Annotated in this window: 54 protein-coding genes (1 of these 54 cut by a window edge); 22 read left to right on the plus strand and 32 right to left on the minus strand. The window is 69.5% G+C overall.

The window, feature by feature from the left end; all coding sequences use genetic code 11:
• The 4 genes from U3653_RS29885 to U3653_RS29900 form a co-directional block, all read right to left on the minus strand.
• The coding region (locus U3653_RS29885; protein WP_195082977.1) for an amino acid adenylation domain-containing protein at positions 1-1,607 on the minus strand (1,607 nt) is incomplete at its 3' end.
• A gap of 511 nt (positions 1,608-2,118) precedes the next feature.
• Positions 2,119-2,253, minus strand: coding sequence for a hypothetical protein (locus U3653_RS29890; RefSeq protein ID WP_323124644.1), 135 nt, complete (start codon positions 2,251-2,253; stop codon positions 2,119-2,121).
• A gap of 98 nt (positions 2,254-2,351) precedes the next feature.
• Positions 2,352-3,086 (minus strand): cache domain-containing protein, encoded by a 735-nt coding sequence (locus U3653_RS29895; RefSeq protein WP_195082978.1) that lies wholly within the window; start codon positions 3,084-3,086, stop codon positions 2,352-2,354.
• Between the two features lie 3 nt (positions 3,087-3,089).
• Positions 3,090-3,812, minus strand: coding sequence for a FadR/GntR family transcriptional regulator (locus tag U3653_RS29900; protein ID WP_323124643.1), 723 nt, complete (start codon positions 3,810-3,812; stop codon positions 3,090-3,092).
• Between the two features lie 382 nt (positions 3,813-4,194).
• On the opposite strand from U3653_RS29900, the gene U3653_RS29905 reads away from it, so the two are divergent.
• Positions 4,195-4,458 (plus strand): hypothetical protein, encoded by a 264-nt coding sequence (locus U3653_RS29905; protein ID WP_195082979.1) that lies wholly within the window; start codon positions 4,195-4,197, stop codon positions 4,456-4,458.
• Positions 4,459-4,605: 147 nt separating this feature from the next.
• Here the strand turns inward: U3653_RS29905 and U3653_RS29910 are convergent, their stop codons facing one another.
• Both U3653_RS29910 and kdgD read right to left on the minus strand, forming a co-directional pair.
• On the minus strand, positions 4,606-6,207 hold the full coding sequence (locus U3653_RS29910; RefSeq protein ID WP_195082980.1) for an aldehyde dehydrogenase (NADP(+)): 1,602 nt from the start codon (positions 6,205-6,207) through the stop codon (positions 4,606-4,608).
• Positions 6,207-7,121: a 5-dehydro-4-deoxyglucarate dehydratase gene (gene kdgD / locus U3653_RS29915; RefSeq protein WP_195082981.1), complete on the minus strand. Its 915-nt coding sequence runs from the start codon at positions 7,119-7,121 to the stop codon at positions 6,207-6,209. The genes U3653_RS29910 and kdgD overlap by 1 nt, the downstream gene beginning before the upstream one ends.
• A 102-nt stretch (positions 7,122-7,223) precedes the next feature.
• Here kdgD and U3653_RS29920 point away from each other — a divergent pair, with 102 nt between their 5' ends.
• The 10 genes from U3653_RS29920 to U3653_RS29965 all read left to right on the plus strand — a co-directional run bounded on the left by U3653_RS29920 (position 7,224) and on the right by U3653_RS29965 (position 17,152).
• Positions 7,224-8,147 carry a LysR substrate-binding domain-containing protein gene (locus U3653_RS29920; protein WP_195082982.1) on the plus strand — a complete coding sequence of 308 codons (924 nt, stop codon included), beginning with the start codon at positions 7,224-7,226 and terminating at the stop codon, positions 8,145-8,147.
• Positions 8,148-8,272: 125 nt separating this feature from the next.
• Positions 8,273-9,679: an MFS transporter gene (locus U3653_RS29925; RefSeq protein ID WP_195082983.1), complete on the plus strand. Its 1,407-nt coding sequence runs from the start codon at positions 8,273-8,275 to the stop codon at positions 9,677-9,679.
• Positions 9,676-11,022, plus strand: a complete 1,347-nt coding sequence (gene gudD, locus U3653_RS29930; RefSeq protein WP_195082984.1) for a glucarate dehydratase — start codon at positions 9,676-9,678, stop codon at positions 11,020-11,022. The genes U3653_RS29925 and gudD overlap by 4 nt, the downstream gene beginning before the upstream one ends.
• 153 nt (positions 11,023-11,175) lie before the next feature.
• Positions 11,176-11,739, plus strand: a complete 564-nt coding sequence (locus U3653_RS29935) for a hypothetical protein (RefSeq protein ID WP_195082985.1) — start codon at positions 11,176-11,178, stop codon at positions 11,737-11,739.
• Complete coding sequence (locus U3653_RS29940) at positions 11,736-12,374, plus strand: hypothetical protein (RefSeq protein ID WP_195082986.1); 639 nt, start codon at positions 11,736-11,738, stop codon at positions 12,372-12,374. The genes U3653_RS29935 and U3653_RS29940 overlap by 4 nt, the downstream gene beginning before the upstream one ends.
• 16 nt (positions 12,375-12,390) lie before the next feature.
• Positions 12,391-13,266, plus strand: coding sequence for a lysophospholipid acyltransferase family protein (locus U3653_RS29945; RefSeq protein WP_195082987.1), 876 nt, complete (start codon positions 12,391-12,393; stop codon positions 13,264-13,266).
• 76 nt (positions 13,267-13,342) lie between these two features.
• On the plus strand, positions 13,343-15,217 hold the full coding sequence (locus U3653_RS29950; protein ID WP_435406602.1) for a hypothetical protein: 1,875 nt from the start codon (positions 13,343-13,345) through the stop codon (positions 15,215-15,217).
• On the plus strand, positions 15,214-15,402 hold the full coding sequence (locus U3653_RS29955) for a hypothetical protein (protein ID WP_195082988.1): 189 nt from the start codon (positions 15,214-15,216) through the stop codon (positions 15,400-15,402). The genes U3653_RS29950 and U3653_RS29955 overlap by 4 nt, the downstream gene beginning before the upstream one ends.
• Positions 15,402-15,788 (plus strand): hypothetical protein, encoded by a 387-nt coding sequence (locus U3653_RS29960; protein ID WP_195082989.1) that lies wholly within the window; start codon positions 15,402-15,404, stop codon positions 15,786-15,788. Before U3653_RS29955 ends, U3653_RS29960 begins: the two co-directional genes overlap by 1 nt.
• Complete coding sequence (locus tag U3653_RS29965) at positions 15,785-17,152, plus strand: hypothetical protein (protein WP_195082990.1); 1,368 nt, start codon at positions 15,785-15,787, stop codon at positions 17,150-17,152. Before U3653_RS29960 ends, U3653_RS29965 begins: the two co-directional genes overlap by 4 nt.
• Positions 17,153-17,161: 9 nt before the next feature.
• Here the strand turns inward: U3653_RS29965 and U3653_RS29970 are convergent, their stop codons facing one another.
• On the minus strand, positions 17,162-17,581 hold the full coding sequence (locus tag U3653_RS29970) for a recombinase family protein (protein WP_195082991.1): 420 nt from the start codon (positions 17,579-17,581) through the stop codon (positions 17,162-17,164).
• A 633-nt stretch (positions 17,582-18,214) separates the two neighbouring features.
• Here U3653_RS29970 and U3653_RS29975 point away from each other — a divergent pair.
• Positions 18,215-19,015, plus strand: a complete 801-nt coding sequence (locus tag U3653_RS29975; RefSeq protein ID WP_195082992.1) for a MerR family transcriptional regulator — start codon at positions 18,215-18,217, stop codon at positions 19,013-19,015.
• On the plus strand, positions 19,012-19,869 hold the full coding sequence (locus tag U3653_RS29980; protein WP_195082993.1) for a hypothetical protein: 858 nt from the start codon (positions 19,012-19,014) through the stop codon (positions 19,867-19,869). The genes U3653_RS29975 and U3653_RS29980 overlap by 4 nt, the downstream gene beginning before the upstream one ends.
• A gap of 887 nt (positions 19,870-20,756) precedes the next feature.
• On the opposite strand, the gene U3653_RS29985 is transcribed toward U3653_RS29980, so the two are convergent.
• From U3653_RS29985 to U3653_RS30025, 9 genes are all read right to left on the minus strand, one after another.
• Complete coding sequence (locus U3653_RS29985) at positions 20,757-21,785, minus strand: methyltransferase (protein WP_195082994.1); 1,029 nt, start codon at positions 21,783-21,785, stop codon at positions 20,757-20,759.
• 45 nt (positions 21,786-21,830) lie between these two features.
• Entirely contained in the window at positions 21,831-23,600 is a 1,770-nt protein-coding gene (locus U3653_RS29990; RefSeq protein ID WP_195082995.1) for a sensor histidine kinase, read from the minus strand.
• A gap of 46 nt (positions 23,601-23,646) precedes the next feature.
• Positions 23,647-24,303, minus strand: a complete 657-nt coding sequence (locus tag U3653_RS29995) for a response regulator (protein ID WP_195082996.1) — start codon at positions 24,301-24,303, stop codon at positions 23,647-23,649.
• Positions 24,304-24,549: 246 nt separating this feature from the next.
• Positions 24,550-25,206, minus strand: coding sequence for a DUF2267 domain-containing protein (locus U3653_RS30000; RefSeq protein WP_323124642.1), 657 nt, complete (start codon positions 25,204-25,206; stop codon positions 24,550-24,552).
• A 123-nt stretch (positions 25,207-25,329) separates the two neighbouring features.
• On the minus strand, positions 25,330-26,241 hold the full coding sequence (locus tag U3653_RS30005; RefSeq protein WP_195082998.1) for a DUF302 domain-containing protein: 912 nt from the start codon (positions 26,239-26,241) through the stop codon (positions 25,330-25,332).
• 44 nt (positions 26,242-26,285) lie between these two features.
• Positions 26,286-27,293, minus strand: a complete 1,008-nt coding sequence (locus tag U3653_RS30010) for an Acg family FMN-binding oxidoreductase (RefSeq protein WP_195082999.1) — start codon at positions 27,291-27,293, stop codon at positions 26,286-26,288.
• A 101-nt stretch (positions 27,294-27,394) separates the two neighbouring features.
• On the minus strand, positions 27,395-27,583 hold the full coding sequence (locus U3653_RS30015; RefSeq protein WP_324722491.1) for a hypothetical protein: 189 nt from the start codon (positions 27,581-27,583) through the stop codon (positions 27,395-27,397).
• A gap of 164 nt (positions 27,584-27,747) precedes the next feature.
• Positions 27,748-28,743, minus strand: a complete 996-nt coding sequence (locus U3653_RS30020) for an Acg family FMN-binding oxidoreductase (RefSeq protein WP_195083001.1) — start codon at positions 28,741-28,743, stop codon at positions 27,748-27,750.
• Between the two features lie 423 nt (positions 28,744-29,166).
• On the minus strand, positions 29,167-30,051 hold the full coding sequence (locus tag U3653_RS30025; protein ID WP_323124641.1) for an MBL fold metallo-hydrolase: 885 nt from the start codon (positions 30,049-30,051) through the stop codon (positions 29,167-29,169).
• Positions 30,052-30,333: 282 nt separating this feature from the next.
• Between U3653_RS30025 and U3653_RS30030 the strand changes: the two genes are divergently transcribed.
• Positions 30,334-31,011, plus strand: a complete 678-nt coding sequence (locus U3653_RS30030) for a phosphate signaling complex PhoU family protein (protein ID WP_195083002.1) — start codon at positions 30,334-30,336, stop codon at positions 31,009-31,011.
• Between the two features lie 113 nt (positions 31,012-31,124).
• Here the strand turns inward: U3653_RS30030 and katG are convergent, their stop codons facing one another.
• The 8 genes from katG to U3653_RS30070 all read right to left on the minus strand — a co-directional run bounded on the left by katG (position 31,125) and on the right by U3653_RS30070 (position 40,404).
• Positions 31,125-33,356 carry a catalase/peroxidase HPI gene (gene katG / locus U3653_RS30035; RefSeq protein WP_195083003.1) on the minus strand — a complete coding sequence of 744 codons (2,232 nt, stop codon included), beginning with the start codon at positions 33,354-33,356 and terminating at the stop codon, positions 31,125-31,127.
• Positions 33,357-33,391: 35 nt separating this feature from the next.
• The gene (locus U3653_RS30040) at positions 33,392-33,835 is read right to left on the minus strand and encodes a Fur family transcriptional regulator (RefSeq protein WP_195083004.1); all 444 of its coding nucleotides are present in this window, start codon (positions 33,833-33,835) and stop codon (positions 33,392-33,394) included.
• A gap of 546 nt (positions 33,836-34,381) precedes the next feature.
• Positions 34,382-35,551, minus strand: a complete 1,170-nt coding sequence (locus U3653_RS30045) for a zinc-dependent alcohol dehydrogenase (protein WP_195083005.1) — start codon at positions 35,549-35,551, stop codon at positions 34,382-34,384.
• A 12-nt stretch (positions 35,552-35,563) separates the two neighbouring features.
• A complete protein-coding gene (locus U3653_RS30050; protein ID WP_195083006.1) occupies positions 35,564-36,085 on the minus strand; it encodes an SRPBCC family protein in 522 nt (173 codons plus the stop codon).
• A 167-nt stretch (positions 36,086-36,252) separates the two neighbouring features.
• Positions 36,253-37,014 (minus strand): enoyl-CoA hydratase, encoded by a 762-nt coding sequence (locus U3653_RS30055; protein WP_195083007.1) that lies wholly within the window; start codon positions 37,012-37,014, stop codon positions 36,253-36,255.
• Positions 37,015-37,135: 121 nt separating this feature from the next.
• Positions 37,136-38,302 (minus strand): bifunctional 3-oxoadipate enol-lactonase/4-carboxymuconolactone decarboxylase PcaDC, encoded by a 1,167-nt coding sequence (gene pcaDC, locus U3653_RS30060; protein WP_435406601.1) that lies wholly within the window; start codon positions 38,300-38,302, stop codon positions 37,136-37,138.
• 33 nt (positions 38,303-38,335) lie between these two features.
• Positions 38,336-39,523: a 4-hydroxybenzoate 3-monooxygenase gene (locus tag U3653_RS30065; protein ID WP_195083008.1), complete on the minus strand. Its 1,188-nt coding sequence runs from the start codon at positions 39,521-39,523 to the stop codon at positions 38,336-38,338.
• Between the two features lie 77 nt (positions 39,524-39,600).
• Positions 39,601-40,404: an IclR family transcriptional regulator gene (locus U3653_RS30070; RefSeq protein WP_195083009.1), complete on the minus strand. Its 804-nt coding sequence runs from the start codon at positions 40,402-40,404 to the stop codon at positions 39,601-39,603.
• A gap of 70 nt (positions 40,405-40,474) precedes the next feature.
• Here U3653_RS30070 and pcaH point away from each other — a divergent pair, with 70 nt between their 5' ends.
• The 3 genes from pcaH to U3653_RS30085 are packed head-to-tail and all read left to right on the plus strand — an operon-like array spanning position 40,475 to position 43,019.
• On the plus strand, positions 40,475-41,263 hold the full coding sequence (gene pcaH, locus U3653_RS30075; RefSeq protein ID WP_195083010.1) for a protocatechuate 3,4-dioxygenase subunit beta: 789 nt from the start codon (positions 40,475-40,477) through the stop codon (positions 41,261-41,263).
• Positions 41,260-41,814, plus strand: coding sequence for a protocatechuate 3,4-dioxygenase subunit alpha (gene pcaG / locus U3653_RS30080; protein WP_195083011.1), 555 nt, complete (start codon positions 41,260-41,262; stop codon positions 41,812-41,814). The genes pcaH and pcaG overlap by 4 nt, the downstream gene beginning before the upstream one ends.
• Positions 41,811-43,019 carry a lyase family protein gene (locus U3653_RS30085; protein WP_195083012.1) on the plus strand — a complete coding sequence of 403 codons (1,209 nt, stop codon included), beginning with the start codon at positions 41,811-41,813 and terminating at the stop codon, positions 43,017-43,019. Before pcaG ends, U3653_RS30085 begins: the two co-directional genes overlap by 4 nt.
• Before the next feature lie 70 nt (positions 43,020-43,089).
• Here the strand turns inward: U3653_RS30085 and U3653_RS30090 are convergent, their stop codons facing one another.
• Together U3653_RS30090 and U3653_RS30095 are read right to left on the minus strand one after the other, a co-directional pair.
• A complete protein-coding gene (locus U3653_RS30090; RefSeq protein WP_195083013.1) occupies positions 43,090-44,298 on the minus strand; it encodes an acetyl-CoA C-acetyltransferase in 1,209 nt (402 codons plus the stop codon).
• Positions 44,298-45,095, minus strand: a complete 798-nt coding sequence (locus U3653_RS30095; protein WP_195083014.1) for an IclR family transcriptional regulator domain-containing protein — start codon at positions 45,093-45,095, stop codon at positions 44,298-44,300. The genes U3653_RS30090 and U3653_RS30095 overlap by 1 nt, the downstream gene beginning before the upstream one ends.
• A 181-nt stretch (positions 45,096-45,276) precedes the next feature.
• Here U3653_RS30095 and U3653_RS30100 point away from each other — a divergent pair, with 181 nt between their 5' ends.
• The 3 genes from U3653_RS30100 to U3653_RS30110 all read left to right on the plus strand — a co-directional run bounded on the left by U3653_RS30100 (position 45,277) and on the right by U3653_RS30110 (position 48,536).
• A complete protein-coding gene (locus U3653_RS30100) occupies positions 45,277-46,023 on the plus strand; it encodes a CoA transferase subunit A (protein WP_195083082.1) in 747 nt (248 codons plus the stop codon).
• Entirely contained in the window at positions 46,020-46,673 is a 654-nt protein-coding gene (locus U3653_RS30105; RefSeq protein WP_195083015.1) for a CoA transferase subunit B, read from the plus strand. The genes U3653_RS30100 and U3653_RS30105 overlap by 4 nt, the downstream gene beginning before the upstream one ends.
• 336 nt (positions 46,674-47,009) lie before the next feature.
• Positions 47,010-48,536: an FAD-dependent monooxygenase gene (locus U3653_RS30110; RefSeq protein ID WP_195083016.1), complete on the plus strand. Its 1,527-nt coding sequence runs from the start codon at positions 47,010-47,012 to the stop codon at positions 48,534-48,536.
• 66 nt (positions 48,537-48,602) lie between these two features.
• Here U3653_RS30110 and U3653_RS30115 read toward each other — a convergent pair whose 3' ends face one another.
• From U3653_RS30115 to U3653_RS30135, 5 genes are all read right to left on the minus strand, one after another.
• Positions 48,603-49,262, minus strand: a complete 660-nt coding sequence (locus U3653_RS30115; RefSeq protein WP_195083017.1) for a hypothetical protein — start codon at positions 49,260-49,262, stop codon at positions 48,603-48,605.
• A gap of 297 nt (positions 49,263-49,559) precedes the next feature.
• Complete coding sequence (locus U3653_RS30120; RefSeq protein WP_195083018.1) at positions 49,560-50,483, minus strand: hypothetical protein; 924 nt, start codon at positions 50,481-50,483, stop codon at positions 49,560-49,562.
• Entirely contained in the window at positions 50,483-51,769 is a 1,287-nt protein-coding gene (locus U3653_RS30125; RefSeq protein WP_195083019.1) for a hypothetical protein, read from the minus strand. Before U3653_RS30125 ends, U3653_RS30120 begins: the two co-directional genes overlap by 1 nt.
• A 90-nt stretch (positions 51,770-51,859) precedes the next feature.
• Positions 51,860-53,080 carry an oxygenase MpaB family protein gene (locus tag U3653_RS30130; RefSeq protein ID WP_195083020.1) on the minus strand — a complete coding sequence of 407 codons (1,221 nt, stop codon included), beginning with the start codon at positions 53,078-53,080 and terminating at the stop codon, positions 51,860-51,862.
• Positions 53,031-53,693, minus strand: coding sequence for a TetR/AcrR family transcriptional regulator (locus tag U3653_RS30135; RefSeq protein WP_195083021.1), 663 nt, complete (start codon positions 53,691-53,693; stop codon positions 53,031-53,033). Before U3653_RS30135 ends, U3653_RS30130 begins: the two co-directional genes overlap by 50 nt.
• 127 nt (positions 53,694-53,820) lie before the next feature.
• On the opposite strand from U3653_RS30135, the gene U3653_RS30140 reads away from it, so the two are divergent.
• Both U3653_RS30140 and U3653_RS30145 read left to right on the plus strand, forming a co-directional pair.
• A complete protein-coding gene (locus tag U3653_RS30140; protein ID WP_195083022.1) occupies positions 53,821-54,408 on the plus strand; it encodes an LppA family lipoprotein in 588 nt (195 codons plus the stop codon).
• A gap of 196 nt (positions 54,409-54,604) precedes the next feature.
• Positions 54,605-55,696: an AAA family ATPase gene (locus U3653_RS30145; protein WP_195083023.1), complete on the plus strand. Its 1,092-nt coding sequence runs from the start codon at positions 54,605-54,607 to the stop codon at positions 55,694-55,696.
• Between the two features lie 51 nt (positions 55,697-55,747).
• Here U3653_RS30145 and U3653_RS30150 read toward each other — a convergent pair whose 3' ends face one another.
• A protein-coding gene (locus tag U3653_RS30150) for a GlxA family transcriptional regulator (RefSeq protein ID WP_195083024.1) crosses the window boundary here: on the minus strand, positions 55,748-56,188 show its 3' portion. 495 nt of this gene lie beyond the right edge of the window; only the last 441 of its 936 coding nucleotides appear in the window; its start codon lies off the right edge, out of view — the gene reads right to left on this strand; it ends in the stop codon at positions 55,748-55,750.

A 56,188-nucleotide genomic window follows, 5' to 3' on the forward strand; every position in this document is an offset into this window, starting at 1 on the left:
AACTCCCGCACCGCGAACACCGGCTCCGGCAACGCCGCCCGATCCAACTTCCCCACCGGCGTCAACGGAATCTCATCCAACACCATGATCGACGCCGGAATCATGTACGCGGGCAACGACTCGGCGATGAAGTCGAACAGCGCCGCGGTGTCGAATTCGGCCCCGACGCCCACCGCGTGCGCCTCCGGCAGCACATAGGACACCAACATGGTCGTGCCGTTCTGCTGCCGCTTGCCCAACGTCACCGCGAACTCCACATCGGGGTGGCGGCTGAGCGCGTCATCGATCTCGCCCAGTTCGACGCGGAAGCCGCGCACCTTCACCTGGAAGTCGGAACGTCCGAGGACCTCGATGCCGCCCCCGGCCAGCCTGCGGGCCAGGTCGCCGGTGCGGTACATGCGTGACCCGGGATTGCCCGCTTCGCCGCCGAAAGGGTTGGCCACGAAGCGCGCCGCGGTGAGCCCTCGCCGGTTCAGATAGCCTTCCGCCAGCGCGGGACCGGACAGATACAGCTCACCGACCACTCCGGCCGGGGCCGGGCGCAATCGGGAATCCAGCACGAACAGGCCGAATCCCGGTATCGCGTTGCCGATGGTGATCGTCTCGCCCGCCACGAGCGGCGCACTGCTGGTCGCGATGACCGTGGCCTCGGTGGGGCCGTAACCGTTGATCATCGCGCGGCCGTTCCCGCTCCACCGGCTGACCAGGTGCGGGCCGAACCGGTCCCCGATGACCATCACGACGCGCAGATCGTCCAGGCCGGCCGGGTCGACCGATTCCAGCGCTCCCGGTGTGATCAGCATGTGCGTGACGTGTTCGCGGCGCAGCAGATCGGCGAGTTCGAACCCGCCGAACACCGTCGGCGGCGCGATCACCAGGGTGGATCCGGTGGCGAAAGCCAGCAGCAGTTCCAGCACCGAGACATCGAAGTTCGGCGAGCAGATGTGCATCACCCGCGAGCCTTCGGTGACGTCGTAGCGCTCGCGTTCGGACGCCACCATCGCGCCCAATCCGGAGTGGGTGACCACGACACCCTTCGGCTTGCCGGTCGAACCCGAGGTGAAGATGACGTAGGCGGGATGCTGCTCGGTGAGCGGCCGCACCCGATCGGCATACGAAACCGGGTGCGCGGGCCGCTGCGCGATCCGCTCCTGGTCGCGTGGGTCGTCGAGGTCGATCCACGGGATGGACGTGCCGAGCGCTTCACGGTACGCGGAGGTGGTCAGGCCGAGCGCGGCTCCGGAATCGGACACCATGTAGGCGATCCGCTCGGGCGGGTAGGTGGGATCGATCGGCACGTAGGCGGCGCCCGTCTTGGCGATCGCCCACACCGACAACACCGACTCGATGGAGCGCCGGATACCGATGGCCACCACGTCACCGGGGCCGAGGCCACGGTCGATCAACTCCCGTGCCAGCCGAGACGAGGCTTCGTCGAGCTCTCGATAGGTCAGCTGGGCGTCATCGGCGGGGTCACCTGTCGGATTGAACCGGATCGCCACGGTGTCGGCGGCGGACTCCACCGCGGCCGTGAGCAGTTGCCCGAAGAGTAGACCGCCGGAACGGCGACGGCGGTTTCCACGCGCAGAACGGCGGTCCATCTTCATTTTCCGTGCTCTCCTTCAAGTGGTGCCGGCACTCGCGGCCGTACACCAACGATCCAACCCACAACCTCGCTACTTGCTCGCAATGGTGTCGCAGACAGCCTGCGGGCACGCTCGCGAGCAGCCCCGGACCGTCTGGTCCCGTCGGGACAGTACACAGCCGGTAACCCGCTTACGGCACGGCATACTGCGGCGCCGGCGAATTATGCTGTGTCTCACACCTTTCACTGATCAAGTGTGCCAACGCGGCGCGACTCAGACGATGATTCCGGTCGACCCGCTCGACTGGCTCCCCGAACTCCATCGCGAGGATTTCTTCCCCCACTTCTGAGATGGCAAGCCGATCAGGCTATCTCACGCCCCCCGGTGCCGTAGTCGCGGGACCTCGCTCGTGCTCCGACCTCGATGATCCTTCGGATTCGCGTCCGCGGCATCAGGGGAGTGCGCAGGCGGGGCCGCCGCCGGAACCGTCGATTTACCCGGCGCGCAACATCCGCAGCAGCAGGCACAGCGGTCACGTTGCCGATCCGGACGCGACCGACCCCGTTTCCGCGAGGGACGCCTCCGGCTGGATCGGCGCGGCGTGTGCGGTCGCCAGTGGTGCCAGGAGTGTGGCCGTCGCGAGGGTGCCCGCGGTGATCGCCTTCATGGGGACGAGTATTCGGCGAACTCCTCCGTCCCGCACGACCCTATTCATCGGGGCGCGGCGCACGCCATCGGGCCCGTGTCAGCGGCTGCCCGTCGGCATCAGTGCGAACCCAGCGGCTGCAACGACCACGATGTCGCCTCGATCGGCACCGCCGCGGCGGATCGCGCCACGCGGCCGGTCTTGGATCCGGTGAGGAATTCGGGATCGGTTCCCATGATGACGCGGCCTTCGCTGTTGACCAGCACCACTCGCCGACCGAATGCCCGGAATCGGGGCAGCAGGACTTCCTCGATCGAAGCGACCGGCACATCGGCGCCGGCGATTCCGAGGAAAGCGCCGGAATCGATCGTCACCGGTATCGCGAAGGTGCAGACATATTGATCGGTACACGCGTAATCGAGGCACGGGCCGTGTACCCAGCGCCGACCCTGGTCGCGCGGAATCGCGAACCATTCCATGGTCGTGTAGTCGTAGAAGTATTCACTGTGGGGATTCAGTTCCAGCACAAGGCGTTGCGATCCGGTCGCGGTGCCGAGAAACCACCATTCCAAGTATCGGGGGCGATCCGCCAGAACGCCGTCAGCCATCACCACGCCCGCGCTTTCGAGCAATTCTCCGCGGCGCTCCAGTTCGCCGACAATGGTGTCGCGCAGCGGTGCGAGATCCGTCGACCGCGGCGGGCGCTGCGCCTTCGCGGTGTAGCTTCCCCATAGCGTCGTCAGCGCGTCTCCGATGACGCCCAGCGATCGGTAGATCTCCTCGGCCAATTCCGTGACGGCGTGAACGAGCGATTCGACGGTCACCGGGGCGCGAGAACTATCGGTATCCCTCATCGATCAACTGAGCTCCAAGCGTAAGGCGACGAGGCGGCGGATGCGTGATTCGGTTTGTGATTCTGCCAGTTCTCTGGCCCGGATGTCGTCTTCTCTTTCGATCGCGTCCACCAGGTCGCGATGAGCGGTGGCTTCGGCCGCCGGATCGAGTTTCAGCCGGGGCAACCAGAGCAAGGCGGAGAGTTCCGTCTGCAGCGCCACTTGGGCGCGGGTCAGACGGGTGGATTGCGCACACACCGCCATCTCGATATGGAAGCGGCTGTCGGCCCTGCGCGCCGAAATGGGCTCGCTGCTGACCTGTAGCCGGTCGGCCAGGGAACGCAGCCGTGCGATATCGGCCCGCAACCCACGGCGGGCGGCGAACACCGCGGCGGCTCCGGTGACGGCGAAGTGTTCGTCCCCGAGATCGCGCAATTCTTGAACGCTCATTTTCCTCAGACGCGCCAACGCGGTGCCCTCGAGGATTTCCGCCGCGCCGCGGATGAAGCTGCCGCCGCCGCGTCCGCGCTTGGTCTGCACAATGCCCTGCTGCCGGAGTACGGCCAGCGCCTCCCGTAGCGTCATCGTGGAGACGCCCAATTGGTTGGCGAGGTCGGTCTCACTGGGCAACTGCTGGCCGTCGACCATCAGGCCCAGACTGATGGCGGCGCAGAGTCGCTGCACCACGGCCTCGGTCTTCGGGCCGCCACCCTCGAGGGGGGCCAGCACGGCGCCGAGCGCGGTCAATCCGGCGCTCTCCTGCTTGGACAACGCGACTCCTCGCGTGGAATGTAACTCGATCCTAGCCAACGAACACTTGAACTATGAACTCTCGAGTTAGAGGTCAGTATCGCTGATCCGCGCTCTCCCGGTCGCGGCAGGATTGCCCCCCTTGTGCTCGGCTAACTTAACGCAATCCTTACCTGGCACCCGTTGAACTATGAAATCTAATGTCTTATGTTCAAACCCGTGCAACTGTCTTTCCTGGCACCGGGACGCGGCGGCGTCACGAACAGCCCTAGCGTCCACCGACGGTCACCCCGTCGCGGCCGTGCCGAGGCGTCGCGGCGGGGGCTGCGAACGGTGGGCGACGGTCGGCACGACTACAGGCAAATGGTGCGGAGCCACGGTGTCCGCGATGGATGACGTGCGCCATACCGAAGTCGACGGTGTTCGCGTGACCTGGCGTTTCGTACAGCATCACCTGATCGCGATCGTGGCCGTCCACAACGCCTCCGACGCTTCGCCCGTGGTCTCGTTCGGCCCGGGCAGCTATCCCGACCTCGCGCAGGCGCGTGAGCTTCTTCCGGAACTGGCGCGGCTGTGGGACGCGGTGCGCCGCGAATTCTGGGCGAAACTCATCCCGCCGTTCGGGCAGACAGCTTGGGCGTGACCCGGCTTCCGCCACGTCGGCGCGCGCATCGCCTGGACCTGCGCCCCGCCACCCGTGGCCGCTCGGACCGGTCGAGCCGGTGCTTGCGGCTGCGCGCCCGGCTTCGAGGCCGGGCGCGCAGCGTCGTACCCGCGCGGGAACCGGATCTCAGTCCCGCGTGATGGCCCCGTCCACGCGCCGCCAGATGCCGAGCGGGTTGTCCGCGCGGATCTCGTCGGCGAGCAGGTCGTCGGGGACGTTCTGGTAGGCGACCGGGCGCAGGAAGCGCTCGATGGCGCGGCTGCCGACAGAGGTGGTCGATGGCGCGCTGGTCGCGGGGAACGGGCCGCCGTGAACCACCGCGTGGCCGACCTCCACCCCGGTGGGCCAGCCGTCGAACAGCACCCGGCCCGCGATCAGTTCCAGCCTGCCGAGCAGGGTCACGGCGAGCTCGCGATCCGAGGGCGCGGCGTGCACCGTGGCGGTGAGCTGGCCCTCGAGCTCGTCCACCAGGGCGGCGAACTGCTCATCGCCGGTCACCCGGACGATGATCGAGGCGGGCCCGAACACCTCTTCCTGCAGTTCGCGGTCGGCGCGGAAGCGCTCACCGGTGGTCACGAACAACTGCGGCACGCCGGTGCACACCGCCTCGGCGCCGGCGCCCTTCGCGACGGTTCGCACGGCGTCGGTGGCGGCCAAGCGGCGTACGCCCGCGTCGAACGCGGAGGCGATGCCCGCGTTCAGCATCGGCGCGCCGGACGCGGCGGCGACCGCGGCGCTCGCCGCCGCGACGAAATCGTCCGCTCCGGGACCGTCGGCCAGGAAGACCAAGCCGGGGCTCGTGCACAGCTGCCCGACGCCGGTGGTCAGGGAGGCGACGAATTCGGCGCCGAGCCGCGCTCCGTGCTCGGCCAGGGCGCCCGGCAGCACGAACACCGGATTCACGCTGGACATCTCCGCGAACACGGGGATGGGTACCGGCCGCGCCGCGGCCGCCGCGACGAGCGCGAGCCCCGCCCGTCGCGACCCGGTGAAGCCGACCGCCCGGATGCGTGGGTCGCGCACCAGCGCCAAGCCGGTCTCCACGCCGCCGTGGACCAGCGAGAAGGTGCCCTCGGGCAGGTCGTGCTCCCGTACGGCCGCACGCACCGCGCGGCCCACCAACTCGGAGGTGCCCGGATGGGCAGGATGGGCCTTCACTACCACCGGCGCGCCCGCCGCCAGCGCGGAGGCGGTGTCGCCGCCGGCCACCGAGAAAGCCAGGGGGAAGTTGCTCGCCGCGAACACCGCGACCGGGCCGAGCGGGATGCGGCGCTGGCGCAGGTCGGGTTTGGGCAGCGGGCTGCGCGCCGGGTCGGGCCGGTCCAGCCGGGCGCCGGTCCAGCTGCCCTCCCGCACCACCTCGGCGAAGAGCCGGAGCTGGCCGGTGGTGCGGCCGATCTCGGAACGCACGCGGGACTCGGGGAGTCCGGTCTCGGCGATCACCCGGTGGACCAGGGCATCGCCGAGCGCATCGATTTCGCGCGCGATGGTGTCCAGGAACGCCGCGCGCGCGTCGAAGCCGGTATGCCGGTAGCGCTCGAAGGCGGCCGCGGCCAGTTCGGCGGCGCGGGCGACCGTCGCGGCGTCGGCTTCGCCGTACACCGGGTCGAGGTCGGCGCCGGTCGCCGGATCCGTCGCCCGGAACGCTCCGGCTGCGCCGTGGACGTCCACGGCGCCCACCAAGTTGGCGCCGGTCAGAAGTGCGGCATCGGTGTGTGCGGTGGTCATCAGCTCACTTTCTTCACAAGGTCGGCCAGCTCGGCGAGTTCGACTTCGTCGAGGTCGGTCAGCGGGCTGCGGACCGGGCCGGCCGGGCGTCCGATCACTTTCATGCCCGCCTTGATGATGCTCACCGCGTAGCCCGGCTTCCGGTTGCGCAGGTCGCAGTAGGGAATCACGAAGTCGTTCAACGCGGTGCGCACGAACTCGGTGTCGCCCGCCCGCAGAGCCCGGTAGAAGGCCAGCGCGAATTCCGGGACGAAGTTGTAGATCGCCGAGGAGTAAGTGGTGACGCCGAGGGCCAGGTACGGCAGCGCGAACATCTCCGCGGTCGGCAGGCCGCCCACGTAGGTGAGCCGGTCGCCCAGAGCGGCGTAGATGCGGGTCATCTGCTCGATGTTCCCGATGCCGTCCTTGAATCCGACCAGGTTCGGGCACCGGTCGGCGAGTTCGGCGACGGCGGTCTCGGTGTAGGCGGCGTTGGCCCGCGAATAGATGATCACGCCCAGCTCGGTGGCCGCGCACACCTGCCGGACGTGCGCGACCAGTCCCTCCTGGCTGGCCTCGGTGAGGTAGGGCGGCAGCAGCAGGATCCCGTGCGCGCCCGCGCGTTCGGCCGCGCGTGCCATCTCCACGGCGGTGGCGGTGCCGTATCCGGCCGGTGCGATCACCGGCAGCCCCTCGGGCGCCTCGGCCACCGCGGCGGTGACCACCTGCTCCACCTCGGCAGGGGTCAGCGAGAAGAATTCGCCGGTGCCGCCCGCGGCGAAGAGGCCGGAGGCGTCGTAACCGCCGAGCCAGGCGATGTTCTCCCGGTAGGCGGCCTCGTCGAAGGAGCCGTCGGCGCGCAGATGGGTGACCGGGAAGGACAGCAGCCCGGAGCCGAGCTTGCGGGCGATGTCCTGCGGTGCGGCAGTGGTCATGGGGCTCTCCTGTTCGATGGGCCGTGTGAGCCCACCCTAGGAACGACTTATGATTCACGTCCAACACTGTTTGCATATCTTTCAATACAAGGTCGGTATCGAATGTTCACCTTCGTGCAGCTCACCCACTTCGTGGCCGTCGCCGAGGAACTGCACTTCGGACGCGCCGCCGAACGCCTCCGGATGACCCAGCCGCCGCTGAGCAGGCAGATCCAGCTGCTCGAGAAGGAAGTGGGCGCCGAACTGTTCGACCGTGCCAATCGCACCGTGCGGCTCACCCGGGCCGGTCAGGCGTTCCTGGTAGATGCCCGCCGCCTGTTGCAACAGGCCGAGCGCGCGACTTTGGCGGTGCGCCGGGTCTCGGCGGGCACCGGCGGCGTGCTGCGTGTGGGTTTCACCGGGGCCAGCGTGCACTCCGGCCTGCCCTTGGTGCTGGCGACCGCCCGTTCGCTACTGCCGGACGTCGACGTGGAACTGCGCGAACTGGTGACGATGGACCAAGTGGAGGCGCTCTCGGACGGATCGCTGGATCTGGGCATGGTGCGCCCGCCGATCACCCGGCCCGATCTGACCGCCCGTACGTTCGTGCGGGAGGGCCTGATCGCCGCGTTGCCCGGCGGGCATCCGCTGGCGGCGTCGTCCGAGCCGCTGCCGGTCTCGGCGTTGCACGGCGCCGACATGGTCATGCATGCGCCGGTCGAGGCGCGCTACTTCCACGAATTGGTGACCAGCGTGCTGCACGCCGCGGCGGTGGTGCCGGTGGTGACCCAGTACATGACCCAGGTGCACAGCATCCTCGCTTTGGTCAACCTGGGGTGGGGCGTGGCGCTGGTGCCCGAATCGGCGGCGGGAATGCGATTCGACAACGTGCGGTACCGGCCGCTGGCCGAAGCCGGGAAGGCGGTCGAACTCGATCTCGTCTGGCGGCAGGACAACGAGAACCCGGCCCTGGCCCGCTTGCTCCACGGGCTGGAGCAGCAGGCCGAACCGTCGTCCGATACCTTTCCTGTATCGATTCATCCGTAAATAGTGTTGGACGGGAATCGTGCCTGCTCTCTAAGTTCGGTGCTGTGAGGCGAGTCACTCGCCCCGATGATCTCTTCCCACAGCACCGCGCAGCGCGGTGGTGGTTCGACCGAAAGGAGTGGACGATGTCGTTCACTCGGCAGCCGACGGCAGAACTGGATGCGGCCGTATCAAAGTTCTTTCGACGCGTCGTTCCGCTGTTCATCGTCATGTTGATCTGCAATCAAATCAACCGAGCCAATATCGGTTACGCCCGCGAATACCTCGAAGCGGACGTCGGCATCGGCGCCGCCGCGTACGGGTTCGGCGCGGGCGTGTTCTTCATCGCCTACGCGCTGTTCGAATTGCCGAGCAACGTGATGATGGAAAAGTTCGGCGCCAGGATCTGGCTCACCAGGATCATGGTCAGCTGGGGGTTGATCTCCGCGGCGATGATGTTCGTGCAGAACGCGACGATGTTCTACGTCCTGCGGTTCCTGCTCGGCGCCGCCGAGGCGGGATTCTTCCCCGCCGTGATCTTCTACCTGGCCAAATGGTTGCCCAACAGCCACCGCGGACGCGCCACCGCGCTCTTCGTCGCCGGATCGTCGATCGCGGCCGCGATCTCGGGGCCGCTGTCCGGACCGCTGCTTTCGCTCGACGGCGGCGGCGGGCTGCACGGCTGGCAATGGATGTTCGGCATCGAGGGAATGGTCTCGGTGATCGTCGGCTGTATCGCCTTCTTCTTCCTCGATTCCCGGATCGAGGACGCGAAATGGCTGACGGCGGGGGAACGAAAAGCATTGAACGAGACCATCGCCGCGGAGGAAGCCGACAAGGCCGTGCGTTCGGGCGTCGCGCACAAAGCGTCACGCTGGCGCATGCTCGCCGATCCGAAACTGCTGCTGTTCTGCTGGATCTATTTCGCCATCCAGCTTTCCATCTACGCCAATACGTTCTGGCTGCCCTCGATCATCCGCCGTATCGACGGCGTGAACGACATCACCGTCGGTCTGCTGGCCTCGCTGCCGTGGATCTGCGCCGTGGTGGCTATGTACGTCTCGGCCCGGATCGGTGACCGCACCGGCAACCGGCGGCCGCTGCTGATCATCGCGCTGCTCACCGCGGCGGCCGGCACCTACCTGGCCGCGATCACCTCGCCGTGGCTCGCCCTGGTGTTCCTGTGCATCGCCGCCATGGGCTTCAAGAGCGCAAGCCCACTGTTCTGGTCCATCCCGCAGTCGGGGCTGCACCCGTTGGTGCTGGCGCCCGCCATCGCCATCATCAACTCCATCGGCAACCTCGGCGGCTTCGTCGCACCGTACGGCTTCGGCCTGGTGAAATCGGCCACCGGCGAGGTGACCTGGGGTCTGTACGCGCTGGCCGCGGCGTCGGTGCTCGCCGCCGCATCGGTGCTGCTGGTGCGGCGTCACGCGGGATCCGGAACCGTCGACACCGATTCGCGTGCCGCCGCCGCCGAACCTTCCGTCGATCGCGCACCGGTCGGCTCCCCGAACACTCTTGCCGTCACCACCTCGGAGAATCGGTCATGACATCCTCGTCCCGCACTCCTCGCATCACCGGCATGCGCGTCGTCCCGATCGCGGGCCACGACAGCATGCTGCTCAACCTGAGCGGCGCGCACGCTCCCTACTTCACCCGGAACCTGGTGATCCTCACCGATTCCGAGGGCCGGACGGGGGTGGGGGAGGTGCCCGGCGGCGAACGCATCCGCACCACCCTCACCGACGCCGTCGACCTGGTGCTCGGCCGCTCGATCGGCGAGTACCACGCCGTGCTCGGCGACATCCGAAGCACCTTCGCCGCCCGCGACGCGGGTGGGCGCGGCAACCAGACGTTCGATCTGCGGGTCACCGTGCACGCGGTCACCGCCGTGGAATCCGCGCTGCTGGATCTGCTCGGCCAGCATCTGGACGTGCCGGTGGCCGCGCTGCTGGGCGACGGAGTGCAGCGCACCGAGGTACCGGTGCTCGGCTACCTGTTCTTCGTCGGCGATCGCACCCGCACCGACCTGCCGTACCGATCCGCCGCCGACGAGCCCGCCGACGCCGACACCTGGCAGCGGCTGCGGCACGAGGCGGCGCTCACGCCGGACGCGGTGGTGGCGCTGGCCCGCGCCGCCCGCGAGCGTTACGGCTTCCGCGATTTCAAACTCAAGGGAGGCGTGCTGGCCGGGCGGGAAGAGGCGGCCGCGGTGCGCGCGCTCGCCGAGGAGTTCCCGGACGCCCGCATCACGCTGGACCCCAACGGCGGGTGGTTGCTGAGCGAAGCGGTGCAGCTGTGCCGTGAGCTCACCGGCGTTCTCGCCTACGCCGAAGATCCGGTCGGCCCGGAGGGCTCCTACTCCGGTCGTGAGGTGATGGCCGAGTTCAAGCGGGCCACCGGCCTGCCCACCGCCACCAACATGATCGCCACGGACTGGCGCGAACTCGGCCACACCGTCCGGGCGGGCGCGGTCGACATCCCACTCGCCGACCCGCACTTCTGGACCATGGCGGGCTCGGTGCGGGTGGCGCAGCTGTGCGACGCGTGGGGCCTGACCTGGGGCTCGCACTCCAACAACCATTTCGACGTCTCCCTGGCGATGTTCACCCACGTCGCCGCGGCCGCCCCCGGCGCGATCACCGCCATCGATACCCATTGGATCTGGCAAGACGGTCAGCGCATCACGCGGGAGCCCTACCGCATCACCGACGGCCTGCTGACCGTGCCGTCTCGCCCCGGTCTGGGCGTCGAACTCGACGAGGAACAGGTCGCGGCCGCGAACGAGCTCTACCACCGGGAGGGCTTGGGCGATCGCGACGACGCCGCGATCATGCAGTATCTCGTGCCGGGCTGGCGCTTCGACAGCAAGCGTCCGGCGCTGGTGCGCTGAACCGCCCACGGGCCGGTCGGACATCACGGATGAGGGGGTGTCCGGCCGGCCCGGCTCGTCGGCGATGTCCGTCGAAGCCTCTTGACGAACATACGTTTGGGAGCCCCCTCAGGAGGCATTACCCCAGCGGACAAGCTCGACAAGGAGGTTCGGATGTCGGCTGCAGTTTGGGTAATCATCGTCGTCATCGCCATTGTCGTCATCGCGGCCGCTGTCGCGCTCCTGGTCCGGCCGATGCTGCGCAGACAGCGACTACGCCGCAGATTCGGCCCGGAATACGACCGCACGGTGCAGGAGCACGAGGACCGCAAGACCGCGGAGCGCGAACTCGCCGAACGCGAGCGCAGGCACGCGCAATTGCGGTTGCGTGAGCTGTCGGACGACGAGAAGCGGGTCTATTCCACTCGCTGGGTAGAGGTGCAGGAGCGATTCATCGACGACCCCGCCGGGGCGTTGAGCGAAGCCGACCGCCTCGTCACCACCATCATGGCCGAGCGCGGCTACCCCACGGAGAACTACGAGCAGCAGTTGGCCGATCTGTCCGTGGAGCACGCCGAGCCGCTGGGCCACTATCGCGCCGCGCACGACATCGCGACCCGGCCCGCCGGGGCGGCGGTGTCCACCGAGGACCGACGCACGGCCATCGTGCACTACCGGGAAGTGTTCCAAGATCTGATCGGCGTGGGCAGCCAGGGCAAGAAGGACGTGAAAGCATGAGCACCGAATCCGAGCGCCGACCCTACGGCGATGGGGCGGAAGGGAATTCGACGGCGGGGGAGAGCCGGGCAGAATCGCGGTACGACGGAACCGGGGCGGCCGACCGTCCGCAGACCGGACCGGTCGTGGACCCCGCTGCGGTAGAGCACGAGTCCGGGCAGGTCGCGGCGTCGGGCGGGATCGATGACGCCGAACGCGCGCAGGCCACCGGTGCGCCCGGATCGGGTACGCCCGCCGCCGCGGCCGCAGGCGCCGAGCCGGTCCGCGCGGATGCCGCGGCGCGACAGCAGACCATCGGCACCGAGTCCGGTGGCGCCGCGGCGGCCGAGCAAGCCGCGCCGACGGCGGAAGCCGCGGAGGCACGGCCCGAGCCGTTGTTCCCGGAAGCCGATCTCGATCGCCTGCGCACCCAGTGGCGAGAAGTGCAGGTCGCCTTCGTCGACGATCCCCGTGCCGCGGTCGATCGCGCGGACGAACTGCTCGGCAACACCATTCACCAGCTGACCGCCACCTACGAGCAGCGCAAGCACGAACTGGACTCGCGGCTCGGCGACACGTCCGACACCGAGGGGCTGCGGCAGGCGCTGCGCGGGTACCGGGCGTTCTTCGACCAGCTGCTCTCGATCGGCGGCTAGCGGAAAGACCTTGCGCATGAATGTCTTCCGATTGGCCGGCGGCACGGTCGACCGGGCGACGGACTGGGTCGCCCGGCAGGTGAAGCAGCGGGTTCCCGCCGCCGACCCCGCCGATCGCGACCCGCAGTTCATCGCGAGCACCGTGGATCTGGGCTGGCGGCTCGTCCGCCTCTACTTCCGCGCCGAGGTACGCGGCCTGGAGCGGATCCCGGAAGAGGGGCCGGTGTTGCTGGTGGGCAACCACTCCGGCGGGAACGTGTCGCCGGAGGTTTTGGTGACCACGCTGGCCTTCGTGCGGCGTTTCGGACCGCACCGGCCCTTCTTCCAGCTCGCCCACGACATGGTGATGGCCTATCCGGTGATCGGCTCGTTGCTGCGCCGCTTCGGGACGGTCAACGCCGACCCCGCCAATGCGGAGCAAGTGCTGCGTGACGGCGCGGCGGTGCTGGTCTATCCCGGTGGCGATTGGGAGGTGCACCGGCCGACCTGGGAGGAGGACCGGATCGACTTCGCCGGTCGCACCGGATTCCTTCGCCTGGCCTGGAACCAGGGCGTTCCGATCGTTCCGGTGGTGAACATCGGGGCGCAGCAGAGTCAGCTGGTGCTCACCCGGGGTGATCGGATCGCGCGCCTGCTACGGCTGGATCGGATGTTGCGGCTGAAGGTGTTCCCGATCTCCATCGCTCTGCCGTGGGGGCTGAACGTCGGTGATCTCGCCGGGCATCTTCCGTTGCCGAGCAAGATCACCGTCGAGTTCCTCGACCCGATCGATCTGCGCGAAGCGATCGGGCCCGAACTCGATCTCGACGCGGCCTACCGGTACGTCACCGGCATCATGCAAGGCGCGCTGACCAGGCTCGACGAGGAGCGCGCCCTGCCCATCGTCGGTTGACCGGAAGCGGCGGTGCGATCGCGCCCGAAGACGGCCACCTTCGTGATACTGTAAGTAACATATATTCGCTCGTGTGATGGAGGTCACCATGCGCGATGTCGCGCATGCAAGGATCGAATGGTTCGCCGCACCCGGTGCCGAGGGCGGCGGAGCGGCGCTGGACCAGGTGGCGATCATGACCGGCGCCGCCGGTCTGGTCGCGGTCGTTCTGCTGTGGGTCGGGTATCTGCACCGAACCCGCCGGATCACCTGGTTGCAGCGCGTCGCCGACCGGATCGGGCGACTGTTCAACCGGCCCGGCTGGGTCGCCCTTCCGCTCGCGATGTTCCTCGCGACCATCCTGACCGCGCTGCTCGGCTTCATCTGGGATGTCAGCTTGCACGTCGGCAACGGCCGCGACAACGGGCCGCTGGCGAACCCGGCGCACTACTTCATCCTGGCGGGACTGTTCTTCCTGTTCACCGCCGGAATGTCGGCGATCGTGCTGCCTTTGGACGAGAAGCCCGGCGCGGCGGCCGTGCGGATCACCCGCACCTGGTACGCGCCCGTCGGCGGCATCCTCATCGCGGGCGCCGGTCTCTACGCCTTGATCGGTTTCCCCCTCGACGACATCTGGCATCGGCTGTTCGGGCAGGACGTCACGCTCTGGGGCCCGACGCATCTGATGCTGATCGGCGGCGCAGGCTTGTCACTGGTCGGAGTGTTGCTGCTCGAATTCGAAGGCAGGCACAGCAAACCGGAGCCCGACCGCGCCGACGGCAGGCTGATGTGGCTGCTGCGTTCCTTCGCCTTCGGCGGCCTGCTCATCGGGCTCTCGGTGTTCCAAGTGGAGTTCGACTTCGGGGTGCAGCAGTTCCGGCTCGTCCTGCAGCCGATGCTGATCGCCGCCGCGGCCGCGATCTCCCTCGTCGCCGCCCGCGCCAGCCTGGGGCCGTTCAGCACACTGGTGGTGGTCGGCTTCGCCGCCTTGGTCCGCGCCGTGGTCGCCGTGCTGGTCGGCGGACCGGTCATCGACGCGCCGCGCAATGTCTTCCCGCTCTATCTCGGCTGCGCGGTGGTGGTGGAACTGCTCGCGCTGCTGCCGCTCATCCGGCGGCCGATCTGGTGGGGCGCGCTGTGCGGCCTCGGCATCGCGACGGTCGGGCTGTGGCTGGAATCCCTGTGGGTCGGGGCGATGTTCGTCAATCCGTGGCCGGCCGCCATGTGGCCGGAACTGCTCGCGATGGCCGTGCCCACCGGCGTCGCGGGCGGTGTCGTCGGGGCGCTGCTGGCGATGACGCTGCGCGGCGAGCCGCTGCCGCGCCCGGCGGTGCGGCGCGGGTTGATGGTCGCCGCGGTCGTGATCGTGGCGGCCGCCACCGCCAACGGGTTGCTGGTCGACGTGCCGCCGCAGGCCACCGCCACGGTCGCGCTGCGCGACGCCGGATCGGGCCCGGAAGGCAGGATGGTGCTGGCCGACGTTCGCGTCACGCCCGCCGACCTCGTCGGCTCCGATCCGGAATGGATGCAGATCCTGTCCTGGCAAGGTGGCATCGGCGGTGACAGTCCTGGCCGCGGTCTGGTCGTCGATCACCTGCAACGAGTGGGCGCCGGACACTATGTCTCCACCGAACCCGTCCCGGCCTACGGGTCGTGGAAGACCGTGCTGCGACTGCAGGACGGGCGCGTCCTGACCGCCGCGCCGATCTTCATGGCCGCCGACCCCGGCATCGGCGTGGAAGAGGTTCCCGCGCTCACGTCGTTCACCCGCCCGTTCATCGCCGAGATCACGGTGCTGCAGCGGGAGCGCTCGTTCGACTACCCATCCTGGCTGTTCGGCGCGGCGTCGCTGGTGGTGCTGGTGTGCAGTCTCATCCTCGTCGGCGCGCTGTCCTGGGGTGCGGCGCGGATCAACGACCGATACCCGCATGCGAGCCGGGCGGCGGTGGCGGAACCGGCGGTGGCGCGATGACCCGAGGCTCGGGCAGCGTGGACGTGCTGGCCGATCACTCGCTCCTGCTCGCGATACCGGCCTTCCTGCCCGCCTTGGCCGTGGTGGCCGTCGTCGTGTTCGTCGCCGTGCGCGACCGCCGCGCCGAGGAACGCGATCGCACGCCAGGGGCGCCGTCCGAGCACGGCGCGGAGAAGGAGCGGTGATGGCCTCCGTGCGGCGCTGGGGCGCGCTCGCACTGCTGTGTGGTCTGCTGGTGACCGGCTGCGCCTCCTCCGAGCCCGCCACCGCCCCGTCGACGAGCGTGCCCGCAGGCGACTCCGACAGCCTCGTCGTCGCCGTCCGGATCGCGGCCGGGGAGGTGAGCCCGGCCGAGGTCCGCTTGGAGACCCGGGTGGGACGACCCATCGAGGTGGTGGTCGACAGCGACGCCGACGACGAATTGCACGTCCACGCCTCGCCGCAGCACACGTTCGCGATCACACCGGGGACCGGTCAGCGTTTCCGCTTCACCGTGGACGTGCCGGGGCGGGTGGAGATCGAACTGCACCACGCCCGGCGAACGGTGGCGACCCTGCTCGTGCGCGGATGACGGTTCTCGCACACGGCATCGGCGGTGCCGCCGATCTGCCGATCCCGTTGTCGTACGCGCTCGTCGGTGCCGCATGGGCCCTCACGTTCTCGTTCGCGGTGCTGGTGCTCGCCTGGCGCGAACCGCGACTGGATCCGCGGTCACCGGGAATCGCGGTCCCCTCGCTGGTGCGTGCGATCGTGGACGCCAGGGCTTTGCGGGTGGCTATCTCGGCGGTGAGCGTGACCGTCACGGTCGTGGTCGTCGTGATCGGCGTTTTGGGAAGTTCTGATCCGGCGCGCAATCCCGTGCCAGGTGTCGTGTACATCTTCCTCTGGGTCGGTGTGATGGTCGCCTCGCTGGTCGCCGGACCCGTGTGGAAGGTCTTGTCCCCGGTGCGCGCCGTGCACCGGGCGCTCTGCCTGGTGCGGCGCCGTGAACCCGGGCACGGCCCGGTACGGTATCCCGATTCTTGGGGACACTGGCCCGCGGTGCTGGGTCTGTTCTCCTTCGTGTGGATGGAATTGGCCTGTCCGGAACCGGGTTCGGTGGCCGTCGTGACCACCTGGCTGGTGGCATACCTCGTCGTGAACACCACCGGGCTCGTCCTGTGCGGCACCGCGTGGGCCGAGCGTGCCGACCCGCTGGAGGTGTACAGCAGTCTGCTGGGCAGGTTGAGCCCGTTGGGCCGTCGCGCGACCGGCGAACTCGTGCTGCGATCGCCATTGGACAATCTGGCCGGCACGCCGGTCCGCATCGGCGCGGTGGCCGTGGCCGCCACCCTGCTGGGCTCGACCGCGTTCGACAGCTTCTCCACCTTCCCTTCCTGGCGCGGACTGCTGGCCGACACGGGCGGATCCGAGGTCATGCCGACCGTGCTGAAAACGGCGGGGCTGCTGAGTTTCATCGTGGTCGTCGGCGTCGCGTTCCGGACTGCCGCACAGGCCACCGGAGGCCTGCCCGCAGCCGAGCGGAAATTGCTACCCGCCCGCCTCGCGCACAGCCTGACCCCGATCGTCGCGGGCTATCTCGTGGCGCACTACCTCACGTTCTTGGTCGAGAAGGGCCAGGCGACGGCGCTGTTGTTCGCGGATCCGTTCGGACGGGGATGGAACCTGGCCGGCCTCGCCGACCGCGACGTCGCCTATCTGCTGTCCACCCACCCCGCCGTGCTGGGCACGATCAAGGTGCTGGCCGTGGTGATCGGCCATATCCTCGGCGTCGCCGCCGCGCACGACCGCTGCCTGCAGTTGCTGCCACGAGCCCATCGGGTCACGGGTCAGCTGGCCTTGATGCTCACCATGGTCGGTTTCACCTTCACCGGTCTCTACTTGCTGTTGGAACACCCATTTGGCAGCGAATTCGCCACGAAAGTGGGTTCATAGCGCGTCTCCCTACCGTGTCGGTCTCGCCGGGCTTGCCCCGCCGTCGCTCGACAGCGGATGTCGCGTGCCGATGGGGAGCAGTGGATGGGCCTCGGCGCTCAAGGCGACCAGCGCCTCGACGTCGAGCAAGCTGGCTTTGGTGTAGGTGAAGGTGGTCGGCTGTCGTCGTCGCGGCGACGTGGTGTCCGACGACGTGCGGAGAGTGCCGAGCACGTCGAGGGTGCTGCGCGGTGTAGTGGGCTGGCCGAGGCTGTCGGGGTGGGCGCGGGCGGGTTCGTTGGCGGTGTCGGCGCTGTCGGCCAGATGCAGCCATCCCAGTTCGTCGGGGAACAGCCGCCGCCAGGCGTCGGCCTCGGCGCACTCGGCCAGCATGTGCCGCGGCATCTTCGCCCAGCCGCGGGAAGGGTCGCCGGCGACGGTGCACGACACCGACGACGGTTTCGCGGCGACGTACGGAACAAAGAACTCGACAAGCTGCTCAGCGCGGCCGAGCAGGGGTTTGAGGGACAGTCACCCGAGGTCCGGCGCCGAGGAAAGTTCCGGAGCTCCGTCGAACCGGGGTCCCGGTAGTCGCGCGCCGCTGACAGTTGCGCCCAGATGATCGATTCCGAAAGTGCCACCTCGATGCACCCAGCGCCTGCGTGAACCTGCGTGTCGCATCCACCATCTACGCCCTTCCAACGTTCTTGCCGTGCCGTTGTTCGTCCACGACAAACCAACGAATTCGGTACGTCGGCGCATTCGCGCCGAACAACAGGCCTCCACGAGCTCACGCTCGAGGAGACCGCAACTGCCCGGATCCTCCACTACGAAAAGCTGGATCCTTGACCATCGGCCCGAACCAGCGATAGACCTGGGCGACAAAGCGCCCGCGTCATGAGGGCGAAGTGACGTCACTATTCGCCGTCACGATCACGGCTGAACTGACACACGCGGCTTCCGATTTCACCGATAACCGACGCCGGAATTCACTGGCACAACCACGCCCGGTCGCACAGCGGTGCACGGCTGCTGCGAATCTTCGCTTGACATTGTCGCGGCGACAACGTTTTCACTGGTGCTATGCGGATCAGAGAACTCGCCGACGCCGTCGGCATCACCACCCGTGCCGTGCGGTACTACCACCGCATCGGACTGCTGCCGGAACCCCCGCGCCAACCCAACGGTTACCGTCGATACTCGCTGCGCGACGCTGTCGAGCTCGCTCGGATCCGCCGTCTCGCCGAGCTGGGTTTGAACTTGGACGAGGTCGGTGACGTCCTGGCCGAGGACGCGGGCAAGGACTTGGTCGAAGTGCTCGTCGAGCTGGAGGCGGACCTGGCGCGCCAGGAGGCGTCCATCCGACAGCGCCGCGCCCGCTTGGCGCAGCTGCTGCGGCAGGCGGAGGAGGGCGGCGGGCTGTCCGCCGACGCGCCGGTTTCCCCGGCGCTGGCCGCGCTGTTCGACGACATGGCCCGCGCCGGCGCCCGCCATCCCGGTCCGGAGCCGGCGATGGCGGTCAAAGAACGCGAGCTGCTGGCGCTGCTGGAGACCAGCGCACCGGTCGATGACGGGTGGCTCGACGGCATGATGCGCGCGCTGAGGGCTGATCCGGAGGCCATGACGCGCGCGTATGAGATCTATGTCCAGCTCGACGAGCTGTCGGGACTACCCGAGGACGATCCTCGGGTGGAGCAGGCAGCCCGTGCCGTTGTCGCCGCCATGCCGGAGGGGATGCTGGAGGCGCTGAGCTTTCCTGGCGATCAGCAGCTGGAGCCGCCGGGCGGGAATGGTTTCGCCGAAGCGTTTTTCGCGGACTTCGCACCGGCGCAGGCGGCGGCGATACGTCGCGCCATCGAATTGCTGCAGGAGCGGGGACGATGAAGGGACTGTCGGCGCTGCGCACGGCCGTGCGGTGGTCATTCGCGGCGGTGCTGCCCGGCGAATCTGCGCTCGTCGTTTGCCGGGTGTCCGGGACATCCATCGCACCGCCTGTGCGGTTGGCCGTGGAGCTATCGGTGTTCGCCGTGCTGACGGCGGCGGCCACGCTGCTGGCCCTGGACTCCCACCGGCGCCGCCGCGCCGCCCTGACCTGGCGTCAGGCGATCACGGCTGCCGTCACGGATCTGGTTCCCGCGGTCGTACGCAAGCTCGTCGCGCACGAGTTCGCTCTCGTCACCAGCTTTCTGCGCTGGGCAACTCGTCGCGGTCCCCACGGTGTGCGCGACGGCGACGTGGCGGTGCCGTACGCCTCCGGGCAGGCGGCCGTCATGTACGGCTTCCTCGTCGTCTGCGTCGTGGAGACTGCGGCTCTCGCGTACCTCATCCCGTGGCCGCTGGTGCACGCGGTCGTCCTCGTCATCGACGTATGGGGGGTCTTCTTCGTCACCGCGTTGCATGCCTCCTGTGTCGTCCGCCCGCACGTCATCGGCGCCGACGGCTCGCTGCGGCTGCGTTACGGGGCGCTGCTCGACATCCACATCCCCGCCGAGCGCATAGCATCCGTCCGCGTGCACCGCCGGTACCCTGACACCCGACTGGCGGCCGTGGACAGCGACGCCGCGGCAGACCTCGCCGTAGCCGGCCAGACGTCGGTCACCGTGTCGCTGACCGAACCGATCGTCTTCACCAGGCCGTTGGGCAAGCCGGCGCGGGCTCGCACCTTCCGCTACTTCGCCGAAGACCCCGCCTCCGCTGTCACCCAACTCCGCGCTCGCGCGTCCCTCGACAGAAGCTGAACCCCGCGTTCCACACATGTGGTCCTCAGGTATCAGCTCAGAATCAATTCTGCGAATGGGGACACTCTTCCGTAGCGAACCCGCAAACCAGCGGCGGATCTACAACCGATCCGACACAAAGGCAGCCGGCGACGGGGGGTTGCGCTCCCTCTGACCGTCTCGAGGTGCGCGGCCACCGACTTCATGCGTACTGCCGCCCTGTTCGTGAGATCGTCGTGGACTCGGTTGCACACCCTGGACATCACCTTCGAAGGCTGACTCAGCGCTGGACGAAAGTTACCCGATCAAACCGGGTTACACCGTTGGGTGGACAGACCCGCGTCACGACGTGACCATCCACCACGGGACAGCCTCCCTCCAGATCGCCGACCGCGCTCTCGCTCTGCCGCCTAAGCTGGCTACCCTCGTTCACCAGCTGGTAGCACAACCACCGCAGCCACACGGCGCTCGCGGCCTCCTTCGAGCGCGCATCGTCCTTGCTGTTCCCCGGTACGAGTCCCAAGTGGCCGCTGGGTGCCAATCGCTTGTGCGGCCAGAACACGCCGAACTCCGGGAGCAGTCGATCGATCCTTGAAGTTCGGAGCATCAGGGGGAGTGGTGCTACCGCCGGAGGGGGTGGGCAAGGTGACTATCACCTCGCGCCGTCCCCGCACGGCAGCGACGGTTACCGCACCGCCTACCCCGGCGCCACCGACACCCGCCTCACTCGTGTATACGGCGCAGAGCCGGACACCCGGCCGTACCCCGAAGAACGCTCTCGGCGCATCTGGTCCGGCCACCGATTCGACACCCTGGACCTGATCACCTGAGGCGGTCCTCGGCTCGCACGTGCTGTCGCGACGCGGATCGGCGATGAGCGCGGGTAGCCGCGACCATTGTCGGCATTCTCACCCGCCGCCGTTTCGATCGGCCGGGAGCAACTCGACGATCGAGCGCGAGCCGGCCGCGACGACCGAACCGACCCGCAGGCGCGCGGATTCGGCGATCTCGCGCAGTCCGCCCAGCGTGCGTTCCCGGCCGCGGACGTAGCACAGCATCCGCAGGTCTCCTTCGGTGTCCGGCGGGCCGCCGCCGGCATCGCCGATATGGTCCACAACGAGCACCCTTCCGTGCTCCGCGGCCGCGTCGGCGCATCGCCGCAAGATGCGGACGGCGGCCTCGTCGTCCCAGTCGTGCAGGACACCGGAGAGCAGATAACCGCCCGCTCCGGCGGGAAGGGGATCGAAGAAGCTGCCCACTCGCGCGTCGGCCCGGTGCTCGAGGCCCGCGGCGCGAATGGCCCGCCGGGCGCGAGCCGCCGGGCCCGCCAAGTCGACCACCGTCCCGCGCAATGCGTCATGGGCGCGAAGAAGGGCGATGAGCAAGCTGGCATCGCCTCCACCGACATCGATGACGTGACCGAGCGCGCCCCACGGGTAGGCGCCGGCCACCAGCGGGGCGTCGGCCACCAAACGGGCCCCCATCAGAGCGTCGAACGACGCGCCCAGCGCCGGATCGGCGGACAGGTCCTCCCAGAACGGCCGGCCGAACTGCCGCGGAAAAGCGGGCTCGCCGGTGCGGACGGTGTGCAACAGGTGGACGAAGCACAGATCGGCGCGCCCGACGGCGCCCTCCAGATCGAGCCAGCGTCGCACGCCTTCCGGATGGTCGTCACGCAGGCGCTCACCCAGCGACGTCAGCCCGTAGCCGCCGCTACCCTGACGAGCGAGCACGCCCGCGGTCACCAGGTGCTCCAGCACACGCGCCAGCGCGTCCCGGTCCGCGTCCACCGCTGCGGCGAGCGCCTCGCTCGTGCGCCTGCCCGCGGCGACGTGGTCGGCCAGCCGCAACGTCGCCGCCACGCGGATGGCCATCGGCGTCACGAGGTCGGCGGCCGCCCACAGCGCCCCACCCCATTCGGTCGGTTCCTCGGCCATGGCCCTCCTCGCTCGTCGGCTCCGGCTCGCCGCTCGCCGCGACGGTCAGCGCAGCGGCACCTGCCAGCACAACCGGGTGCCCGCGGCACGCCCGTCCGGCCCGGTTCCGGCCGTGAGGGTGAAAGTCCCGGCCGCTTCCTCGGCACGCCTGGCGAGATTCGTCAGGCCGCTCGGGGCGACATCGGGCGGCAGCCCGCAGCCGTGGTCCTCGACGACGATGATCAGATCGTCGGCCACCGTGATGTCGATCGTGACCGCGTCGGCGCCGGAGTGTCGGACGGCGTTGCTGACCGCTTCGCGGACCACGGCTTCGGCGTGATCGGCGAGTTCGGGGTCGATGACCGAGAGCGGTCCGCTGATGCGCACGGACGTGCGGATGCCACTGGGGGCGGTCTGCTGGCGGATGGCTTCCTCGATGCGCCTGCGCACCCGCGCGCTGTCGCTGTTGCCACCGTGCAGGTCGAAGATCGAGGTGCGGATCTCCTGGACGACGTCTTGCAGGTCGTTGATCGCTTCGGTGATGCGTTCGCGCACTTCGGGAACGCGGGTGCGGGGGACGGTGCCCTGCAGGCTCAGTCCGACGGCGAACAGTCGTTGAATGACGTGGTCGTGCAGGTCGCGGGCGATGCGGTCGCGATCGGAGAGGATGTCCAGTTCGCGCATGCGCCGTTGCGCGTCGGCCAGTTGCATCGCCAGAGCGGCCTGGTCGGTGAAGGCGGAGATCAGTTCGAGGATCTCGTTGTCGTAGGGCGCCGATTCCGCCGCCCGCAGCGCGACCAGCACGCCCACCGTGGAGTCGGAGGTCTGCATGGGCAGCACGAGCGCGGGCCCGGCGTCGGGAAAGATCTTGCCGAGATCCGCGCGGCGCGCGTCGTCCACCCGCTGGGGAGAATGCAGCCGGAACGCCTGCCCGATGGTGGTGTCGCCCAAAGGCAGCTCGATGAGCCGCTGATCGGGCGCGACCCCGGCGGTGTGGGTGATCAACAGCTCGGTGATCTCGTCGGGCGGCCCTTCCGAGTCCGGGACCACGGCGAGGTAGGTCCGTGCGGAGCCGGTGAGCCGGTGTGTGGCTTCGACGAGGTGGGTGAGGACCTGGCCGGGGGCGGTGCCCGCGAGGAATTCGGTGGTGATGTCGCGGGTGGCTTCGATCCAGGCCTGGCGGGTGCGGGCGGATTCGTAGAGGTGGGCGTTGTCGATGGCGATGCCCGCGGCGGCGGCGAGGGCGCGCACGATGACCTCGTCGTCTTCGGTGAAGGGTTGGCCGCCCTTCTTCTCGGTGAGGTAGAGGTTGCCGAACACTTCGTCGCGGATGCGGACGGGTACACCGAGGAAGGTGCGCATCGGCGGGTGGTGGGCGGGGAATCCGACCGAGGAGGGGTGGTCGGCGAGGTTGTCGAGCCGGATCGGTTTGGGCTGGCTGAACAACAGTCCGAGGACGCCGTGGCCCTGGGGGAGGTCACCGATCAATTCGCGGGTCGGTTCGTCGATGCCTTCGTAGATGAACTGGGTGAGTTGCTGGTCGTGGCCGCGGATGCCGAGTGCGCCGTAGCGGGCGTCGACCAGCGAGATGGCGGTGTGCACGATGGTGCGCAGCGTGCGGTTGAGATCGAGGCCGGAAGTGACGGTGAGCATGGCCTCGACGAGGCCGTCCATGCGGTCACGGGCGTCGATGATCTGTTCGATCCGATCCTTGACCTCGCCGAGCAGTTCGCGCAGCCGCAGTTGCGACAGCGTATCGCGCACGGAATAGGTGTCGGCCGGCGCGAAATCGGTCGTCTGCGCCCCTGGAACGCCGTCGGCGCGGCTGCTGGCCATGACTCAAGACTATTTCACCCGATTGCGGAAATGAACGCCGCCACGGTCAGAAGTCGATGGTGGTGCCCGAAGGCCGGGAACGGAGTTTGGAGGCGTAGACCGCGGCCTGGGTGCGCCGTTCCAGGCCGAGTTTGGCGAGCAGGCGGGACACGTAGTTCTTCACCGTCTTCTCGGCCAGGAACATACGTTGCGCGATCTGGCGGTTGGTCAGTCCTTCGCCGAGCAGGTCGAGCAGTTTGCGTTCCTGATCGGTGAGCCCGGCCAGCGGGCCGTCGTTGTCGGTGTTGGCGCGCAGTCGCTGCATCAGGGCGGCGGCGGCGCGGTTGTCCAGCAGCGACCGCCCCGCGCCGACTTCCTTGATGGCCTTGGCCAGTTCCATGCCCTTGATGTCCTTGACCACGTAGCCGCTGGCTCCGGCGAGGATCGCGTCCAGCATCGCCTGCTCGTCGGTGAACGAGGTGAGGATCAGGCACCGCAGATCGTCGAGCTTGGACAGCAGGTCACGGCAGAGTTCGATGCCGTTGCCGTCGGGCAGGCGCACGTCCAGAACGGCCACGTCCGGCCTGAGCGCCGGGATGCGGGCGAGGGCTTGGGCGACGTCGCCTGCTTCGCCGATCACGGTGAGCTCCGGGTCGTCGGAGAGCAGGTCGGCGAGGCCGCGGCGGACGATCTCATGGTCGTCGACCAGAAAAACCGTGATCATCTAGTGTCCAATCCGGGAGCTGGGGTGGGCTCGAGGATGGCGGGTGCCGCTGCGACGGGGTCGGCGGTCCAATCCGGGAGCTGGGGTGGGCTCGACACTACGCATCGGGCGGCCTGCTCGGTACGGACCAAAGTCCCTTCCTGCGTGGCCACCACGAACCCCACACACGCAGGTGATTCGCTGTCGGCGCAAACGTACCGCGCCGGAACGAAGTATCCGGTACGACCGGCCGGAGCCGGGCAGCGATCAGGTCGGCGCTTCGGAGCGGGTGAGCCCTTCGGCGAACAGGATCCGGTGGGCCTGCTGCGCGGCGGAGACCTGCGCGGCGTCGGGCGGCTGGCCACCGGAGAGTTCTTCCAGGCTGCGGGCGAGCACCGCCACCGCGTCGGTGAGCGCCCGCAGCCGGCTGTCCAGTTCATCGACACGAGACGTTTCCGGGGGCGTGACCGCGGTCGCCTGCTCGTGCATGGTGCCCGCGAGGTCGGCTCCGCGCAGTACGGCCCGCAGATCTTCCGGCAGCAGCGCGAACACGTGATCGAGCTGGCCGGGCGAGAACAAGTCGGCCAGCGCTTCGGTCACCGCCCCCGCGAGGGCGTAGGCCTCGTCCCGGGAGACGCCCGCTTCCTGCGCGAACTGGTCGAGGAAGGACGGCACGTCGTGCGGGAAGGGGACGCGGGCGGGCACCCACCCCTCGTAGAAGATCCCGCGCAGCAGTTCGGGCAGCTGGGCGCTGAGGTGGGCGGCCGCGTTGACACCGATGCGGTCACGCACCGTGTGCAGCCAGGCACGCAGTGCGCGGTGCGCGAATGCGCGGTCTTCGGTGGCGAGTTCGTCGGTCAGAGTGCGCAGCCACTCGTGCGCGGTGTGCACCGCGGGTGCGAGGGGGTCGCGGTGGTAGCTCATGACGTGTGCCTTTCCCGGGTGGATCGTGGTTGAGGTGCCATATCCACGCTGCTCGTCTGATCCCGGGACCGGTGAGAGGACTCGTACCCGCACTGACGGGACCATGGTCACCCGGACGCCGGATCACGTCCGCGCGGGCATCGAGTCGCGCAGGGTCGCCACAGCGGCGGCCAGCTGTCGCCGCAGCTCCCCGGCGACGGACCGCAGCCCCGGCGCGGCGGTGACGCAGACCAGCAGCTCCGGATCGGCCACCTCGACCTGCGTGCCGGTGCCGGTCGAACGCACCACGACACCGGCCGAGAACATCGCCCCCGCGTGGCGGTCGGCCAGCAGCGCCCGGTGGGTCAGCCGCGGATGGCAGACGCTCAGCAGCAGGTAGTTCTCGATCTGTTCGCCGATCTGCTCGCGCAGCGTCGCCCGCAGGTCCACTTCGGCGAGCACAACCAGTTCCGCACCGCGCAGGGCATCCCTGGTCCTGCGCACCGTCTCGTCGAAGGGTGCGTCGAGGTGCACCGCGACGGTGGCGACGGGGGCGACGGGCAACCTGATCTCGGTGAGCAGGCGCCGGGGGTCGGTGACCTCGTCCGGACCGACGAGGTAGGCCTCGGTGGGCGGGCCGATCGACCGGTAACCGCTGTCGCGCAACCATTCCCGCAGCGCCTGATAGGCCGCGCCGAGGTCGCGGTAGCTGCCGCGGTGGCAGGTTCGGGCGACCAGAGTTCCCGGCTGGACGACTACTTGCGCGCCGGAACCGGGCCCGAGGTTGGGCGCGGGCTCCACGGCGACGCCGAATTCCACCGCGACCGCCTCGCCTTCGGGCGGGTCGTCGCGGAAGGTGATCGTCGGCGCGCCGCTGGCGACCAACCCGGCCCGCCGCACGACGCGGGTCACTTCCCGCATTCCCTCGGCGATGTCCTCGCCGAGCAGGCCCGGGTCGGCACGCAGCCCGCGTGCCATCCGCAGCACCGTTTCCGGTGCCGCCTCCACCAGGGCGATCTGATACTCCACCGCGTCCTCCTCGATTCGTCGTGCCATGGGCGCGGGCCGCCCGCCCTTCCGGGCGCCGGTGGCCGCGGGTTTCAGCGAGAGCCGGTGACGGTGAAGACGTCCGTGACCGGTCGCCGGGGAGTCGGCGGGACCAGGTCCGCGTCGTCGGGCGCGGTGCCGACCCGCAGCAGCACTTGAGGTGTCGCAGGGCGGGGAACCAGGCCCGCGAGCAGCCCTCTGGTCGTCGGCAGCTCGGTGACATGGGTGAGCGCGCAGGTCGCCAGGCCCGCGGCGGTGCATTCCAGCAGCACGGCCGACAAAGCCTCACCGGTGCGCAGCCACCGCGGCACCGAATCGCCCTCGGTGCCGAGCAGCACCAGCCGCGCGCGATCGTCGAGTCCGGCCCGTCGCAGCGAGCGCGGCGCAGGAGGGAACGCGCGCCCGACTCCGACGCGGGCGAACTCCGCATCGGACACCAGCGCGGAGGTCGGCACGCCTTCCAGCGTCTCCGAACGTCCGGTCCACCACTCCAACTCGGTGCGGTAGAGCAAGTCGTGGTGGCGAAGCGCGCCGATCTGTTCCGAAGCGGCGGCGAGCCGAGGCCGGGCGCTGTCATCGAGGACGTCGAGTTCCACCTCGTGCGGGGAGCTGAGCATCCGCAGCCGGGGCAGCAGGTCGGCGAAGCCCTGCGGTTCGGTCATCGGCAGCCGGTCGGTGCGGCGCCGGTCGATGGCGCGTGCTCGGGCATGGATCCCCTCGGGCGGGTCGGTCCACGGCCGGAATTCGATCACCGCGAGATGGTCGGGCCGCTGCCGGTCCGGTACGCGCACGGTGTCGGTGTGCCAGCCTAGGTCGGCGAAGACGGTCCTGGCGTGATGCAGTACGGCTCCGCAGCTGATCACCAGTTGCCGGCCGTGCGGGTCGGTCGACGGCAGCAGCCGGTCTGCGTCGGTGTAGAGGTGCAGGCTGGTGCCGTCGAACACCCACCGCCACGGCTGAGTGTTGTGCACCGAAGGCGCCCGGGTGGCAAGCCGCAGGGCGGCGAGGATTTCCCGATGGCCGGGTACCGGGAGGGCGGGCGCTTCGTCGTTCGCGGTCATGGTTCGAGTCTTCGCGGGATCGGGTCGGGCGAATACGGGCGTTGCGCCCGCCACGCAGGGTCCTTGGTCACCGTCGTTGCCGCGGTTTCGGCGTGGCCGGCTTACTCATCGGTCTGCGCCACCCGCGCACGCAGTGTCGTCACGCCCCACCACAACAGCCGCAGCGCGAGACCGGCGTAGATGAGAACGGCGAAGTACACCAGGGTCGCGCCGTAGTCGCGGGCCCAGGCCGGTAGCAAGACGACCAGCGCGACGAGCATGCCGATCAGCATGATCGAAGCGACCACCACCGCGGGAACCGCCAGCGGCGCGGCATCCGGGTCCGGTGCTCTACCGGGCGGGGGACGAGGTGAACGGCGCAGTGACATAGCACACAGCTTGCTCACGCGGAGGATGCGACGGGAGGGTACTGCTGCCCGAAACGCGGGGGCGAACGTCCCGAGGCGGTGTGTCCTCAGTCCACCCCGCCCGCCGGGCCGGACATTTCGAGGATCTCCGCGAGCGGGCGGCGCGGCGTCTGCGGAACGTCCTGCCCGGAATCGGGCGCCGAGCCGACCCGCACCAGCACCTGCGGCAAGCCGAAACCGCCGGTCAGGGTACGGACCAGCGCACGGCTCTGTGAAACCTCGGTCAGGTGGGTCAGCGGACAGGTCGTGTACCCGGCGAGGGTGCACTCCAGCAGTACCGTGGACAGCACCTCACCGCAGTGCACCACGTCGTCAGGGGAGTCGCTGTCGGTGGAGAGGACGAGGATCACCGAATGGTCGTCGGCGACCTCACCGCGCCGCTCACCGGCGACGGTGGGGAATTTCCGGCCCACACTCACCCGCTGCCGTTCCCGCTCGGAGATCAGCGACTCCTTGGGGACACCGGCGTCGGCGACGACATGACCTGTCCACCAGTGCAATTCGGCGTGGTAATCCGGGTCGTAGCGGCGCAGGGACGCGGTCATCTCCGATGCGCGGGCCAGCGTGGGGCGGCTGTCGTCGTGCAGCACGCTCAGCGTGGCGTCGGCGGGATCGAACGTGCTGCGCAGCACGGTTTCGAAATCCGGCCATCCGGGCGGCGCCGCGAACGGCAGCCGGTCGGTGCGCCTGCGCAGGATGGCGTCGGCGCGGGCGCGGTCGCCGTCGGTCACGAAGTGGGCCCGATGGAACGTGATCGTGGCCAGATGATTGCGGCGATTCGGGTTGGGAAAGTGGGCGACGAGGGTGCGCCAGCCGGCAGCGGACATGGCCGCGCGCAGGTGTCCCAGCGCGACACCACAGCTGATCAGCATCTGACGTCCGGTGGTGTCGGTCGCCGGGAGGCGGCGTTCGGGTACGGCGAACAGCCGCAGCGCTTGGCCGTCGAACGTCCAGTGCCAGGGCTGGCTGTTGTGCAGCGACGGCGCCCGGCCGGCGAGGAGGACGGCCTTCTCGATGGTTTCTCCGGTGGGTAGCTCGTTCATAGGGCCGACGGTAGGTCGCCCGCGCCGAGGGGAACACAGTCGTTGGTCCCGGATCTCGTCGCTGGTGGACCCCACCTCAGGCCGTTGCCGCGGACTTTCGTCCCTGGACGGGATATCGGCGGCCTGGATCGCTTGACCGTATGCGGCAGGGCGTCGACCAGCAGTGCGCCCGCGGCGAACCGCGCGAGCGTGCGTGTCACGCAACGCGCCGGCATCCTGCCCCGGGACGACAGCCGGCAGTTCCGGGCGCTGCTGGCCGCGTCCGAACTTCCCGCCCCCGCCCGGCGCTTCGGCGGATGACGGAGGGACAGGTGTCAGTGCCATTCAGGACGGCCGGCCCGGCAACGGAAAGAGGCCGAGGTCGGCGTCGAGCCGGCCGTCGATGACGAGTGTGGTCCCGCCGATTCCGGTGTGCGTTCGCCGTCAGCGGTGCGCCCATCTCTTCGCCGCGGTGTGGTCGTGGGTGGGGATGACCTCGACATCCGCGGGCAGGCGGTGCAGGCGGTGGATCGCGGCGAATGCGGCGGATCGATCGTGATCGACGAGAAGCCCTGGCAACGGGGGCTTCTCGCGCAGCAGCCCGATCTGCTCCCGGCGCCAGACGGCGTCGCCCGCCAGCAGCACGGTCCCACCGTCGTCCACCGCGAGAACGAGACCGATGCTGCCGGGGGTGTGGCCGGAAAGATCCACCGCCAACACCGAGCCGTCCCCGAAAACGTCGTGGCTGCTCGCGAAGGTGAGAACGGGAGGTCCGTCGAGGTCGATGGATGGCGTCGGTCGTGAGCCGAGCGCCTCGGCGACTCCCATGGGGGCCGTCTCGGGGTCGGTCGCCCAGCTCAGTTCGGCCGTGGTCGCCCGCAGCGCGAGGGATGCCGGTAGGTCGAGCAGTCCGGCCACGTGGTCCCAGTGGATGTGCGTCGCGATCGCGAAGTCGATCGCGTCGACGGGGACGGCGGACAGCGCGAGCGAATCGGCCAGGCCGACAAGCGGTTTGCGCGGAGCGACCAGATCGCGATAGGGACGGCGCAGCTGCGGCAGCACCCGGGAGTGCACGTCGGTGCACATCGCCGGATCGACGATGAAACGCGCCTGCGGGTGTTCGACGAGAAAGCTGGTCATCGCGATCGCCACCTCGGGCGGCCGCAACGCTCCTTCGATCACTCCGTAGGCCGGGGCGGGCCGCACACCGTGGATCAGCGCGGTCAGCCGGACCCTGGCTCGCGCCGGGGGCAGCCCCGCGTCGGTGAGCGTGCCGAGCAACTGCGTGTCACCGGGCCGGGGGCGCAGCGTGCGCCACGGCATCGACATCCCGGCGACGCAACACGACCACCACGTCCCGGCGGCACCGGTCCGCGCCGTCAACGGCCCCGCTGATGGCAACTCCACACCGGCCCCTCCCAGCCCGGTCGGCAGCGGCGCGGCCGACGAACAGCTTGCTCAGGCGAACCACGATGTTAACTCAGCTTCCGATAGTCGACCGGTGCGCGATTTCCGAGTTTCGCAACGTTGCCCGGTGGGCTTCCGGGAACATCTCGCCCCCGGGCACCGGGACCCACCGCGCGTTACCCGGATGCGCGCGATGATGGAACAGTGCGCACCCGCTTCCACGAGCATCTCGAGCAACTCGCCGATCAATTGCGAGCGATGTGCGCGCGCAACCGGGAGGCCATCGCGATGGCCACCGACGCCCTGCTCGGCGCGGACCTGGAGCTGGCCGAGCGCACCATCGACTACTGCGCCGAAACCGTCGCGATGCGCGACGGCGCCGAACACGCTGCGGTGACCCTCCTCGCGCTCGAAGCTCCCGTCGCGGGAGAACTGCGGCGGGTGGTGACGGCACTGCAGCTGGTCGACGACCTCACCCGGATGAGCACGCTGACCGAGCACATCGCCGACACCGCCAGACGCAGGCATCCCGCCGCCGCGGTGCCGGAACCGGTGCGAAACCTGGTGACCCACATGGGCGAGGCGGCCGTCGACCTCGCCGATGCCGCGGTCGGCGTGCTGACCACCGCCGACCCGGGCGACGCCGCGGACCTCGATGCCCGCGACGACACCATGGACGATCTGCACCGCGACCTGCTGGCGGCGATCCTGGCCGAAGGGTGGGACAACGGCACCGCCGCCGCGGTCGACGTCACCCTGCTCGGCCGCTACTACGAACGCTTCGCCGACCACGCCGTCGAAGTCGGCCGCCGCACCCTCTACATGACCACCGGACGCCGGGACGACGAGGCAGCGCGATCCATCCAGCTCCCCGAAACCTGAGTGCCCGTGGCGGATTCGGCGCGCTCGACAGGTCCACCGGACGGGACGACGGGCGACCGGAACGATCCAGGCCGGCCCCCGGAGGGACCGGCCTGGATGTCACCGGATACCGATCAGGCCAGGTCGAACCGATCGTTGTTGGCCACCTTGACCCACGCCGCGACGAAGTCGTCGACGAACTTCGCCCCGGCGTCGGCCTGCGCGTACACCTCGGCCACCGCCCGCAGCACGGAATGCGATCCGAAGACGAGGTCGTTGGCCGTCGCCGTCCACTTGGGCGCGCCGGAGGCGCGGTCGAAGCCCTCGTAGACGTTCTCCGCCGACTCCGACGCCTTCCACTCGGTGTTCTGGTCGAGCAGGTTGACGAAGAAATCGTTCGTCAGCACACCCGGCCGGTCGGTGAACACGCCGTGGTCGGTGCCACCGTAGTTCGCGCCGAGCGCGCGCAGCCCGCCGATGAGCACCGTCAGCTCCGGAGCGGTCACATCCAGCATGTACGCCCGGTCGAGCAGCAGGCGCTCCAGCGGGGCCTTCTCACCGGCCCGCACGTAGTTGCGGAACCCGTCGGCCCGCGGTTCGAGCACCGCGAACGACTCGACATCGGTGTTCTCCTGGGTGGCGTCCGTCCGCCCCGGCGCGAACGGGACCGTGATGTCGTGGCCCGCGTCCTTGGCGGCCTTCTCGATCGCCGCGGACCCGGCCAGGATGATCAGGTCGGCGAGCGAGACCTTCTTGCCGCCTGCGGCCGAACCGTTGAAGTTCTGCTGGATCTGCTCGAGCACCGGCAGCACCTTGGCCAGTTCGTCGGGCTCGTTGACTTCCCAGTTCTTCTGCGGCTCCAGCCGGATGCGAGCGCCGTTGGCGCCGCCGCGCTTGTCGGTGCTGCGGTAGCTGGCCGCCGAGGCCCAGGCGGTCTTGACCAGCTGCGCGACCGACAGGCCGGACTCGAGCACCTTGCTCTTCAGGTCCGCGATGTCCGCCTCATCGATCAGTTCGTGATCGACGGCGGGCACGGGGTCCTGCCACAGCTGCGGCTCGGGAACCCACGGGCCGAGGTAGCGGCTGATCGGTCCCATGTCGCGGTGCAGCAGCTTGTACCACGCCTTGGCGAACGCCTCGGACAGTTCCTCGGGGTGATCCAGCCAGCGGCGGGTGATCTCCCGGTAGATCGGGTCCTCGCGCAGCGCCAAGTCCGTGGTCAGCATGGTCGGCGTGCGCGCGGGCCCACCGAACGGATCCGGGATCGCGCCTTCGCCCGCGCCGTCCTTCGGCTTCCACTGCCAGGCGCCCGAAGGGCTCTTGGTCAGCTCCCACTCGTAGCCGTACAGGTTCTGCAGGAAGCCGTTGCCCCACTTGGTGGGGGTGGAGGTCCAGACGACCTCCAAGCCGCTGGTGATGGCGTCCTTGCCCTTGCCGGTGCCGTAGGCGCTCTTCCAGCCCAGGCCCTGCTGCTCGATCGGGGCGCCTTCCGGCTCGGCGCCGACCAGGCTCGCATCGCCGGCGCCGTGGGTCTTGCCGAAGCTGTGGCCGCCCACGATCAGCGCGGCGGTCTCCTCGTCGTTCATCGCCATGCGGCCGAACGTCTCGCGGATGTCGCGGGCCGCGGCCACCGGATCCGGCTGTCCGTTGGGCCCTTCGGGGTTCACATAGATAAGGCCCATCTGGACGGCGCCGAGCGGATTGGCCAGCTCGCGGTCACCGCTGTAGCGCTCGTCGCCGAGCCAGGTGTCCTCCGGACCCCAGAAGACCTCCTCCGGCTCCCAGATGTCCGGGCGGCCGAAGCCGAAGCCGAAGGTCTTGAATCCCATCGTCTCCAGGGCTACGTTGCCCGCGAACACCAGCAGGTCGGCCCAGGAGATCTTGTTGCCGTACTTCTGCTTGACCGGCCACAGCAGCCGGCGCGCCTTGTCGAGATTGGCGTTGTCCGGCCAGCTGTTGAGCGGCGCGAAGCGCTGCGCGCCCTGACCGCCGCCGCCGCGGCCGTCGGAGATGCGGTAGGTGCCCGCGGCATGCCAGCTCATTCGAATGAACAGGCCGCCGTAGTGGCCGTAGTCGGCGGGCCACCAGTCCTGCGAATTGGTCATGACCGCCGCGACGTCGGCCTTGAGGGCGTCGACGTCGAGCTTCTTGAATTCCTCTGGGTAGTTGAAGTCCTCGCCGAGCGGGTTGGACTTGGAGGTGTGGGCGTGCAGCACCGAGACATCGATCTGCTCCGGCCACCAGTCCTTGTTGCTGCGGGGACGATGGTCCGTCTTCGCGGTGGGGGACGGGATCGCCGGGTTCTCGCTCTCGCTCGCGCTGCCGGTCTTGGTGTCAGGATTGGGCGGGCGGCTATCGGATGACACAGCATTCCTTCCTGAATGAGTGATGGGGGCTGTGATCACGAATGTGATCGGGAAGCCTGTGTTTCGACACAGTCGGGGCACAGGCCCCAGTAGATGACCTCGGCCTCGTCGATCGAGAACCCGCTGTCATCGGACGCGGTCAAGCAGGGGGCCTCGCCGATGGCGCAGTCGACATCGGCGATCACCCCGCAAGCTCGGCATACGACGTGATGGTGGTTGTCGCCGACCCGCGATTCGTAGCGGGCGACGGATCCGGACGGCTGGATACGCCGGACCAAGCCGGTGGCGGTGAGCGCGTTCAGCGAGTCGTACACCGTCTGGTGGGACACCTCGGGCAGCGCGGATCGGACAGCGCGGATGATCGACTCCGTGTCGGCGTGTGGGTGGTCGTGCACCGCGCTGAGCACCGCGACCCGCGGACGGGTCACGCGCAGCGAAACTCCTCGCAGCATCTGCTGGAATTCCGAGGCCGTTGGCATGCACGGAAGTCTTGTCCGTTTTCTGGAACGAGTCAAGAGTTTGTTTCGAAGTCGCGCTGTGCTAGCGGCTGTGCGGGTGCCCGCCTCGGGGAACTGCCGGGCAGCGTACCCACTGGGGCACGAGGCGCGGGGGCGTTTGCGCGATTCGATCGCGCCGATGAAGCCGGGCTTGTCCGGCTTCGAACGGGCAACCCTGCGGTACCGCGATCAGCAACCGCTCAGGGGCGGGGATTCGTGCGGGTCCATCGACGACGTTCCCGGTCGCCGGCCGCGGCGCAGCGACGGCAGGTCGCGATCACCTGGTCGGAAGTGTCGGCCAACCACAGCGCCTCGCTCCACGGGACATGCGGGAATCGCGCCAGCCGTGCGCGCGCGAGCGGGATGCCGCACAGCGTTTGATTGGTTCCCGGTAGCCATGCGTGCGTATCGCCGCAGGGGTATCGGATACCGTCGGCATCGATCCACCGGCTCGACGCGGCTACGGCGGGTTCGGTCCGTCCTGCCATATCCGGCGGGTGCCCCGCTCGTCCCGGCGGAAACTCCGGATCACGGCCGGAAAACGGCGCGGATGCAGCCTTCCTTCTTGTGCTTGAAGATGTCGTAGCCGTATACCGCGTCGTCGAGCGGCATGTCGTGGGTGATCAGGTAGGAGGGGTCGAGATCGCCCTGCTGGATGTAGTCGAACATGCGGGGGACGAACCGCTGACCGTATTGCTGTGCGGTGCGGATGGTGAGCCCCTTGTTCGTCACGATGCCCATCGGGAATTTGTCGGTGAGGCCGTAGATGCCGAGCACCGAGACGACTCCGCCTTTCCGGCACGCCAGAATCGCTTCGCGCAGCGGCGTCGCACGATCCGTTTCCAATCGGAGCAGTTGTTTGGCGCGATCGTAGAGCTGCTGCAGGCCGGTGCCGTGCCCCTCCATCCCGACGGCATCGATGCAGGCGTCCGGGCCGCGACCGCCGGTGTTCTCCCGCAGGAATTCCTGGACGCTGTCGACGGCGGTGTAGTCGATCGTCTCCGCGCCGAACTGCTCCTTCGCCACGCGCAGCCGTTCGGGAAAGCGGTCGATGACGAAAACCCGGTCGGCGCCGAGCAGGCGAGCGGTGTGCCCGGCCATCAATCCGACGCCACCGCTGCCCCACACCGCGACGGTGTCTCCGGGGTGGATGTCACAGAATTCCGCGCCCATCAGACCCGTCGGCACGGCATCGGACAGGAACAACGCCTGTTCGTCGGTGATGCCGTCCGGTATACGGAAGCAATTGGTGTCGCCGAAGGGGACACGGACATATTTCGCGTGGGAGCCCTGATAACCGCCGAAGGGATGGGTGTAGCCGTAGATTCCGCCGGTCGGGTAGCCCAGAATCGGTTGCTGTAGAGCGCCGTTCGGATTGGTGGTGTCGCACAGGGAATACAGCTCGTGGTCGCAATACCAGCACGACGAGCATCCGATGAAAGACGGAACCACGACACGGTCGCCGACGGCGATAGAGGTGACTTCGGCGCCGGTTTCCACGACCTCGCCCATGAATTCGTGTCCGAAGACGTCACCTTCCCGCATTCCGGGCAGATATCCGTCGATGAAATGCAGATCGGATCCGCAGGTGGTGGTCAGGCGGACCTGGACGATGACATCGTGCGGATTGACCAGCACCGGGTCGGGGACGTCTTCCACGGCGAGGTCGTCGACGCCGTTCCAGCACAGCGCATGCATGTCTCCTCCTGTTCACCGAGCCGACGAGCGCGCGCTCGGATTGTGGGCCAGGGTGGGCATTTCGCCGGTCTGCAGCCGGGCTCGGGCACGGTAGAGGGCGGTGAACATGCCCGCGCCGGTCAGCAGGTCGGGCAGCGGGGTCTTGGCTCGCATCGTCACCTCGGTACCGAGATCTCGGGGTGCCTCCCGGAAGCTCAGTTCGATTTCGAGACCTTTGCCGAACGCGGTGTCCTGGTCGTCCGCGCCGACGAACCGGAAGTGCCCTTCCTCCTCGCGCAGCGTGGTCTTCCAGGTCGTGCGTCCATCGGCGCCCGCCTGCAGCGTCCATTCGTAGATCGGCGGTGCAGGCGACGCGACTTCGGCGACGTCGCCGAGCACTTCGGACAGGTTCACCGGGTCGCGCCAGAACTGCTCGACCTCGGCGCGTGGCCGGGCGATGGTCACGGTCTGGCTGCCCGAATAGCTGCCGGCCGATTCGATCACCCGTCCCACGAGATCGCTGAGCAGGTGTTTGGTGTCATCGATGTAGTGCATGGGCCCTCCTCTCGCTCTGCGTGGTCGCAAGCCACCCGGCACACACGAGAAGCGCCGCGCCCTGCGGTTCGGCACGAACTGTCTCGCCAGCGGCTACCCGCCACCGGCGACGCCAAACCGTTTCCCTCCCGCTGCGATGACATTCGCCCGCACCGCAGTGCCGCCGATCATCGCGATCGGCTGATCTCGGCCTGTTTCGCGGCCAGCCGCGCGGCGAATTCCGGCGACTCGAGCGACGCCACCTGTGGCACGATCTCGGCGTCCACCGCGTCGGCGTGCGCGTCGAGGTTCGCGGTGTGGCGCATGGTCCGCTTGGTGGTGATGAGCAGATCGCGCGGCGCTTCGGCCGCGCCCGCGGCGAAGTCGATCGCTCCGGCGAGCAGCGCGTCGTGATCGCCGTCGATCACCCGGTGCGTCAATCCGGCGGCGAGCGCTGCCTCGGCGTCGAGGATCTCGCCGAACAGCGTCATCGCGGCGGCCCGTTGCGGTCCGACGGCGCGTTGCAGCATCCAGGTCATCCCGCCGCCGGGATGCAGGCCGAGCCGCAGGAATCGCGCGTCGAACCGCGCGCGGGGACCGGCGATCCTGACGTCGGCGGCCAACGCGAGATTGAGTCCGGCGCCGACGGCGGCGCCGCCGACCGCCGCGATGGTCGGCAACGCGCAGCGCGCGATCGCGAGGAACCCGTCATAGATCACCCGCAGCCCCTCCTCGCGGGCCGCGCCGAGCGCGCTGAGATCGGCGCCCGCGCAGAAGGCGGGCGGCGTTCCGGTGACGATCACCGCGTGCACGCCGGTATCGCGCTCGGCCGCGGCGACCGCGGCGGCGAGTTGTTCCGACAGCGCCGGTGTCAGCGCGTTTCGCCGATCCGGGTCGTGCACGGTGATGATCGCGACCTTGCCCCGCCGTTCACTGCTGATCTGCGCCATGACCGGATCGTAGGCGCCGGCGGTGTCCGGGAGGCGCCCGGGATCGCATGGATCGGCACCGTACGGGACGCCGCCGGACGGGAGTACCATCGGGCGGCGTCGCCGGGTCGCGCCGGGTGCGTCAGTCGTGCGGAGACGATTCCGTCAGCGCCCGCGCACCGAGGGCGAAGGCGCGGTTGCTGTTCGGTACGCCCGCGTAGATCGCGGTGTGCAGGAACACCTCCGCGAGTTCCGCGGCGGGCACCCCGGCGCGCACTGCGGCCCTGATGTGCATGTCGAGTTCGTGCTCGTTCCCGACCGCCGTGAGGACGGCCAAGGTCAGCAATCGGCGGGTGCGGTGGTCGAGACCGGGGCGGGACCAGATGTCGCCCCACGCGGTCCTGGTGATGAAATCCTGGAACGGAGCGGTGAATTCGGTCATCGCGGCGATCGAACGATCGACATGCGCGTCGCCGAGGACTTCGCGGCGCACCCGCATGCCCTGCTCGAAAGCCGCTGCGCGCTGTGCTCCCAGCGGGGTGGCGCGCTGGATGTGCGACCGGAGGAGAGCGGTCACCGTGCCCGCGCTCTCCACACTCGCCAGGTGCGCGCCCGCCACGATCCGGAATTCGGCCTCCGCTACGCCGTCGGCTATCTCCCGCACCATCTCCGGTGGGGTAGCGGGGTCCTGCGCCCCCGCGATCACCAGGGTCGGTGCGACGATCCGGGCGAGGTCGGCCCGCCCGTCCCACTCGGCGAGCGCGGCACAGCATCCCGCGTAACCCTCCTCGCCGGTGCCCGACACCATCGCTGTGTGCCGGGCCACCAGTTCGGGGTCGCGCCCGGCGAGTTGCGGGGTGAACCACCGGCCGACGACAGCTCCGGCGATCGAGGCCACCCCGTCGGCGCGGACGGTGGCGGCGCGGTCGATCCACCCTTGCGCGGGCGGGAAGACGGCGGCCGTGCACAGCAGAGTCAGACTGCGCACCCGGGCCGGGTGATGCGCCGCGAGCCACTGCCCGACCGCACCGCCCAGGGACAGGCCGACGAAGTGCACCGAATCGAGGTCGAGCGCGTCGAGCAAGGCCAGCGCATCGGCTCCGAGTTCCGCGACGGTGTAGGGGCCCGGGGGAGTGGGCGAGCCGCCGTGGCCGCGATGGTCGTAGGCGATGGTCCGGTACCCGGCCGCCGCGAGCGCCGCGACCTGCGGCTCCCACATCCGCCGATCGCTGCCCAGCGAGCCGCTGAACAGTACGGGAACGCCGCTGTCGGGTCCGTCGACCGCGTAGTCGACCGCGATTGCTTGCACAGTGTCTCCGATCCGATGGCCTAGAGGGGTGGTTCACGAATTGGGCCAGCCGGTGTAGCCCTCGGCGAGGTAGGCCGTCCCCGCGGCGGAACCGACGATGCTGTCCAGTTCGCCGAGCTGACGTCGTTCGTCGAAGTCGCTCGCGCTCGCGACCCGGTGCAGCAGCGTCGTCATCCAGTAGGAGAAATGCTGCGCCTTCCACACCCGGGCGAGCGCGCGATCGGTGTAGCGCGTCAACGCGTCGTCGTCGCCGCCGCGCAGCCCCCGCTCCACCGCTTCCGCGAGTACCCGCACATCGGCCAGGGCCAGGTTGAGCCCTTTGGCGCCGGTGGGCGGAACGGTGTGGGCGGCGTCCCCGGCCAGCAGGAGCCGACCGTGCCGCATGGGGGTCTGCACGAAACTGCGGAACGGCAGCACCGTCCGCTCGATGACGGGCCCCTCGCGCAAGGTGAAGCCGTCCGTCCCCGCCAGCCGCGTCTGCAATTGGTCCCAGATCCGGTCGTCGGACCACGCGGACGGATCCTCGGAGGGATCGCATTGGAAATACATGCGCTGCACGGTTCGCGTGCGCTGGCTGATGAGGGCGAATCCCTGCTCCGAGCGCGCATAGATCAGTTCCGGCGCGCTGGGCGGCGCCTCGACCAGCACGCCGAACCAGGCGAACGGGTACTCGCGGAAGTACCGGGTCGCGCCGCCGACGAGGCCGCGGCACACGCTGCGCGAGCCGTCCGCGCCGATCACCAGATCGGCGCGGATCTCTTGCGGCCGCCCGTCGGCGCCGACGCACCGGACCCGCGGCTCGTCCCGCACGTCGAGCACCTCGGTGCCGGTGACGCCGTAGCGCAGATCGCCGCCGTCGCGCACCCGGGCGCGGTGCAGATCCGCGAAGACCTCGGTCTGGGGATACAGCCAGCACGAGGCGCCCACCGCGTCCTGGAAGTCGATCCGGTGACTCGCCCCGCCGAACCGCAGATCGATGCCGCGGTGCTCCTGTCCCTCCCGCAGCACCCGGTCCGACACCCCTGATTCGACGAGCAGCCGCACGCTGTCGCGTTCGAGGATTCCCGCCCGGTGCGTGTTCTCGATCGCGGTGACCGATCGATTGTCGATCACGGTGTTGTCGATTCCGGCCGAGTGCAGCAGATGCGACAGCATCAGACCGGCCGGGCCGCCTCCCACGATCGCTACCTCGACCCGGGTCGAGCTGTAGGCCACGGACATCGTTGCTCCCTTCTTGCCAGGCCGACGCTAGGGAGCCGGTCTTTCCGAGGGCGAGCCGTGCTTTCCGCTCAGTGAAATCAGCTCGGTGGAACTCGTGCGGCGGCGCCGGTTGCCGCCCGGGGCGGCGCGGCCGCACCGGATTCCAGTTGCCGCCCGATGCCCTGCGCGGCTACCTGGAGCGCGGCGACGAGCCGTCCACGGTGGCGGCGCAGATCCGGCACCACGACACCGATGGCGGCGACCGTGGTCTCGCCACGCCGCACGGGCACCGCGACGGTGCAGGCGCCCAGCGTCATCTCCTCGACCGTGCTGGCGTAGCCATCGCGGCGAACTCGCAGGAGTTGCTCGTTCAGCCGTCCCGGATGGGTGATGGTGTACGGGGTGATCCGGGTGAGCGAGCCGAGCACCCGTCGCCGCACGTCTTCGGGCGCATACGCCAGCAGCACCTTGCCCACACCGGTCGCGTGCATCGGCAGCGTGCTGCCGACGGTGCTCACCACCGGCACCGACGCGCGCCCGGAGAACCGTTCGAGGTACAGCACCCGGTCGTCGTCGCGGATCGCGAGATGCACGGTGGCGCGGGTCGCGGCGTAGATGTCGTGCAGGAACGGGGAGGCCGCCTCCCGCAGCGAGGACTGCACGGGGGCCAGCAGGCCGATCTCCCACAGCCGTCGCCCGACGGCGTACTCGCTGCCCTGCCGGGCGAGCGCGCCGTGCTCGGTCAACTCGCCGACCAGGCGGTGCGCGGTGGCCGGCGCCAGTCCGGAGCGCCGGGCGATCTCCGACAGGGTCAGCCGAGGATGCCGCTCGTCGAAGGCCCACAGGATCGAAAGCACGCGGCCGGTGACGGTTGCCCCAGGGGTGCTGGTGTTGCCGGCCATGCGATGAGTATTCCACTGAGCAGAAAACACACCATGGTCGGCCGCTGGGAGCGGACCTACGCTGCGAGCCATGGGCAACGAATTTTTCCCGGCAGTAGCCCGGTTGTCGCCGCAGTCGGTCATCGATGCGCAGATCGCCGCCATCGAAACCGACTACCAGCAACAGGGAGTCGAGCAGACCCAGCCGCGACTGAACTACCCGCCCTACCGCTCCAGCGCGTTGCGATATCCGACGAAAGACCCGCAGCCGGTCGACCCGGAGACGATCGAGCTGGCGGCGCCGTGCTTCGGCCATTGGGATGTGGATCCGCTCGAAGCCGACCTCACCATCGGCCATGCCGGTGAACCGCTCGGACAGCGGATCGTGGTCACCGGCCGCATCACCGACGGCGACGGACGACCCGTCCGGCGGCAACTGGTCGAGATCTGGCAGGCCAACGCCAGCGGCCGATACGTGCACCAGCGCGACCAGCATCCGGCTCCGCTCGACCCGAACTTCACCGGCGCGGGCCGGTGCCTGACCGACGACGACGGGCGCTACCGGTTCCAGACCATCAAGCCGGGTCCCTACCCTTGGCGCAATCACCACAACGCGTGGCGCCCGGCGCACATCCACTTCTCACTGTTCGGCACCGAGTTCACCCAGCGACTGGTCACCCAGATGTACTTCCCCGGCGACCCGCTGTTCCCCTTCGACCCGATCTACCAGGCGATCACCGACAGCAAGGCCAGGCAACGGCTGGTCGCCACCTACGATCACGACCTGACCACGCACGAATGGGCCACCGGCTACCGCTGGGACATCGTGCTGTCCGGTTCTCGGCGCACCTACATCGAACAGGAAGGCGATGACCTGTGACACTTCCTTCGACTCCGGGCCAGACCGTCGGCCCGTTCTTCCACTACGGCCTGCTCCATCCCGGTGATCGCGATCTGGTGCCGCCCGGCAGCGCCGGCTCGGTGCGCCTGGGCGGACGGGTGCTCGACGGCGCGGGCGCCGGACTCCCCGACGCGCTGGTGGAGATCTGGCAGGCCCGTCCCGACGGCGTCGTGTCGCGGGAACCGGGTTCCATCCGGCGCGACGGCTGGACCTTCACCGGATTCGGGCGCGCCTCCACGGGACGTGACGGCCGCTACGCCTTCAGCACACTGCCCCCCGGTCCCACGGAGCCGGGCAAGCCCGCGTTCTTCGCGGTGACCGTCTTCGCGCGCGGCCTGCTGGACCGGCTTTTCACCCGCGCCTACCTGCCCGACGATCCGGCCGCCCTCGAACGGGACCCGCTTCTCGCTTCGCTTCCGCCGCAACGCCGCCGCACCCTCATCGCCGATCGCGACGAGCACGGTTTCGTCTTCGACATCCGCTTGCAGGGCGAGGACGAGACCGTGTTCCTTCGCTTCCCGGCCCGGTGAGCGACCTGTTCTGGGCGGGTGACGAGCGCGCCGGGGAACTGCTCACCGAGCAGGCGTGGCTTGCGGCGATGGTGCGGGTCGAGCAGGCGTGGCTGGACGCCATCGCCGCCCGCCGCATCGCACCCGGGTCCGTCGCGCTGACCGGTCTGGTCGGCCCCGCCGACATCGACGGCATCGCCCGCGGCGCCGAGTCCACCGGCACGCCCGTCCTACCGCTGGTGACCCTGCTGCGCGAACGCGCCGACGCCGCGGCGGCGCGGTGGATCCATCGCGGTCTCACCAGCCAGGACGTGGTGGACACCGGTCTGATGCTGTGCCTGCGCGCGGTGGTCGAGCGGCTTCGTGCCGAGTTGCGCGCGCAGATCGAGGCCATGACCGGCCTGATCGCCCTGCACCGGCACACCGTGATGGCGGGCCGGACCCTCACCCAGTACGCGGTGCCGATCACGTTCGGGCTCAAGGTTTCCGGCTGGCTGACCGGAGTGCTCGACGCCGCCGACGCCGTGGACCGGGTGCGGCTGCCCGCGCAGGTCGGCGGCGCGGCCGGAACCCGTTCCGCGATCGCGGATCTCGCGGGAGGCGCCGCCGAAGCCGCCGAATTGATCATCGCCGCGACGAGACTCCTCGGCTTGGAGCAGGCGCTGCCGTGGCACACCGCCCGCGCCGCGGTGACCGCCCTCGGTGACGCGATGGTGCGCTGCACCGACGCTTGGGGCCATATCGCGACCGATGTCCTCACGCTGTCGCGGCCGGAGATCGCCGAACTCGCCGAACCGGACGCGCCCGGCCGCGGCGGCTCGTCCACGATGCCGGGCAAGCGGAATCCCGTGCTCTCCGTGCTCATCCGGCGCGCCGCCATCGCCGCGCCTCCGCTCGCCTCGACGCTCCATCTCGCGGCGAGCCTGGCGGGTGACGAACGTTCGGACGGCGCGTGGCACACCGAGTGGGCGTCGCTGCGCACCCTCGGCCGCCGAACCGTGGTCGCGGCCGCGCAGACCACCGAACTTTTGACCGGCCTTCGAGTGGACACCGATCGGATGTCCGCCACGGCCGCGGGCTCCTGGAGCACACTGACCGCAGAACAAAGGTCCATCGCCGCGTTCACCGGCGCCGATGCGCCGCAAGACGACTATCTGGGCAGCACGCAGACGGTGATCGACGACGTGCTGGCCCGTGCCGCCGCGTTGCTGGACAGCACTCGATAGCGGTCCGGCGGGGCCGGCCGATACCAGCGTCCGGCGGCCGGAGCCGCCGGACGCGTGGCGATCACGGGCGTCAGAAGCGTTCGAAGACGGCGGCGAGCCCTTGGCCGCCGCCGATGCACATCGTCTCCAGGCCGTAGCGCGCTGCGCTGCGGTCCATTTCACGCAGCAGTGTCGCGAGGATGCGGGCACCGGTGGCGCCGACCGGATGGCCGAGGGAGATGCCCGATCCGTTCGGGTTCAAGCGGGGGTCGTCGGGCTCGACCTTCCACTCCTGGAGCACGGCCAGGACCTGTGCGGCGAAGGCTTCGTTCAGTTCGATGACGTCGATGTCGGCCAGCGTGAGCCCGGCCCGGCCGAGTGCCTGGGCGGTGGCGGGCACCGGCCCGATTCCCATGGTTCTCGGCGGCACTCCCGCGACCGCCCAGGAGATCATCCGCGCCATCGGCCGCAATCCCAGCGCGCGGGCGTGGTCGGTGGTGGTGACGATGCAGGCGGCGGCTCCGTCGTTCTGGCCGCTGGCGTTGCCCGCGGTCACGGTCGCGTCGGCATCGATGGCGGCGCGGATCGGCCGCAGGCGCGCCAGCGACGCCACGGTGGTGTCAGCTCGGGGATGCTCGTCTTCGGCCACCTGGAGAGGTTGCGACTTGCGTTGCGGCACAGGGACACGCACGATCTCCGCGGCGAACGCTCCGGATTCCTGGGCGGCGACGGCGCGCCGATGCGACTGGGCGGCGAACGCGTCCTGGTCGGCACGGCTGATCGAGTACTCGGCGCGGAGATTCTCGGCGGTCTCGATCATGCCGCCGGGCACCGGGAAGTTCGCTCCACCGGCGGTGACGCGCGCTCGCGCCAAGCGGTCGGCCAAGGCCACGCCGTCACCGCGCACGCCCCAGCGGATGCCGGTGGCGTAGAACTCGGCCTGACTCATCGATTCGACGCCGCCGGCCACCACGAGGTCGCTGCCGCCCGTGCCGACCTGCATGCAGGCCTGGATCACCGCCTGCAACCCCGACCCGCAACGCCGGTCCACCTGCACACCGGGCACCTGGATGCCGAGCCCCGCGTCCAGCGCCGCGACCCGGCCGATGGCAGGGGCCTCGCCGTTCGGCGTCGCCTGCCCGAGGATCACGTCGTCGATCCGCGCCGGGTCGATCCCGGTCCGCTCGATGAGCTCGCCGATCACGATCGCGGCCAACCGTTGCGCTGGAACATCTTTCAGCACTCCACCGAACCGCCCCACCGGTGTGCGCAAGGGCTCGCAGATCACAACGTCGTGCATCAGATGTCCTTCGAGGAACGGATCGGTGCCGCGGTCGCGGCGAGATCGGCGGAGATCGCCGCCGCGGTGCGCAGCAGGTGGGGAAGCAGGTCGCGGCGGACGGCGTCGGCGGAGTAGCGCGCGGTCTGCGTGGACAGGTTGACCGCGGCGACGACGTCGCCGGTGCGGTCGCGGATCGGCGCCGCGAGCGAGCGCAGGCCGACCTCGAGTTCTTCGTCGACGACGCAGTAGCCGTCGGCGCGGACCCGGGAGATCTCCGCGCGCAGCGCCTTCGGCGTCGCCAGCGTCCGTCCGGTCAGCGGAGCCAATTCGACGCCGCGCAGGTAGCCGTCGAGTTCCGGTTCGGGAAGACCCGCCAGCAGCACCCTGCCCATCGAGGTGGCGTACGCGGGAAAGCGGGTCCCGATGGTGATGGTCACCGTCATGATGCGGCGAACCGCGACCCGGGCGACGTAGACGACATCCGCCCCGTCGAGGACCGAGACGGAGGCGGATTCGCGCACGGATTCGGTGAGCGCTTCGAGGTGGGGCTGTGCCAGTTCGGGCAGGCCGAGTCCGGACAGATAGCTGTATCCGATTTCCAATACGCGCGGGGTGAGCCAGAAAACGGTGCCATTGGTGCGGACATAGCCGAGTTCGATCAGAGTGAGCAGGAATCGGCGGGCGGTGGCCCGGGTCAGATCGGTGCGTCTGGCGACCTCGCTCAGCGTCAGCCGGGTGTGGTCGGCATCGAAGGTCCGGAGGACGGCGAGGCCGCGGGCCAGGGACTGCACGTAGTCGGGTGACGGCTCGGTCATGCCCGCGCCTCCTTCGTTGCCGACGACGCTGCCGCGCTCATAGTTTGCCTTTCGTTCGAATAACGAACACATGGACGAATAGCGAACATATTACCGAGGCGCGACCTCGTGCGCCAAGTCGATGTTCGCATAGCGAACGGATGTGCATATAACGAACCCGACGGCTAGGCTGGTCGGCGTGATCGACAAAGTGATGCCAACCGCGGCCGACGCCGTGGCCGACATTCCCGACGGGGCTTCCCTGGCGGTCGGCGGCTTCGGCCTGGTCGGGGTGCCTGAGGCGCTGATCGTGGCCTTGCTGGAGCAGGGCGCGACGCGGCTGGAGACGGTCAGCAACAACTGCGGCACCGCCGGGTCCGGTCTCGGCCTGCTGCTCGATGCGCACCGGATCCGGCGCACGATCGGCTCTTATGTGGGCGACAACGCCGAATTCGCCCGGCAGTATCTGAGCGGCGAGCTCGAAGTGGAACTGACTCCGCAGGGCACGCTGGCCGAGCGGCTACGCGCAGGGGGCGCAGGGATTCCGGCCTTCTTCACGCCCGCGGGTGTCGGGACGGTGGTGGCCGAGGGCGGACTGCCACTGCGTTACGACGGTGCCGGCGGGGTGGCGGTGGCGAGTGCTCCGAAGGAGACCCGCGACTTCGACGGCGTCACCTACGTGCTGGAAAGAGGTATCGCGACCGATTACGCCCTCGTCCATGCCTGGAAGGGGGATCGGCACGGCAACCTCGTCTACCGGCGCAGCGCCCGCAACTTCAACCCCGTGGCGGCCGCGGCAGGACGCATCACGATCGCTCAGGTGGAGGAACTGGTCGAGCCGGGAGAGATCGATCCCGATCGAGTCCACACGCCGGGCATCGATGTCCAGCGGGTGGTGCACGTCGGCAAGGTCTCGGTCGGCATCGAGAAGAGGACGGTACGAGCATGAGGCTCACGCGGGAACAGATGGCGGCCCGAGTCGCCCGGGAACTCGAGGACGGCCAGTACGTCAACCTGGGCATCGGGATGCCGACGCTGGTACCCAACTACCTGCCCGATGGCATCGAGGTCGTCCTGCACTCGGAGAACGGAATCCTCGGTGTGGGACCGTATCCCGCCGAGGACGAGCTCGATCCCGAAGTGATCAACGCGGGCAAGGAGACGGTCACGGTGCTGCCCGGCGCGTCGTGCTTCGACTCGGCGACCTCGTTCGCCATGATCCGGGGCGGACGGGTCGATGTCGCGGTGCTGGGCGCGATGCAGGTGAGTTGCCGCGGCGACCTGGCGAATTGGATGGTGCCCGGCCGCATGGTCAAAGGCATGGGCGGCGCTATGGATCTCGTGCACGGCGCCCGGCGGGTCATCGTGATGATGGACCACGTGACCAAGAGCGGTGAGCCCAAGATCCGCACCGAATGCACCCTCCCGCTCACCGGACTGCGCTGCGTGCAACGGATCATCACCGACATGGCGGTCCTCGACGTGACCGGCGACGGTCTGCGGCTGGTGGAGACGGCCCCCGGGGTGACGGTCGAGGAGGTTCGCGCCGCGACCGGAGCGCCGGTGGCGGTCGATCCCGTGCTCGTCGCCGCCGGATGACCGGGCGCCCCGCCGCGCTCGTCCGTCCTCTGCGTGGTGTTCGCCACGTCGTACAGGTCGGCGTCATCGAGCACGACGATCAGGTCCGGGATGTCCTCGGTGTGTCCGTTGCCGAGTTGGTCGACCATGAGATCGAGGGCGTTCTCGGCGAACTCGACGGCTTCTCCCAACGTGGCGGAGGCTTGCGGTGGGGCGATGAGACTCTCGATCTGCTCCCGGGCGCCGCTCACCCGCGGGGGCGGCCGCGTCGCCGATCCGGGATCGTCGCCGCTGGGCGCAAGCGGCATGCAAGAATCCGCAAGAGCCGGGCAATGCGGCCGCCGCACAGTGGTTCCCATGAACGAGACACGTGAAGTGGTGGTCGTCGGCGCCGGGCCGGTCGGCCTGATGCTGGCCTGTGAACTGCGGCTCGCCGGGGTGGACGTGCTGGTGGTGGAGCGCCTCACCGAGCCGGACCGCACCATCAAAGCCGGGGCGATCAATGTGCCGACCGCTCAGGCCATGTACCGCCGCGGGCTGCTGCCGCAGCTGCGCGCCGAGCAGGACGCCGCGTTCGCCCGGTTCGCGCAGTTCCGCCGAGAGGCCGGTATGCCGCCGATCGACCGCGGTCGGCGGCCCGCGGTGGGGCATTTCGCGGGCATCATGCTGAACACCGAGGCCGTCGACCTCGACGATCCGGAATTCGCCGAGGTCGGCCCGGCCGCCGAAGTGTTCCTGGTGGCCCAGCAGTCCATCGAGGCGATCCTGGGGCGCCGCGCCGCCGAACTCGGCGTGGAGGTCCGGCGCGGAGTCGAGGTCACCGGACTCTCCGACGACGGGGCGGGTGTCACCGTCGAGTGCGGTGACCGCGGGGTGCGCACCGGCTGGCTGGTCGGCTGTGACGGCGGGCGCAGCACTGTCCGCAAGCTCGCCGGGTTCGCGTTCCCGGGCTTGGACCCGGAGATCACCGGTCATCAGGCGATCGTGGAGATGACCGGAGCCGAGAACCTGCGGATGAGCTGGAACACCACCGAGACCGGCATCTACGCCTACGGGCCGATGCCGGGGCGCGTGCTCACCGTCGAACTGGACGGCCCGCCCGCCGATCGGGATGCTCCGGTGACGGCGGCCGAACTGCAGCACAGCATCCGCGCCGTCACCGGAGTCCCGGTGGTCGTCACCGCGGTGCATTCGGCCACCCGCTTCACCGACAACACCCGTCAGGTCCCCGACTACCGCAAGGGCCGGGTGCTGCTCGCCGGCGACGCCGCGCACGTGCACTCGCCGTTCGGAGGCCAGGGCCTGAATCTCGGCATCGGCGACGCGGTCAACCTCGGCTGGAAGCTGGCCGCCGCGGTGCGCGGCTGGGCGCCCGACGGCCTGCTCGACACCTACACCGCCGAACGGCATCCCATCGGCGCCTGGGTGCTGGAGTGGACACGGGCGCAGGTCGCGTTGATGCGCACCGACCTTCGCAGCCGCGCCCTGCGCGCCGTCGCCACCGAACTGCTCGCCACGCGCGACGGCGCCACCGGCGTGTTCAAGCACATCTCCGGTGTCCGGCATCGCTACGACCTCGGCGAAGCGCACCCGCTTGCCGGAAAGGTCACGCCGGATGTGGAATTGGCCGACGGTACCCGCCTCGGCGCGCATTTCGCCGGAGCCGATGGCGTCCTGCTCGACCTCACCGATTCCGCCGACCTGCGCTCCCGCGCCGAGGGCTGGTCCGGGCGGGTGCGCGTCGTCACCGCGAAAGCCGCGCAGCCGCGCGAGCTTTCGGCGCTTCTGGTCCGTCCCGACGGTTGTGTCGCCTGGGCTGCCGACGGCGGCGACCTGGACGGCATCGAGGAGTCGCTGGCCCGGTGGTTCGGCGCTCGCGCCTGACATCGCACCGACCGTCGTCGCGTGGCGCACCCGGCGATGTGGTGGGTGACCGCGCCGGGTGACGGTTCAGCTCAGCAGCCGTTGTTCCAGCTGGGCGAGGACGGCTCGGTTGCGCTGCGCGTCCAAGGCCAGCGCGGCGGCCCAGACGTGCGCCGAGATGACTCCGGTCTGGACGCGGTCGATCCAGTCGTGGATGGTGCTGCGCCGATCGAGGGTATCGCTGTCGAAGGTGATCGGTTCGAGTTCCGGCAGATGCACGTAGCGCAGCTGGGTGATCTCTCTTCCGCGGGCGTCGAAGATGCTGGCGGCCCAGACTTCCTCGGTGGTGGCGTTCGGCGAGGTGGTGCCCGGGTCCGGCTCGTTGTCGATCCCGTGCACCACCGCGTCCGCGGCGGCCTGGTGGGCCAGCCCGAAACCCCAGAGGCGACCGTGCATGCCTGCCATCATCCGCCCGGCGATGTCCAGGATCGGCGAGCCGGCGACGGTGGGGCTGTCGTTGGGCGAGAATTCCGCGAAGCCCGCCGCGCTCGCGCTGTCGTCCCCGCCGGTGCCGGTGAAACCCCAGATGTGCACGAGGCCGGTGTCGGTGGTCGGCGCACCGCTGCGGCGCGTGATCATGGCGGGCAGCAGGATGTCGATGACGGATCGGGCCGGATACCGGATCGCCGGTACGGTGTCCGAACGACGTGTGCTGGTGTTGCGCTTGTGGTTCCGGCGGCCGGACATGAGCGTCTCCGTCGAAGTGTGGTTTCGGACAAGGCATCGACCCGGTGGTAGTCAGCGCTGTCAGTGTAGATAGATCGACCGGTGACGTTGTCGACAACAGCACATACTCGTGCCCGCCGGATGTCCGGTCGCCCGGCCCTCGTCGTCGCGCGTGGTTCACCGTCTCGCCGCATGCCGCGGGCTGTTCGCCCAGGTGACGGCAGGCGGCGGCCGGTTGTGCGGTCGGATCTCCCCGTGCGGCGCCGAAATCAGGACGTATTGACAAGCGGAGAACCGACGGCGACCGCGCGGGCGGCGTCAGCCGGGAAGCCGGTCGTCGGGCATCAGGCGGGTGATCGAGAGATCCGGTCGGGCTATTCCGGGGCCGTGCTCGTATATCGGGCGGATCGCGTCCAGCGCCTGCACACAGCTCAGGTGGTCGGCCGGATGCAGGCCGTCGGTGAATCGGAACCGCAGGCCCGCCGTGCCTTTGGCGGTGTCGGTGGTCGTGACGAGGCGGTAGCGCAACGGTGCCACGTCGGCGACGGCGGCGGTCCAGATGGAGCGGTAGCTCAACTGGGAGCCGAGATCACGTTCGACGATCACCTTCTCGACGGTTCCGGAGTCGTCGGTGATCACGTCGACCGATGTGCTCGGGGACGTGGCGGGCTCGGCGGAGCCGGGGAAGACCGCGTCGTGCAGGACGCGGAGCCCGGCCGCGTAGTACCCGTCGACGGCGGCGGCCGCGATCGCCGGGGCGTCGGTGGCGGTGGTGCCGATCCCGGTGTCCCGCAATGTTTCCCAGGGATATACCCCCGTTTCGGGAAGGTCGAGTTCCTCGACGAGTTCCAGGCGTCGGATGCCGCGGGTCACCTCGGCCAGGGAGCGAACCAGCCGTGCCGGGATCGTGGCTTGGAAACCTCCGGTCGCGTGGAAGGTGGAACGGCCGGCGCGGCAGGCTGCCAGAATGTCCGCGTGCGAGACGCGCCCGTCTCGCGGTGCGGTGGATATCACGTCGTAGCCGTCTCCGAGCAGCTGCGGTACAACGTCTTTCCAGATGTCGGTGGTGATCTCCGCGAAGGCCGGGACGAAGACGACCGACTTCGTGCCCTCGGGCGGCGCCTGCGTGGCCCCTACCCGCCCGGTCACCGCCAGATCCGGTCGTTGCTCGATTCGCTCGGCGATCCGCTGGGCGAGCGGGCCTGTGCCGAGCACCGCGACGGGCAGCGTGGGTGAACTCATCAGGACTCCACAAGGTAGTGCGGGCGCAGGTCGGGCATCATCACGCCGGGCGGTGCGTCGCACAACGGCGCGACCACGCTCAGCATGGCGGCGACCGAGATGTCGGTGACGGCCGACCAGTCGCCGCTGTAGGCCTCGTCGTCGAGTTCGTTGCGCATCTCGATGTCGCCGGGGCTGCCGAGGAGGGTGATCACATGCCCACCGGACAGGCTGCTCGGATGGTCCTGGCCGAGATGGGCGTTGCCGCCACCGACATGCCAGCACTCCTCGTTGGTCATGAAGAGGCGCTCGCCGAGATAGCCGCGATAGGTCATGTGGATCGCCCCGACGGTGCCGGGCTCGACGACCGTGCCGCCTGCGCGCACCCGGACGCGGGCCGGGACCGGGTACAGGTGCCGTTCGACCCGTACCTGCTCCGGACCGGCCCCGTACAAGGCGTGCGCGACGTTGCCGAGCACGGCGTCGAAATAGAAGTGCTGCATCAGGCCGATCGCGTGATCGGAGTCGACGGCGGCCAACGGCATGCCGAATCCGAGGCTCTCCAGGCCGCCCCACATCCCGTCGGGCGCGGAGGACAGATCCCCGACTTCCAGGAACCGCACCTCCCGTACGCGGTCGAGCACTCCGGCCAGTCGCAACAGCACCTGCTCCACCATCAACCCCGGATGCAGGCCGGTGCCGTGCAGGGAGACGCCGCCGGCCAGGCACGCCGCTTGCAGTCGGCTGCCCGGTTGCCGCCGGGGAATCACCCGGTCCACGACGAGGCCGGCCAACCGTTCCAGACCGGGACGCAGTGGTCGTGCGGCTGCCGAGTCGACCGCCTTCATGCCGAAACGCAAGGCCGCCAGCGCGTTGCGCAGCTGCGGGCCGAAGGCGTCGCCGGTGACCTTCATGTCGGCCACCGTGCGCAGGACGTCGAGCGGTGAGCGCGAGGCGGACAACCAGGTCGGCATCGACGGATTGTGGTAGGACGCCGCGGAGACGACGTTCTTGCCCGATTCGAGCAGGTCGATGACGTCGTCGTCCGCGCCACGCACCAACGCGGGGGTGGTGGGGGTGTGGATGACGCAGTCGGCGTCGAGCGCGAGGATCTCCGCTTTCGACGTGGTCGCCGTGCGACCCACCGGCGGCAGGCCGGCCAACTCGCCGATGTCCTTGCCGTGCTTGTGCGGACTGAACACCTTGACTCCGACGACCTCGAAGTCGGGCGACTCGAGGGCCGTGCGCAGGGCGCGGCCACCCATGTCGCCGGGCCCCCAGATGATGAGCCGATAAGGACCTGACACAACCGTCTCCTTGCCGATCGCGAAATTCTCCGGCCCGCCGGCGATGTGTCGCCGCGGCAGCACCGGCGGGGCGTGCTGGCGGGCGGGCGATCAGGCGGTGCGATCCAGCTGTGGTGCCGAATGCCCGATGGTGGCCTCGGTTTCGCCGATGAGGCGGCGCAGGAAGGCTTCCTGCTGCTGGCGCCCGTGGACGGCGGCACGGTCGAGTCCGCCGGGCGTCAGGTGGGTGTAGGCGGTGCGCACGAGGTTGACGGGGATGCGCAGGGCGGGGTACCAGGGCGGGACGTAGGGCAGGCCGAGAATCCGCATCGCGCCGGGTCCGAGGAAGGCGCTGCTCACGGACAGGTGCTTGGCGCGGGCGAGCCGGCCGCGCAGGGTGGGCAGGTTGGGGTAGGACCAGCGCAGTGGATCGTCGGCCATGGGCAGGGCGAGCTGGCGGCTGGTCTCGTCGGGGTTGGTGATGGCGGTCAGGCAGTGGTCGAGGATGGCGATGCCGTCGCGGAAGCCGGTCGGCAGCCAGTGGTCTTCGACGCCGATGAGCCAGCCGACGTAGCGGGTGAGGTGGGCGGCGGCGGCCAGTTCGCGCGGGGACAGGACGACGCCGAGCGCCATGCCGCCGACGACGGGTGCGAGCAGGGCGCCGACGAGGGTGGCGGCCATGTCGGTCTGGTTGATCGGCAGACCCCATTCTTCGGTGCGCCAGTCCGGCATGGCGACGACGTGCCTGCGGACCAGGGAGTGGATGAGCCGCACGTGCAGGGTGGAGCGGTAGCCGACACCGTAACGGTCCATGCCGTTCTCGGTGGATACGTCCATCGCCCACTGCAGGGTTTCGGCGAACCGGCGGGCGGGACCTTTCTCCAGGGCGCCGGTGCGCAGCAGGGTCTTGTTGAAACCCGAGGCCAGATAGCCGCCGATGAACGAGACGTCGCGCGCGAAATACAACCCGTCGTTGCCGCCGGAACGGAACACGCGCTCGCCGTCGCGCAACAGCTTCGGATCGACCCACGCCGGGGTCGCCTCGACGACGGTGAAGAACTCGCGCAGCGGTGCGGGTGCGCCGGGGATGCTGTCGATGCCCGACCGCAGTGCCTGCTCGAACAACGGCCGTGTGCCCGCCATGCCTTCGGCGTACATCCATTCGACGAGGCGGTCCATCGGCTCGTCGCCGACCAGCAGTGCTTCGCCGAGCAACTGCCAGCGCTGCGCGGAAGGCTTCCCGATGCGCAGCAGCGCGGCGAACGGGCCGAGGCCGGGCGCCTTACGCGGCCGGTCCGGGTGGCGTGCCGGGATTGTCGCGGACGTGGTCATGGAAGGGCTCCTCATCGGGGCGGGTGATGCCGTGTTTCAGCAACGGCACGATGGTGGTGCGGACGAAGGCGCGGGCGCGGTCGTCGTCGGTGAAGTCGACGCTGCCGCCGCCCGGGGTGAGCAGCAGCGAGTGGGCGAGGCGCGCGACGAGTTCGGCGACCGGGCGCGGGTCGTACTCGTCGATGAGGCCCGCGGACTGGGCGTGGGTGATCATGCCGACGATGTACTCGATGCCGATGGCGACCAGGCGTTCGCCCTGCACGGTGGAGAAACGCAAGGCTTCGTCGGGCGCCACCCGCAGCAGCTGGGTGACCAACCGGTGGATGCGGGTCTGCAACAGGACGTACAGCATCGTGTCCTCGATCTGGGCGTCCACACCGGCGGCGGTGGCGGCGATCGCGGTGACCTCCGCGAGCATGCGGCGGGTCTCCCGGGCGAGCACCGCTTCGATCAGGTTGTCCTTGCCCGCGAACCGGCGATGGACGGTGATCCGGCTGAGCTCGGCCCTGCGGGCGATGTCCTCCATGCTGGCCCGGCGGATGCCGACCTGCAGGATGCGTTCCAGCGCGGCGTCCAAGATCCGTTCGTCGACGCCGTCGGACCCCTCGCTCATGAAACAAACATACAAAGATTGTGTCATTGAGTCAATGATTCGATGCGCTCGTCCCGGCGGCCGCGAATAGGATTGCGCCAGAAGCGGCCTGGCGATCCGTGCGGCCGCGGGCACTCGGGAGACGACGATGACCGGACCGCGCTGGCCGACCGCCGCTCTGCGCTGGTGCGTCGCGGTCGCGGTCGCGGCGTCGGCGGGTGGATGCGCGACCCTGCTCGGCGAGCAGGCCCCGCCGCCGTCCGCCGAGGAGATCGCCGCCGCGACAACGGAATTGACCGGCCTGCCGTCTTCGGAGGCGGCGGAGCGGCAGATGGCAGCGGTCGTCGACCGGATCGCGGCCGCCGCCTCGGCGATCGAACCCGGATTGCGCTGGAGCCGAACCGGGGACCGCGTGCTCGGCCCGTGCTACGGGCCGTATGAGCACACCGGCGGAAGGCGTGTCGTCCTCCCGCGCTACTACGCGGACGCATCGCTCCCAGCGGGAGCGTGGCTCGGTTTCCAGGAGACGGCCCGCACCCTGGCCGCGTCCGTGGGCGCGACGGACGTGTTGCCCGGCGGCTCCTCATCCCCGGACCGGCACGTCACGTTCGAGGGAGCGGACGGAGCGGAGTGGAACAGCAACACCGAGCTGTCGGTTTTCGCCGATGCCCGCTCGATGACGATCACCGCCACCGTGGGCTGCCGATTGCCCGAGGAAGATCGGTCGACCCGGTGACGTCGGTGCCCCCCGGCGCCGACTGATCGGTGCGCACACACGTTGCGCTCGGTTCTCGGCCCAGCTGTTCGCGGCGTGGGCTCGTGCCGATCATGGGCGTCGGTGTGGGCGTCAAATCTGTTGAGCGGTAGCGGGTCTTTGTTCAGGATGGTCGAATCTCCGATCATCGCTGTGGAAGGGGTCGCGGGTGCTGCCGATGTCTGTGCTCTGGCTGACCGGTGCGCCCGGGGTGGGCAAGTCGACCGCCGGTTGGGCGCTCTACTCCTGGGCGCGGGCGTCGCACCGGCCGGTCGCGTATGTCGACATCGATCAACTGGGTCTGCTCGTTCCCCCGCCCGTCGGCGACCCGGAAGCTCATCGGCTGAAGGCCGCCAATCTCGTGCGGGTTCTCGACACGTTCCGCCGTCGCGGTGCGCGACAAGTCGTGGTGTCCGGTGTGGTGGATCCGAGTGCCGGCATCGACGCGGCTGTGCGCGAGGCAGCGGATGTCGAGGTGACGCTGATCCGCCTGCGATGCGCGCGCGAGGAACTGCGACGCCGCTATCTCGCGCGCGGCTCGTCGAGCGAAAGACTCGACGAGCTGATGGCGGTGGCGGATGCCTTCGACCGCAACGGTGTGGGCAGGCCCTTGGACACCACGGCGATGTCGCCACGCACGGTCGTCGAGGCGTTGGCGGACCGGATATGCCCAGCGGCCGTGGGCTTCTCGCCCGTGTCGTCCTCGGCGCCCGAGGTAGGGCCACGCGTCGAGCCGTCGCCCGTGCTGCTGCTGACCGGCGCGACCGCGGTGGGCAAGTCGACCGTGGGCTGGGAAGTTCTGCGGATAGTGCGCGGCCGCGGCATCACCGCGGCGTACGTGGATGTGGACCAGCTCGGATTCGGTCCTTCCGGCTTCGCGGCGAAGACGGACAATCTCCTCGCGGTGTGGCGGGGGTACCGTCACGCGGGCGCGCGAGCGTTGATCGTCGTCGTCCGTGGAGCACCCGATCGGTACCGGGAAGCGCTGGCAGGTGAGCGGGTCGTCACGGCATGTCTCGAGGCGTCGCCCGCAGAGCTGGCGCGGCGGATCGCGCGGCGCGCTCGCGGCGACGGTCCACGCCTGGCGGGCGATTCGCTCGTGGGGGCCCCGGCCGGGCAACAGCTGGCAACGGTGCGCCGCGCCATCGAGGAAGCGGCTGTTCTGCGCGGCGGCGGAGGTGCCGATGTGGTCATCGATACCGGCGCCGAGACCGGTTCGACGGTGGCTGCCGCACTGGCCGGCGTGCTGGCCCCGGTGTGCCAGGCGTGAGCGGATCTCCCGGCGCGGCTGATCGCAAACGCCTACCGGAAGGTTCATCGATCACGAGCCCCGGAATGCTCGCCGGTAGGCGCCAGGGGTTGTGCCGACCTGGGCGCGGAAGCGGCGGCGCAGGTTGACCGCCGAGGCCAGGCCGACGCGTGCCGCGATCGCCTCCACCGGCAGGTCGGTCTCCTCCAACAGGGTGCGCGCCTCGGCCACCCGGCGCGACAGCAGCCATGCCCCCGGGCTCGTGCCGAGCTGATCGGCGAAGCGCCGGGCCAGCGTGCGCGGCGAGACGCTGAGGTGGGCGGCCAGATCCGCGACCGACAGCGCCGTGCCGAGGCGCGCACCGGCCCACTCCAGCAGGCCGTCCAGCGCGTCCGTCGGCGCGGCGGGCGGCGCGTACTGCGTTTGGCCGCCCTCGCGGTGCGGCGGCATCACCATGTGCCGCGCGACGAGCGCGGCGTGCGCGGCCCCGTGATCCTTCCGGACGAGGTGCAG

It is taken from the genome of Nocardia implantans (genome assembly GCF_035544775.1).
Classification (GTDB): Bacteria; Actinomycetota; Actinomycetes; order Mycobacteriales; family Mycobacteriaceae; genus Nocardia; species Nocardia implantans.

Excerpts from the sequence above, each read along its gene's own strand:
- U3653_RS30050 (WP_195083006.1), bottom strand. The coding sequence starts at position 36,085 with ATGCACTACATCGATGACACCAAACACCTGCTCAGCGATCTCGTGGGA.
- U3653_RS30120 (WP_195083018.1), bottom strand. The coding sequence starts at position 50,483 with ATGAGTTCACCCACGCTGCCCGTCGCGGTGCTCGGCACAGGCCCGCTC.
- U3653_RS30000 (WP_323124642.1), bottom strand. The coding sequence starts at position 25,206 with ATGAGCTACCACCGCGACCCCCTCGCACCCGCGGTGCACACCGCGCAC.
- U3653_RS30010 (WP_195082999.1), bottom strand. The coding sequence starts at position 27,293 with ATGACCGCGAACGACGAAGCGCCCGCCCTCCCGGTACCCGGCCATCGG.
- U3653_RS30115 (WP_195083017.1), bottom strand. The coding sequence starts at position 49,262 with ATGTCCGGCCGCCGGAACCACAAGCGCAACACCAGCACACGTCGTTCG.
- U3653_RS29940 (WP_195082986.1), top strand. The coding sequence starts at position 11,736 with ATGAGCACCGAATCCGAGCGCCGACCCTACGGCGATGGGGCGGAAGGG.
- U3653_RS29980 (WP_195082993.1), top strand. The coding sequence starts at position 19,012 with ATGAAGGGACTGTCGGCGCTGCGCACGGCCGTGCGGTGGTCATTCGCG.
- U3653_RS30045 (WP_195083005.1), bottom strand. The coding sequence starts at position 35,551 with ATGCATGCGCTGTGCTGGAACGGCGTCGACGACCTCGCCGTGGAAGAC.
- U3653_RS30145 (WP_195083023.1), top strand. The coding sequence starts at position 54,605 with ATGTCTGTGCTCTGGCTGACCGGTGCGCCCGGGGTGGGCAAGTCGACC.
- U3653_RS30070 (WP_195083009.1), bottom strand. The coding sequence starts at position 40,404 with ATGGCCGGCAACACCAGCACCCCTGGGGCAACCGTCACCGGCCGCGTG.
- U3653_RS30135 (WP_195083021.1), bottom strand. The coding sequence starts at position 53,693 with ATGAGCGAGGGGTCCGACGGCGTCGACGAACGGATCTTGGACGCCGCG.
- U3653_RS30065 (WP_195083008.1), bottom strand. The coding sequence starts at position 39,523 with ATGTCCGTGGCCTACAGCTCGACCCGGGTCGAGGTAGCGATCGTGGGA.
- U3653_RS30090 (WP_195083013.1), bottom strand. The coding sequence starts at position 44,298 with ATGCACGACGTTGTGATCTGCGAGCCCTTGCGCACACCGGTGGGGCGG.
- U3653_RS30095 (WP_195083014.1), bottom strand. The coding sequence starts at position 45,095 with ATGACCGAGCCGTCACCCGACTACGTGCAGTCCCTGGCCCGCGGCCTC.
- U3653_RS30055 (WP_195083007.1), bottom strand. The coding sequence starts at position 37,014 with ATGGCGCAGATCAGCAGTGAACGGCGGGGCAAGGTCGCGATCATCACC.
- U3653_RS30040 (WP_195083004.1), bottom strand. The coding sequence starts at position 33,835 with ATGCCAACGGCCTCGGAATTCCAGCAGATGCTGCGAGGAGTTTCGCTG.
- U3653_RS29925 (WP_195082983.1), top strand. The coding sequence starts at position 8,273 with ATGTCGTTCACTCGGCAGCCGACGGCAGAACTGGATGCGGCCGTATCA.
- U3653_RS29910 (WP_195082980.1), bottom strand. The coding sequence starts at position 6,207 with ATGACCACCGCACACACCGATGCCGCACTTCTGACCGGCGCCAACTTG.
- U3653_RS30130 (WP_195083020.1), bottom strand. The coding sequence starts at position 53,080 with ATGACCACGTCCGCGACAATCCCGGCACGCCACCCGGACCGGCCGCGT.
- gudD (WP_195082984.1), top strand. The coding sequence starts at position 9,676 with ATGACATCCTCGTCCCGCACTCCTCGCATCACCGGCATGCGCGTCGTC.
- U3653_RS29965 (WP_195082990.1), top strand. The coding sequence starts at position 15,785 with ATGACGGTTCTCGCACACGGCATCGGCGGTGCCGCCGATCTGCCGATC.
- U3653_RS30105 (WP_195083015.1), top strand. The coding sequence starts at position 46,020 with ATGAGGCTCACGCGGGAACAGATGGCGGCCCGAGTCGCCCGGGAACTC.
- U3653_RS29995 (WP_195082996.1), bottom strand. The coding sequence starts at position 24,303 with ATGATCACGGTTTTTCTGGTCGACGACCATGAGATCGTCCGCCGCGGC.
- U3653_RS29975 (WP_195082992.1), top strand. The coding sequence starts at position 18,215 with ATGCGGATCAGAGAACTCGCCGACGCCGTCGGCATCACCACCCGTGCC.
- U3653_RS30110 (WP_195083016.1), top strand. The coding sequence starts at position 47,010 with ATGAACGAGACACGTGAAGTGGTGGTCGTCGGCGCCGGGCCGGTCGGC.
- U3653_RS29945 (WP_195082987.1), top strand. The coding sequence starts at position 12,391 with ATGAATGTCTTCCGATTGGCCGGCGGCACGGTCGACCGGGCGACGGAC.
- U3653_RS29955 (WP_195082988.1), top strand. The coding sequence starts at position 15,214 with ATGACCCGAGGCTCGGGCAGCGTGGACGTGCTGGCCGATCACTCGCTC.
- U3653_RS29960 (WP_195082989.1), top strand. The coding sequence starts at position 15,402 with ATGGCCTCCGTGCGGCGCTGGGGCGCGCTCGCACTGCTGTGTGGTCTG.
- U3653_RS29990 (WP_195082995.1), bottom strand. The coding sequence starts at position 23,600 with ATGGCCAGCAGCCGCGCCGACGGCGTTCCAGGGGCGCAGACGACCGAT.
- U3653_RS29935 (WP_195082985.1), top strand. The coding sequence starts at position 11,176 with ATGTCGGCTGCAGTTTGGGTAATCATCGTCGTCATCGCCATTGTCGTC.
- U3653_RS30025 (WP_323124641.1), bottom strand. The coding sequence starts at position 30,051 with ATGTCGATGCCGTGGCGCACGCTGCGCCCCCGGCCCGGTGACACGCAG.
- pcaH (WP_195083010.1), top strand. The coding sequence starts at position 40,475 with ATGGGCAACGAATTTTTCCCGGCAGTAGCCCGGTTGTCGCCGCAGTCG.
- U3653_RS30005 (WP_195082998.1), bottom strand. The coding sequence starts at position 26,241 with ATGGCACGACGAATCGAGGAGGACGCGGTGGAGTATCAGATCGCCCTG.
- U3653_RS29950 (WP_435406602.1), top strand. The coding sequence starts at position 13,343 with ATGGAGGTCACCATGCGCGATGTCGCGCATGCAAGGATCGAATGGTTC.
- U3653_RS29895 (WP_195082978.1), bottom strand. The coding sequence starts at position 3,086 with ATGAGGGATACCGATAGTTCTCGCGCCCCGGTGACCGTCGAATCGCTC.
- U3653_RS29890 (WP_323124644.1), bottom strand. The coding sequence starts at position 2,253 with ATGAAGGCGATCACCGCGGGCACCCTCGCGACGGCCACACTCCTGGCA.
- U3653_RS30020 (WP_195083001.1), bottom strand. The coding sequence starts at position 28,743 with ATGAACGAGCTACCCACCGGAGAAACCATCGAGAAGGCCGTCCTCCTC.
- U3653_RS29920 (WP_195082982.1), top strand. The coding sequence starts at position 7,224 with ATGTTCACCTTCGTGCAGCTCACCCACTTCGTGGCCGTCGCCGAGGAA.
- U3653_RS29985 (WP_195082994.1), bottom strand. The coding sequence starts at position 21,785 with ATGGCCGAGGAACCGACCGAATGGGGTGGGGCGCTGTGGGCGGCCGCC.
- U3653_RS30140 (WP_195083022.1), top strand. The coding sequence starts at position 53,821 with ATGACCGGACCGCGCTGGCCGACCGCCGCTCTGCGCTGGTGCGTCGCG.
- kdgD (WP_195082981.1), bottom strand. The coding sequence starts at position 7,121 with ATGACCACTGCCGCACCGCAGGACATCGCCCGCAAGCTCGGCTCCGGG.